Source organism: Halosimplex marinum, assembly GCF_051414075.1.
GTDB classification, from domain to species: Archaea; Halobacteriota; Halobacteria; order Halobacteriales; family Haloarculaceae; genus Halosimplex; species Halosimplex marinum.
In genome coordinates, this window is sequence record NZ_JBLKNY010000003.1 from 112,959 (window position 1) to 168,180 (window position 55,222).

Here is a 55,222-nt window from a genome sequence, read left to right on the forward strand (position 1 = left end):
CCCCCAACAACTCGGGCGAGAAGGCCATTGGCCACTCGTGTCGCTCTATGTAGCCTTCGTTGATGAGATATTGGATTGGTTCCGGTGGCCACGAGACATCCCCACCGTCGGCGGCGATCGGACTCCGCGGCGGTTCAAGGTCGAGTTCTGAACGGATATCGTATCTGTTGGTCTGTCGCCACCGTTCGCGTACCGTCTCGGCGTCCATGGTGGCAGTTTGGTCGATCCGGTCCTTGACTAACTCTCTCGGGATACCGGCCTTTTTCGAGTGAAAGACGGAGGTTCCGAACGTCTCTTCGACGGGCTTGGAGGCGACAGTCGTCTCGTGGTGGTACCAGCGGCCGTCTTCGAACGGGGTACTGTCCGTGTCAAACTCCTCGTCTGCGGGCCAGACCCAGTGAATCACCGCGCCTTCGTCCGCCGATTGTTCCAGTGTTTCGGGGCTAAACTCGTGATCGTTCAGTGCTGATCGACACTGACTCAGTTCCAGACTGCGAATCCATCCAGGGAGCATAATCTGACCTATGCGAACAGCCCTTACATCGCTACCGTCCAGTTCCAAACGAATGATACCATGACACTTTCCGACCGGAAGTCAGACGATAAGGTCCCAATGATGATTTCTCAGGCCCAGAGCGCGACCCAGGCGACCACGACGGCCGCCGCGCCGACGACCGTGCTCCCCACGGCGTGGAACCGTAACCGATCCAGCAGTTCGTGGGACTCCTCGCTGAGCGAACACACTTCGTCGATCTCCGAGCCGGCGTCGCAGTGAGGGAGGAAGTCCATGGCGACGTGGAGGAAGATGCCCGCGGCGAAGCCGAAGACGACGGCGTTGAGGACCGGGACCTCGGGGACGGGGAGCGCGGCCGTCGGGATGGCGGTGATGCCGACCCCGGCGGCGGGAAGGAGGAGCGCCGAGACCGGCTTGCCCGCCCGCTGCATCCGGCGGGCGGCGGCGTAGCCCGCGGGGCCCTTGTGCGAGACGATGGCGAGCCCGAGCAGCAGGCCGAGCGTCGGCATCGAGCCGTAGACGAGGCCGATGATCAGGCCGGCCGAGAGCGCGTGGGCGGTGATCTGGGCGGTCGTCACGTCCATCGGCCAGTCGTAGTGCGAGAGCCGGTGGCCGACGACGTGGCCGCTGTAGCCGACGACGATCCCCGCGGCGATGCCGGCCCCGCCGATCTGGGGGGCGCCGGCCGACCCGCCGATGCCGATGGCCTGGGGGACCAGAAACATCGCGGCGCTGGTCACCATCGCGCCGCTGGCGAGCCCGTAGCCCCAGACGAGCCGCTGGGGGTCGGTCTCGGTCGCCCGCGTGCCGAGGTACGTCCCCGCCGCCATCGCCGCGAACGCGACCCACCCGACGACCAGCACCTTCCACGTCTCGGCCAGGGCCGCCACGACCGACAGCCCGATCAGGACCGCGACGCCCGCGCCCCCCACCAGCGAGAGCCGCCCGGCCGCGTTATTAACATCCAGTGTTTCGTTAATACCCATCGTTTAGCAACACGGACACTGTTGTTAATAAGGCTGTCGCTCGGGGCCGGTCGGGGACCGCAACGGGTTGGGCACCCCCTTTTTCAGTGGCGGGCGCCGATAGGCGGGTAATGGCAGGGCTCTCGGGACGCGCGGACGGCGAGTCGGTGACGGTCGTCGGCGGCGGCGTCGGCGGCCTCTCGGCGGCGGCCTATCTCGCGGACGCCGGCGCCGACGTGACGCTCGTGGAGAAAAACGACCAGCTCGGCGGGCGCGCCAGCCGCCTCGAAGCGGACGGCTTCCGCTTCGACATGGGGCCCTCGTGGTACCTCATGCCCGACGTGTTCGAGCGCTTCTTCGGCCACTTCGGGAAGACCCCCGGCGACTACTACGACCTCGAACGGCTCGACCCGCACTACCGGATCTTCTTCAAGGGCGAGGGGCCAACTGCAGGCGACGGCGAGCGGGTCGACATCGCCGCCGACCGGGCGAAAAATCGGGAGCTGTTCGAGTCCATCGAACCCGGCGCCGGCGAGGCGTTCGACGAGTACCTGGCGACCAGCAAGCGCCACTACGAGACGGCGATGGAGAAGTTCGTCTACGAGGACCGCTCGTCGCTCCGGGACTGGGTGGACCTCGACGTGATGCGCGCGGCGCCCATCGGGATCAAGCTCATGCGCTCGATGCAGAGCCACGTGGAGAACTACTTCGAGGACCCCAAGCTCCAGCAGATCATGCAGTACACGCTGGTGTTTCTCGGCGGCTCGCCCCGCAACACGCCCGCGCTGTACAACATGATGAGCCACGTCGACTTCAACATGGGCGTGTACTACCCCGTCGCGAACGAGGCCGACGAGAACGGGGACCATCCCGGCGGCATCGGCATCGTGGTCGACGCGTTCGTCGACCTCGCCCGGGAACTCGGCGTCGACTTCGAGACGGGCGTCGAGGTCACGGAGATCACTCGCCGCAAGCGGGGATTCCTCGTGGCGGACGAGACGGGGGCCGAACGGCGGCCGGACCGCGTGGTCGTCAACGCCGACTACGCCCACGCCGAGCAGGAACTGCTCCCCGAGCACGAGCGCCAGTACGACGCCGACTACTGGGACGACCGCACCTACGCCCCCTCGGCGTACCTCCTCTATCTGGGCGTCGAGGGCGACGTGCCCGAACTGGCCCACCACACGCTCGTCCTCCCGGACGACTGGGACCCCCACTTCGAGAAGATCTTCGACGAGCCGGCCTGGCCGGACGAGCCCGCCTACTACCTCTGTGTCCCCTCGAAGACCGACGACACCGTCGCGCCGGAGGGCCACAGCAACCTGTTCGTCCTCGTGCCCATCGCGCCCGGCCTCGACGACACGCCCGCCCAGCGCGAGCGCTTCCGGGAGCAGATCCTCGACGACGTGGCCGAACACGCCGACACCGACCTCCGGGACCGCATCGTCTTCGAGGAGGAGTTCTGCGTCTCCGAGTTCGTCGACCGCTACAACGCGACGGAGGGGACGGCGCTCGGGCTGGCCCACACGCTCCGCCAGACCGCGCTGTTGCGGCCGCCGAACCGCTCGACGGCGGTCGACGGGCTCTACTTCACGGGGTCGTTCACGACCCCCGGGATCGGCGTGCCGATGTGTCTGATCAGCGGCCAGCACACCGCGCAGGCGCTGGTCGACGACGCCAACTAAGCCCCTCCGAGTAGTATGTCCGACGACGCGATGGCCTCGCTGACCGCACGCCTCGGCGCGCTCGCGCCCCCCGACACCACCGTCGGGTACCTCCTGCGGCTCTCGCGGCCGCGGTTCTGGCTGTACCTCGCGGGCCCGGCGATGGTCGGGACCGTCTTCGCCGCGCGGTCGACCGCGGAGCTGTTCACGCCGCTGACGGTCGCGCTGGCCGCGTACTTCCTCCTTCCCGCGAACGTCTTCCTCTACGGCGTCAACGACGTGTTCGACGCCGACATCGACGAGGAGAACCCCAAGAAGGATGACAAGGAGGTCCGCTACCGCGGGAGTCGCGCCGTCGTCACCGCAGTCCTCGCCAGCGGCGTCCTCGGGATCGCCCTCGTCCCGGTCCTGCCGACGGAGGCGGTCTTCGCGATGCTGGCCTTTCTCGCCCTGTCGGTGCAGTACAGCGCCCCGCCGTTCCGGTTCAAGACCACGCCGCTCCTCGACTCGCTGTCGAACGGGCTGTACGTCCTGCCGGGCGTGGTCGCCTACGCGACCGTCGCCGGGCGATTCCCGCCGACCGCCGCCGTCGCGGGCGCGTGGCTGTGGACGATGGCGATGCACACCTTCTCGGCCATCCCGGACATCGAACCGGACCGCGCCGCGGGCATCGAGACGACCGCGACGCTCCTCGGCGAGGGGGCCACCTACGGCTACTGCGCGGTCGTCTGGGCGGCCGCCGCGGCGGTCTTCTGGCGGGTCCACCCCTACTGGGGCGGCCTGCTCGCCGTCTACCCGGTCTTCACCGCCGCGGTCGCGCTGTCGGACGTGTCGGTCGACCGCGCCTACTGGTGGTTCCCGCTTCTCAACACCGCCGTCGGGACGGCCCTGACGATGGGCGGCCTCTGGGTGATGCTCTATGGCGCCTGACTGGGTCGAGCGGGCGGGACTGCCCGCGAGCGGCGCGCTCGACCGCGACCGCGTCGAGGCGCGCCTGGATCGCCTGGTCCGCCGGAACCGGTTCACCATCGCCGTCGTCTTCCCCGTCACCGGCGCGGTTCTCCTGCTGGCCAGCGCGCTCGGGTGGTTCGCGCCCGCGGTCGGGGCGCTCCCGTCCGCGCTCGCGACCCGCCTGGCGTGGCTCCCCGACGCGCTCGCGTTCAACCCCTGGCTCGTGCTGGTGGGCGTCGTCGTGATGCGCCTGCCGCTCGTGGCCGGCGTCGCGCCGCTGGTCGACCGGCGGGCGACCGCGGCGCTGCTCGCGCTCGCGGCCTACGCCTACGGGATCGAGTTCGTCGGCGTCACGACCGGCTGGCCCTACGGCGCCTTCGAGTACGGCGTCGCCCTCGGGCCGATGCTCGGCGGCATCCCGCTCGCCTTGCCCGTCTTCTTCTTCCCCCTCGTCCTGAACAGCTACCTGCTCTGCCTGCTCCTGCTGGGCGAGTTGGCCCGCAGTCCCTGGGTCCGGCTTCCGGTCGTCGTCGCAACCGTGGTGGGGATCGACCTGGTGCTCGACCCGGGCGCCGTGGCACTGGGCTTCTGGACCTACGACGGCGGCGGGCCCTTCTACGGCGTCCCCTGGAGCAACTACGCCGGCTGGGTGCTCTCGGCGACCGTCGCCGTCGCCGCCTTCGACTGGGGACTGGACCGGGAGGCGCTGCTCGCGCGGCTGGACGACTGTCCGTTCATACTCGACGACATGGTGAGCTTCGTGATCCTCTGGGGCGGCGTCAACGCCGCGTTCGGCAACTGGCTCCCGGTCGCGCTGGCGGCCCTGTTCGGGCTGGGGCTCGCGGTCACCGACCGTTTCGACGTGCCGACGCGGCCGCGGTGGGTGAAGTAGTCACTCCGAGCGCGGCGGAGACCTCACGGTGGAGGCCCCGCGGCGATGGCCCCGGGACGCCGGTCGGCCGTTCCGTCGCGAGTCAGCCGCAGATGTCGTGGAGGCGGTCGAGCGAGTCGATGTCCCACGTGGGCCAGACGTTGAGGTCCCAGTCGGTGCGGTGGGGGCGGCGGATGAACGCCGAGTCGATGCCGGCGTTGTGTGCCGCCTCGATGTCCGACTCGTTGTCCCCGACGTACAGCGCCGAGTCGGCGTCCAGGTCCGCCAGCGCCCGCTCGATGTAGTGGGGGTTCGGTTTCCGCAGCGTGAGGCTCTCGACGGTCGCCTCGCGGCCGTAAGCGGTGTCGAAGTGGCCGCCGAGGTCGAAGTGGTCGAGGAGGAAGTCCACCGTCTCCTGCTGGTTCGAACTGACGATCCCGGTCGCTACGTCCAGGTCCGCCAGCGTGTGGATGTCCCCGTAGGGCGTCTTCCGCCCGGCGCGGGCCTCGTCCTGCTGTGCGCCCGAGACCGTGCTGTCCCGGGTGCGCCAGAACTCCTCGGGCTCGAAGCCGTAGGTATCGCAGACTGTGTTCACCCGTTCGGGGGTCGCTCCGATCGTCATGTCCTCGACGTGGTCGGTGTCCGGGTCGGACACACCGAACTGCGCGAACGTCTCCCCGGTCGCCTCCCGGAGGACGTCGAACCGCGTTCGGCCCACGAGGACACCGTCGTTGTCGAACACGACGGTATCGTACGTCATACGCCTCCTGCGCGGCCCGCGGTGAAAGGGCTTCCGACCGCCGGTCCCCGCGGTCGGAGCGGTCCGCGCGATGGACACCGGTGAAATACCGCGACGGCGGCAGAACTATGTGACTGAGTCCCAAGTGTGTGAGCGTATCGCAATGAAACCGTGTCAGAACTGTCAGGCGGTCATCGACGAGTACACCCTGGACAAACAACTCGAACCCCTGCGGGAGCTGACGGTCGACGACTTCAACGTCTGTGGCGACTGCGTGACGGTCGCCGACGACGCGTGCGTGGAGTGCGGCGGCGCGGTCTACGTCCCCCGGAGCGCGGACGCGAGGCCGGACTTCTGCCCGGCCTGTCGGTCCGACCGCATCGAGCGGACGGGCCGCGATCCCGGCTGGCACCTCGGATCGCCCTCGACGACCTGACGGCGGGCGGCCGCGACGGGCTCGCCCCACGGCAGGTGCCCCCGAATCCCGGTTTTGCGCTCGACCGAGAAACCGGAAAGCCCCGCGGCGGGCGGGCGATACTTGGGGGTCCGGCGGCTAGACACGCCGATGACCGATCTGTTCGACCCGCTCGAACTCCGGGCGACGACGATCCCCAACCGACTGATGGTCTCGCCGATGTGCCAGTACTCCTGTGAGGCCCGCGACGGGCGCGCGACCGAGTGGCACCACGTCCACCTCGGCTCGCGCGCGGTGGGCGGCGCCGGCCTCGTCATGGCCGAGGCGACCGCCGTCGAGAAGCGCGGCCGGATCACCCCCGAGGACCTGGGGATCTGGAACGACGACCAGGCCGACGCGCTGGCGCGGACGACCCGCTTTGTCAAGGAGCAGGGCGCCGTCCCGGGCATCCAGCTGGCCCACGCCGGCCGCAAGGCCTCGAAGAGCCGGCCGTGGGAGGGGAGCCGCCCCCTCTACCCCGACGACGGCGGCTGGGAGGTCATCGGCCCGAGCGGGAACCCGTGGCCCTACGAGGACGACGACGGCGACCCGGTCGACGCGCCGCCGACCCGCGAGATGGATCAGGGCGACATCGAACAGGTGATCGACTCGTTCCGCAGCGCGGCCGAGCGGGCCCGCGACGCCGGCTTCGAGGTCGCCGAGGTCCACGCGGCCCACGGCTACCTGCTCCACGAGTTCCTCTCGCCGGTGACCAACCACCGCGAGGGCGACTACGGCGGCGACTTCGAGGGCCGAACCCGCCTCACCCGGGAGGTCACCGAGGCCGTCCGTGGGGTGTGGCCCGACGGCAAACCGGTCTTCGTCCGGGTCTCCGGGACCGACTGGTTCGACGACCGCGAGTCGTGGACCGCCGAGCAGTCCGCCCGGCTCGCGGACCGACTGGCGGGGATCGGGGCCGACCTGGTCGACGTGTCCAGCGGCGGGATCGCGCCCGGCTCCTGGCCAGAGTACGGGGGCCCGAACTACCAGCTCCCCCTGGCCGAGACGGTTCGCGAGGAGTCCGAAAGCGACATCGCGGTCGGGACGGTCGGCGGGATCACTACCCCGGAGCAGGCGGGGGCGGTCGTCGCCAACGGCCGCGCCGACCTGGCCATCGTCGGCCGGCAGTTCCTCCGGGACCCCTACTTCGGCCTCCGTGCCGCCGACGCGCTCGACGCGACCGACGAGGTCTCGGGGCCGCCCCAGTACCGCCGGGCGTTCGGCTTCTGAGCGGGCGGTTCAGAGTGCGACCGTCGTGACCAGTCCGTGGAAGTCGACGGCGAACGTCACCGCCACCGGCGCGCCGACGGTGGCCAGCCCCTCGCGGTGACTCAGGTCGCGGCTGTGACTGACCGCAGAGGCCCACAACAGCGCCTGCCAGGCGAGCACGACCAGTCGCGTCAGGGAGGCGACGAACAGCGGCGGCCGGCTCCGGAGCCCCTGGACGAACGGTTCGAGCTGCGCCGGGTCCTGCGGGACCGTCACGTGCTGGAGCGTGTACTGGAGCATCGCGGCGCCGAACGCTCCCTGGAGGACCAGCGGGAGGAACCCCCAGCCGGTGAGCAAGAAGAGCGTCCGGAAGCGACCCTCGCCGTCGAAGTAGACCGAGATCGTGTGGAACGACCCCGCGTAGATGAACCACAGCCCGAAGATCCCCAGTGACCCACCCGCCGCACCGATGAGCGTCACGACGCGCGCGATCGTCTCGCTCCGGCCCGAGAGCGCCTCCGCGAACGCCGGCAACACCAGTACCGTGTTCAGGTTGATCGCCACCCCCGCGACGAGCACGACCGCCACCGGCGCCGCGAAACTCGGATCCGAAGACTGGCGCGCGAAGAACTCGTCCGGATCACTCAGTAGCGCCCCGATCACAGTCGCATCCGAGTTGTGACAGTCACAAAAACTTTTCTGAGGGCGATATATAGATATATACATTACAATGGTTGAGGTAGACTGAAATTAAATTAAGTATCGTTGACTTTATTGTCGATCGCAAACAACACGCTCGTGGGTGAGAACCCGATATGAACGCGAACGTAACCGCGGATCAGTTCGACGTATCGGAGGACCGACTCGTCGCGATCCTGACCGCGCTGGCGATCGTCGGCGTCGTCGGGACCGTCGCCTTCGGGGGTCTGACCGACGGACTCCTCCACGCCGCGTACTACATCACCGACAGCGGAGCGGCCGCGGGCGGCGCCTCGGCCGGGACCGGGGCGGTCGTCGGTGCCGGAATCAGCGCGTCGTCGCTGAGCGGCGTGGCGCTGGCCGGCGCGGTCACCGGCGGCGCCGGCCTCGTGGTCGCCGCGGGCGCGTGACCCGACCCCGCCACCGTAGCACATGAGTCACACTGACGGAACCGCGGACCGACGCGTCGCGAGCGTCGCCGTCTTCGCCGGGGCAGTGGCGACTGCCGGCGTCTACGCGGCGTCCGACTACGTGACGGTAGAACGCACGGTCACCGTCGCGTCCATCCCGGTGCTGGCCGCCGGGCTCGTCGCGGCCGGCGCCGTCCTGTACTGGCGCGCCGACTGACCGTGGTCCGGACGCCGCGTCTCGACCGTCCGCTCGCGGCGTCGGCCGCCGTGTTCTGCGTCGGCCTCCTCGTGGGAGCGGTGCTCGCCCGGACGGCGGCGTCGATCCCGCTCCCGTCGGTCGACGGGCGCTCCGCGTGGTTCTTCCTCGCGCGGAACGCGACGGTCGCCGTCGTCATGTACGTCGGCAGCCTCACGTTCGGGGCGGTCACCGCCGTGACGCTGGCCTACAACGGGTTCGTCGTCGGCTACGCCGTCGCCGGCAGCGAACGGGTCGCGCGGTCCGTCCTGCTGGTCGCGCCCCACGGCGTCTTCGAACTCCCCGCGTTCGTGCTCGCCGGCGCCGCGGGACTGCAACTCCCCGCCGAGGTCGTCCGGTACCTGACCGGGGCACAGCCGACGCTACTCAGACGGTCGGCGGTCGTCCGGAGCGGCCGCCGGTTCCTGCTCGCGCTGGGCCTCCTGGTCGTCGCCGCCTGGGTGGAGGCGGCCCTCACGCCAGCGGTTGCAGGCGCCGTCTGAGCGGCGAGCGCGCCGCTCTCACGCGCGACCGAGCGCCCCCCGCAGGTCCGCGGCGACCTCGTCTACGGCCTCGCCCGCGCGGTCCACGTCCTCCGACAGCATCCCGACGAACCCGTGGACCATGTCGGGGTAGTTGCGGAAGCGGACGGAGACGCCGTCGCCGACCAGCCGCCGGGCGTAGGCGATCCCGCCGTCCCGAAGCGGGTCGAACCCGGCCGTCACGACCGTCGCCGGCGGGACGCCCGAGAGGTCGCAGGCCCGCGAGGGGTCCGCGTAGGGGTTGCGCCGGTGGATCTCCGTCCCGTAGTAGCAACGGTCGAACCAGCGGATGTCGTCCTCGCTGAGCACGTATCCGGTGTACTCCCGCATCGAGGCCTGGTCCTCGCGGGTGCCCACCGCGGGGTAGATCAGGCTCTGGTAGTCCAGGTCGGGGCCGTCGCGCTCCGCGGCCATCAGCGCCGCGACGGCGGCGAGGTTGCCGCCGGCGCTGTCGCCGGCGACCGCCAGGCCGCCGTCCGGGTCCAGCACGTCGGCGCTCGCTTCCGGATCGGCCGCCCACTCCAGGGCGGCGTAGGCGTCCTCGACGGCCGCCGGGAACGGGTGTTCCGGCGCGAGGCGGTAGTCGACCGAGACGACCTCGCAGCCGCTCTCGACGGTCAGCCGCCGGCAGAGGTGGTCGTGGGTGTCCAGGCTCCCGACCACGAAGCCGCCGCCGTGGTAGAAGACGACCGTCGGGTACGGGCCCGCGCCGGTGGGCCGGTAGCGCCGGACCGGGATCTCGCCGCCGGGACCGGGGATCGTCAGGTCGGTCGTGTCCCCGACTGCGGGCGGGTCGTCGTCCTGAAGCCACAGGCCGACTTTCGTCAGGAGGCGGGCGCCGCGGGCGCCCAGCCTCGACAGGCCGACCGGCCGACGCCAGCGCCGCGAGCGCAGCACCGACTGCACGTCGGGATGGGGTTCGTCGGCCGCCAGTCGGGGTCCGTCGCCGTCCCGCTCGGTCCCGTCGCTCGCGTCAATGTCAGCCGTCCGCAGGAACTCCTCGGCGTCCATGACCGGCGTGATGGACCGACCTGTCAATAGCGTACCGCTCTCGGAACCCCGAGCGGCTGCCGGCCGATCCCGACGACCCCGCCACTAACCGTTAAGTGCCGCGGTTTACCACCTAGTAAGCGGCGGCGAGCGCGGCCAGCGGTAGTTTTACCATTCGGTAAACCCAACGGCGGGTATGGCAGCCGACCGCAAGATACTGGACGGGATCACCGTCGTCGACCTCTCGACGTTCGTGACGGGCGGGTTCGCCTCGTCGATGCTGGCGAACCTGGGCGCCGACGTTGTCAAGGTCGAACAGCCGGGCTACGGGGACGCGATCCGCCACACGGGGCCGCCGTTCATCGAGGGCGAATCGCCGTACTACTGGACGGTCAACTACGGCAAGCGCAGCGTCGAGCTGGACCTGAAAAACGACGAGGCGCTGGCGGCGCTGTACGACCTGATCGAGGAGACCGACATCTTCGTCCAGAACTTCCGACCGGGGACCGCCGAGCGGCTCGGCGTCGACTACGAGACGCTGTCCGGGCGCAACGACGACCTGATCTACCTCGCCATCTCGGCGTTCGGACAGACCGGCCCCTGGCGCGAGCGGTCGGGCTACGACCTCCTGATCCAGGGGATGGGCGGGATCATGGACGTGACCGGCGAGGAGGGCCGCCAGCCCGTCAAGGTCGGCCTGCCGATGACGGACCTCATCACCGCGATGTGGGCGGCGTTCGGCGCGACCTCGGCGCTGTACCGCCGGGAGCTGACCGGCGAGGGCGAGTACATCGACCTCGGCATGCTGGAGTCGGTGCTGCCGTGGCTGACCAAGCAGGCCGGGCAGGTGTTCGCCGGCGAGACGCCGAAGCGGATGGGGACGAAAGATCCCGTGCTCGCGCCGTACCAGACCTTCGAGACGGGCGACGGCTACATCAACGTCTGCATCCTCAACGAGAAGCTCTGGGGGGAGCTGTGCGAGGCCATCGACCGGCCGGACCTGGTCGACGACGAGCGCTTCGCGCAGAACGCCGCCCGGGTCGAACACCAGGACGAGCTGGAGGCCGAGATCGAGGCGACCCTGGCCGAGAAGACGACCGACGAGTGGATCGAGGTCATCGCCGAAGACGCGGGGGTGCCGGCCGGTCCCGTCTACAGCGTCGAGGAGGCGCTGACCAACCCGCAGGTCGAGGCGAGAGGTGCGGTCTCGGAGATCGAACACCCCGAGATCGGCGATGTCCCGGTCGTCGAACACCCGCTGAAGTTCGAGGGGGTCGACAGCGGGTTCGAGCTGCCGCCGCCGCTGCTCGGGGAACACAACCGCGAGGTGTTCCGCGACCTGGGGTACAGCGAGGAGGAGGTCGACGAACTGGAAGCGATGGGCGTCTTCGGCGAAGACGAGTAGGTCGCCGGCCGCTCAGGCGGGTCCTGGCTCGTCGTCGACGTACAGCGAGTCGAGGACGAACGCCTCGATGGCGGCCCGCGTCTCCTCGGGGGCGTCGTCGTGGCCGAGCGAGAGGCGCCGCTCGCGGCCGACGTGGATGGCGTCGGTGACGAACTGGCCCATGCGCTCGGCGTCGACGTCGCGGAACACCCCCGCCTCGATCCCGTCCTCGACGACGCGGACGATGCTGTCTCTGATCGCGTCGTAGTGCTCGTCGAGGATGGCCTGATGTTCCTCGTCGTTCTGGGCGTGGGCGAACAGCTCGTGGTAGACTTTCATCCGCTCCCAGTGGCCGAACTCGTCGAACCCGGGTCCGAACAGGCACTGCTCGATGCGGGCCTCGAGTTCCGCCCGCGGGTCGTCGTACTCCTCGACGTCGATAGCGCCCTCGTACTGCTCGGCCACGTACTCGAGAAACGACGACATCAGGTCCCGCTTCCCGCCGAAGTGGTAGTGGATGACCTGCCGTGTCAGCTCCATCTCCTCGCCGATGTCGCGCATCCGGAGGTCGCTGTACCCGTGCTCGCTCAGCGCGCGGAAGGTCGCCTCCATGATGACCTCCCGCGTGTCCTTCGACCCGACCGTCTCCTCGGTACTGCCCATACATCCACTCTATCCGCTCCCGTACTTATATTGATGGTTCCGCGCAACCGGTTTACCGCACGGTCTTACCGTACTGTCTTACTGCCCGGTAAACTTATGCCGACTCGGTCGAACGGTACGGGTGAACATGACACGAACGATCATTCGGGACGGGACGGTCGTGTCCCTGGACCCGGACGTGGGGCAGTACGACGAGGCAGACGTGCTCGTCGAGGACGGCGAGATCGTCGAGATCGGGCGCGGGCTCTCGGCGTCGAACGCCGAGGAGATCGACGCGAGCGACCACATCGTCCTGCCCGGGTTCGTCGACTCGCACATCCACCTCGCACAGACCCAGGTCAGGGGCATCGCCGGGGACTGGTCGCTCATGGGCGAGTACTTCGACCACATGCTCGGCAACATCACCGGGCTCTACCGGCCCGAGGACATGTATCTCGGCGGCCTCTTCGGCGCCTTCGAGAAGCTCCACACGGGGACGACCACGGTCCTGGACTGGTCGTATCCCAACTCGCTCGAACACGCCGAGCGGGCCGTCGACGCGCTGCAGGACGCCGGTCTACGCACGGTGTACACCTACGGCCCGCCGGGCGACGACGCGGCGAAGTGGTGGTTCGAGAGCGACGTGGGCCTCCCGGAGGAGAACATCCGGGAGGTCTACGACGGGACGATCCGCGACGACGACCGGCTCAGCCTGGGCCTCGGGCTCCGGGGGCCGGACTTCTGCGTCGACGAGACCGCCCGCGCCGACCTGGAACTCGCACGCGAACTGGACGCCCTGGCGACGGTCCACATGGGCGCGGCGCTGTGGCCCTCGTCGGTCTACGGCGAGGACTACCAGGGCTTCGGCTGCCTCCACGATATGCTCGGCCCCGACGTGAACGTCGCCCACGGGAACCACTTCGCCCAGGAGGACGTCGACCACGCCGTCGAGCAGGGCGTCTCGTTCTCGTCGACGCCGGAGGTCGAGATGCAGATGGGTCACGGCATCCCGGTCACCGACAAGGTGCTCGAAGCCGGCGGGCGGCCGACGTGGGGCGTCGACGTCTGTTCGAGTATCAGCGGCGACATGGGCTCGCAGATGCGCATCGGGCTCCAGCTCCAGCGGATGTTCGACAACCAAGCGGTCCTCGAGGGCGACGAGGAAGTGGGAGAGGTGAGCATCTCGTGTCGGGACACCCTGGAGATGGCGACCATCGAGGGCGCGAGGGCTCTGGGTCTGGAGGACGAGATCGGGACGCTGACCCCGGGCAAGCGCGCGGACATCCAGCTGCTCCGGACGGACGACTTCATGACCGCGCCGAACCACGACCCGGTCCAGACCGTCGTCTTCCAGGCCGACCCCTCGCACATCGACACGGTGATGGTCGACGGCGAGGTCGTCAAGCGCGGCGGCGAACTGACCAGTCCCCTCGTCGACGAGGAGTTCGACCGGTTCGTCGCCTCGGGCGAGCGCCTGCTCGACGAGGCCGGCATCGACGCGTGACCGGGACCGACCTCCCGACCGCAGCGGCATTCGCCGACGCGAACCGACCCGACTTTGCGGTGCGACCGCAAACTGCGACACGACCATGAGAGTAGGACAATACAGCGCGGACGGCGAGCGACCGTGGTGTGGCATCGAAACCGACGAGGGCGTCGTCGCCCTCCCCGAGGCCGGGGCGGCCGCGGGCGTCGACATTCCGCGGACGACCGGCGACCTCCTGGCGACCTGGGAGTGGCGCCGCAAGGCGGACCTCGCGGTCGAGCACGCGACCGAGACCGGCGAGGGGCTCCGCGAGCCTGCCGATCTGGATCGGCACGCGCCGGTCACCGGCCCCGAGAAGGTGGTCTGCGTCGGCCTCAACTACCGCGACCACGCCGAGGAGGGCGACAACCCGATCCCCGACACGCCCGTCCTCTTCTCGAAGTTCCCGACGACCGTCAACGGGCCCGGCAACACCGTGCGCTGGGACCCCGATCTGACCGAGAAGGTCGACTACGAGGCCGAGCTGGTCGTCGTCATCGGCGAGGAGGCCCGCCGCGTCGACCCCGACGAGGCGATGGACCACGTCGCCGGCTTCACGGTCGGCAACGACGTGTCCGCCCGCGACCTCCAGCACGGCGACGGCCAGTGGATCCGCGGCAAGAGCCTCGACGGCTTCGCGCCCACCGGTCCGGATCTCGTCACGCGCGACGAGGTCGACGACCCCCACGACCTGGACATCTGGGCGGAGGTCAACGGCGAGCGCCTGCAGGACTCCTCGACCGAGGAGTTCATCTTCGGCGTCGACGAACTCGTCTCGTTCTGTAGCCAGGCGTTCACCCTCAAGCCCGGCGACCTCCTCTTCACGGGGACGCCCCCGGGCGTCGGCGTCTACCGCGACCCGCCCGTCCTGCTGGAGGACGGCGACGAGGTGACCGTCGGTATCGAGGGCCTGGGCGAACTCACGAACGACTTCGCCTACCTCGACTGAGCGGCGAGCGACCGGAGACCGATTTCTCGTTTCAGTCGTCGAACCCGAAGACCTCGCGCTGGTTCTCGAACACGACCTGCCGGATGTCCGCGGGGTCGATCCCGTAGCGGTACAGCTCGAAGATCGCCCGCTTGAGCGCGAACGGGTCGGTCCGGAGGACGTTCGCGCAGTCGGTGTCGACCATGATCCGGCCGGGACCCCAGCGGTCGATGGCGTCGGCCACGTCCGCCGCGTCCACGCCGACCAGCCAGGAGTGGCCGATAGTAAAGCTCGCGTAGCAGTCGGTCTCCTCCATGAGGTACTCGATGTTGTTGGGATCGGCGTGGGAGGCGACGACCCGTTCCTCGGAGAGCCCGGCGTCGTTGGCGGCCGCCACGTCGATCTCGACGGCCTCCAGGTGCGGGTTCTCGCCCTCGATGACGGGGTCCTGTCCCAGGCCGGTGTTCTTCTCGTAGCCGGGGGTCCCGCCGGGCGGGCGGACGTACTCCCGCTTCGAGTCGGTCCCGGTGTTGGGCGTGTGGAGGATGACCGGCAGGTCGTGGTCCGCCGCCAGTTCCATCTGCGCCTCGACGACGGCGCGCTGCTCGTCCAGATCCCAGGCTTCGGCGTGCTGGGCGGGGGTGACGCCCGTCTCACCGACCGTGACGACCTCGTCGAGTTCGCAGTAGTCGGCCATCGCGTCGAGCAGTTCGTCGGGGTTCTCGATCCGGACGCCGGTGTGGACGCCCAGCCCGAGTTTCGCCTCGAAGAAGTGGTCGCGCTCGATGGCCGCCCGGCGGTTGATTGCGTCGTCCCAGAGGTAGCGCACGTCCTCGGCGCGGACGGGCTTGTAGGGGGTCCAGTGATACCCCGAGGAGACCATGATCATCCCCTCGCAGCCCGACAGCGCGTAGCGCTCGCGGTCGGCCCACGAGAGCGTGTGTGCGTGGTTGTGCGCGTCGATCCAGGGCAGGTTCAGCAGTTCGGTCGGCGGGTCCACCCGGTCGGCGTCGTCGAGATACGCCGCGTCGGTCGGCCGCCTCGTCGGCTGTGTTCGTGTCATAGTAGTCCTGTCGCGGAGATCCGGCAATGAGCCGCTCGCCGCGCCCGAAGCGCTCGAACGCCGCTTCGGTCCGCTGGCACTTAGCGTTTTACAGCTTGGTAAACCTTTATGCGGTCCCGATCCCATTGTGCCACTGTATGACACTGTTGATCGGGACAGACGCGGGACTGCACCGGGTCGACGACCTGCCGTTCGAGGACGGCGAGGCTGAGCAGGTACTCGACTGCGGGGTGGTGACGGCGGTGAGGACCTTCGACGGCGTCGACGGCGTGTTCGTCGCCTCCTCGGAGGGGGCCTACCGGTCGACCGACGGCGGCGACACCTGGGAGGACCTGGGGGTCCCCATCGGAGATCGGTTCTGGCACGCCGGGACCAGCGAGGTGTGGTCGATCCTCGGGACCGACGACGGCGTGCTGTACGCCGGCACGAACGACCCCTACGTCTTCCGCTCGACCGACGAGGGCGAGACCTGGTCGGAGCTGAAGGGCTTCCGCGACCTCCCGTCGCGGGGCCACTGGGAGTCGCCGATCGACCCCCACTATGCTCGGCTCCGCGAACTTCAGCAGGTCCCCGGTCGACCCGAGCGACTCATCGCCGGCGTCGAGGCCGGCGGCATCCACCTCAGCGACGACGGGGGTCGGACCTGGACGGACCGCCGGGACACCATCGTCGACGACGTACATCAGGTCCTTCCGATCTCCGAGGACGTGTGGCTGGCGACGACGGGGTACCTCGACCACAACCTGGAGAACCTGGGACTCGGCCACGCCGTCGGCGAGGGCGGCCTCTGGCGGACGGTCGACGGCGGCGACTCCTGGACCCGACTCGACCGCGGCAACGACTTCTCGTACATCCGCCGGGTGTTCGTCCACGACGGCCGCGTGTTCTTCTGCGGCGGCGAGGAGGCCCCGCCCGCCTGGGTCGAGGACGAACACGAGGTGGCGCTGTTCGAGTCGACCAACTTCGGCCGCGACTTCGAGCGGGTCGCGTTCCCCGGCGAACCCCACGAGGTGATCGAGACCTGGGATGTCTACGAGGGGAGCGTCGTCTGCGGGTCCGGGCTGTTCGACGTGCCCGACGCCCGCGACGACGTGCGCGGCCGGGTCATGCGCCGGACCGACGGCGAGTACGAGACCGTCGGCCGCGTCGACGCCAACGTCAGCCGGATCGAGGCGATCTGAGTATGGGGGACGCACAGTCCTCCCCGCCGTCGGCGCTCGGTCGCCTGCTGTACAGCGGCGTGCTCGCGTACATGGCGCTGGACGGGTTCCGGAACAACGAGAAACGCGTCGCGGTCGCCGAGGAGAGCGGCGTTCCGATGCCCGACGTGATGGTCCCGTTCGTCACCGGGATGCTGTTCGTCGCCAACCTCGGGATCGCGCTCTGGAAGTACCCCCGCGCCTCCGCCGGCGCCCTGGTCGTCTTCTTCCTCGGCACCACGCCCGTCATCCACAGCTTCTGGACGATGGACGGCAAGGAGCGCCAGGGCAACAAGATCAACTTCCTCAAGAATCTCGCCCTGCTCGGCGGCGCCGTCGTCCTCCTCGAGGCGGCCGACCGCCAGCAACGCGAGGCGTGACGACTCCGCCTCATCCCGCCTCTTTCTCCGGGACCCCGCGGATCCGCGAGCAGTCGACCCCGCTCTCTACCCCGCCAGCGCCCCGTACGACCGCCTGGATTTATCATCGTCGTCGATGAAGGTAGCGCCATGACCGATCTCGTGGTCGGGACGGACACGGTCGAATCGAGCGAGGCGCTGTCGGCGTACCTGCGGCGGGTCGTCGAGCCGGAGGACACGATCTACGTCGTCAACTCACTGGAGGGCGGCGAGGACACGAGCGGCGAGGACATCCGGGCCGGCGAGGACGCCATCGAGGCCGTCGTCGACGCCCTGGAGGATCTGGCGGTCGACGTCGAGACCCACCAGTTCGTCCGCGGGAACGAGCCCGTCGAAGACCTGATGACCTTCGCACAGGAGATTGACGCCGACGAGTTCGTCGTCGGCATCCGCAAGCGCACGCCGGTCGGCAAGGTCGTCTTCGGCTCGACCGGTCAGAACCTCCTGCTCGGGACCGACCGGCCTGTGCGCTGCGTCCCGCTGGTCGAATCGTAGCGACGCGACGACCGGCGAGGTGCGGAGCGCGCGGCGCCCGCCTCGCGCGGGCAGTGCCGACGCCGCGCCCGGGCGAGCGGGCCGGAAGACTGATTCCGGCGAGCCGCGAACCGCTCTCCGTCCATGTCCCCGAGGCTCCGCTCGCTGCTGACCGACTGGGAGTTCTGGCAGGCCGCGACGCTGGTCTCGCTGGCGATGTGGCTCCTCGCCAGATCGACCCGGTTCTACTTGATGAGCGCCCTCCAGTCGCTGGCCTGGTCGCTCCACGGGACGGTCCCCGGCGTCCCGCAGGCCGGCCTCGACGGGATCCGCCCCGTCGTCGACGCCTTCGTCGCGCTGTGGCTCCCGCTCGCGCTCTGTTCGTTCACGGTCGGGTTCTTCGCGTTCCACGTCGACGCCGAACGACGCCGCGCGGCCGACGAGGAGCGGTGACCCCGTCCGAAGACGTTCTCCGCAAGGATTAGGAGGGCCAGTCGAGAACCGTCGGCCATGACACGCGAGAACCTCGCGGACGCGAGCACGACACTCGAATCGGCGGCCGACGAGACCGGCGACGACGACGCGGCCGAGCGACTGGCCAGCCTCGCCGACCAGCTCGACACGCTGGCGACGCGGGACCGCGACCCCGACCACGGCCGCCTCGCCCGCATCGAGAACGCGCTCAACGACCTCGAAGACACCGACGTGGGCGACAGCGTCGAGTCCGCCCACGAGTCGGTCGTCGCCTTCCGCGAGACCGTCGAGGGCGTCTAAAGACCATGTTTTTCGCGGAGGGGTGGGCAAACCACGCCCACCCCTCCGCCAAAAACATGGGTGAAAAAGGCCGCCTCCGCGGGGCTCCGCCCCGCTCCGGCGGTCGAACCGCGCGCCGCAGGCGCGCGGATGCTCAGTGCAGGGGACGTAGATATCACGCTGGCATCCGCCGAGCGAACGAAGTGAGCGAGGCGGTTCGCCGTCAGAGCGAACGCTGACGAGCCTGCGGTCGGTCGCGGTGCTCACTCCCGCAGACACCGGACGCGAGGGAGCGAAGCGACCGAGTCGTCCGGCATTTTTCCCCACGTTTTTCCAGCGGAGGATTCCCGCAGCGCGCCCCCGGCGCGCGAGGAACTCTCCGCTGGAAAAACGTGGGTTCGCATCGCGAACTGAGCAAATCACGGACAGAGGCCCCGGATACGCGACAGACAGAACGGGCGGAAACGGGCATCGGGGAACCGACACCCGGTGGGGAGAAATTACAGAAGCGTGGAAGCCTGACAGTACGCGGAACGGGCTACCGAACTTACTCGACCACCTCGCCGTCGGCGATGGCGATCGTGTCACCGTCGTGGCGGACCGTGACTTCGAACGCCGAACCGGCCGATACCGTGCTCATGTTCACTGCGGTGCCGAACTCGCCACCCTCGGTGACGGTTGCCGACGCGCTCTTCAGGAACGGACTGGAGCCGCCCGCCGACCGGACCCGGAGGGTCACCTCCGTCCCCGCCGGCAGGTCCGTCTCGCCGGCGATCGACTGGTCCGACGCCGATTCGAGCGTCAGCGCGTCCCCGTCGTAGTCGAGGGTGGTGTTGTGGTCCTCGTCGGCGACCGGACTGGTGTCGTTCACGGGCTCCCTCGTCCAGTTGCCGTCGCTGGCGTCCGTCGTCGACACGTCGTTCTTGCCGCCGATCACGACCCCCTCGGTGGACGCGACGTCCGCGCCGTCGTGGCGGACGACGGCCTCGAAGGTCGTCCCGTTGGCGACGCCGACCAGGTCGACCTCGGCGGCGAAGGCGCCGTCCTCGTCGACGGTCGCCGCCCGCTGGACGAGGAACGGCGACGCGCCCGCCGTCGACGTCAGTCGGACGGTCACCTCGGTCCCGGGCGCCAGGTCCGTCTCGCCGCGCACGGTCTCGTTTTCGAGCGCCGCGAGCGTGAGCCGGTCGCCCTCGTAGGCGAAGGCGGTGCCCGAATCCGAGCCGTCGGAACCGTCGGTCGGCGTGACGCCCGCGACGGCGCTGACGCGGGCGCTCACGTTCGCCAGTTCGGTCCCGTCGCGGACGACAGTCGCCCACGCCGAGGCGTCCTCGGAGACGCGCGAGAGGTCGACGGTCGCCGAGAACGCACCGCCCTCCTCGACCGTCGTCGACTCGGAGACGAGGAACGGACTGTCACCGTCCGAGACGACCCGCACCGCGATCTCGGTCCCGGGCGACAGATCCGTCTCGCCGGCGATGGTCTGGTTCGGCGCGCCCGCCAGCGAGAGGTGGGCGCCGTCGTAGGCGACGGTCGTCCCGTTCCCAGCGGGGTCGGGCGTCGCGGTCGAGTCGGCGGGGCCGTCGCCCCCGAGCGGGACGCCGCCGGCCGACACCACGGCGACGGCGGCCACGAGGACCACCGCGACGGCGCCGACCGTGCCGTAGGTGCGATTCACCGGATCACCCCCGTTGTGACGCGGGAGGGCTGTCCGCGGTCGGACCACAGGGGGCCGACCGCCTCGATTCGGTCGCGGGGTGGACGGTCTGCGTGCATCCCACCTCCGGCTACAGCCGACTGGTAAGTAGCCCCGGCGGATGCTTAAATTTCGGTTTGAACGGCGTCAGACGCTCACGGACGGTGGTCTCCGATACGCGACTACCCCTCGTCCAGCAGGTGGTCGGCGAGGATCGGGACGAAGGTGCCGATGTCGGTGACCATCCCGACGGCCTGGTCGCTGCCGCGGTCGAGTAGCTGGGTGACCGTGGCGGGGTTGATGTCGACGCAGACGGTCCGGGTGGTCGAGGGCAGGCAGTTGCCGACGGCCACGGAGTGCAGCATCGTCGAGAGCATGAGCACGAGGTCGGCCTCGTGGGCCTGCTCGCGGATGGCGTTCTGGGCCTCCATCGAGTCGGTGATGGTGTCCGGCAGGGGGCCGTCGTCGCGGATGGAGCCGGCGATGACGAACGGCACGTCGTTCTCGACGCACTCGTACATGACGCCCGACTCGACGGTGCCGCTCTCGACGGCCTCCTCGATGCCGCCCTCGCGGATGATCTCCGAGATGGTGTAGATGTGGTGTTTGTGGCCCTTGCGCGGGTGGTCCAGGCTCTCGGTGTCCATGCCCAGCGAGGTGCCGTACAGGTCCCGTTCGAGGTCGTGGACGGCGAAGCCGTTGCCGATGGAGAGCATGTCGACGAAGCCCTCGCGGACGAGGCGAGCGAGGTCCTCGCGGGCGCCCGAGTGGATGAGCGCGGGGCCGCAGACCGCGAGCACGTCGCCGCCCTCGCGTTTGGTCTCCTCGATGGCGTCGCCGACCTGCCGGATGGTCGACTCCGAGGGGCGCTCCGAGGAGACGCCGCCCTGCATGAACCCGAAGGCGCCCTCCCGGTCCCGGGGGCGCTCGGGCGGGCTCACGCGGATGCCCGTCTCGCCGGTGACGACGGCGGCGCCCTCCTCGACGGCGCTCAGCACCTTCGTGTAGGCGCGGGGACCGCCGTTGTCCCCCTCGCGGTCCTCGACGATCACGGCGCAGTCCATCTCGATGTCCTCGACCTCGACCCACTCGCCGTCGATGCGGACCTCGGTGGGGTGGTTGGTCGTCGAGTAGAACCCGTAGGGGACGACCTTGTCCTTGGGGGCGCGCTGGAGCGTGGCGTCTTTCGGGTCGGAGGGGTTGGCGCCATTTTGATGGAGTTCGTGGACGATGGACTGGAGCGTCTCCTCGTCGTCGGCCTCGACGAGCAGGCGGGCGTAGGACTCCTCGGTTTTCTCGCGGCCGATCGCGAACTCCTCGACCTCGAAGGAGCCGCCCATGTCCATGATGATGCCGAAACAGGCCTGCATCATCCCCGAGTCGATGATGTGGCCCTCCAGTTCGACCTCGCGCGCGGCAGTCATGCCCGGAGCCACGGCGGGGGCGAGTAAGTCGTTTTGGATGGGCGCCGACCGCGACCGCCGGTTCGTCGCCCGCATCGATCCGCTTACCTTCGGCCCGGTCCAATTCAGAAGCAATGGACTACGGAGACATCGCGCTCGCGCTCGCACTGCTCGTCGGGATCGCGCTGACCGGCCAGGTCGCGGGGCTGGTCGAGTCGGCGGGCTTCGAGGGCCTCGGCAGCGTCGTCTGGCCGGTCGGCTACGGGAGCGTCGTCCTCGCCGCGTGGTACGTCTGGATCCGCCCGATGGACCTGGGCGTCCCCGACCCCGACGGCACCGACCTCTGGGAGACCGACGAGGAGCCGACCGACCCCGACCGGTAGCGGAGTTATTAATCGAACGCGTTTGTTTTAGTAAACCGAAGCAATTCATCCCCGGTTCGTAGCAGCGGAGTTAATACGTCCCGACGACCTAGCTCCGAGTAATGACGGACGACCCGAACCGGTCCGACGGCCCGAGCGGCCCCGAGAGCGCCGGAACCGGCGCCGGGGACCGTCGTCGCGCCGACGACGCCGACGGCGTCAGTGCTGACTCCGGCGGCACCGATGGTGCCAGTGTCGACGCCGCCAGTGCCGACGCCGCCGATGCTACCGACACCGGGGACGCGTGCTACGAGTCCGACGGCTGCGACACCGCGGCTGCTGACGCGGACGACGGCGAGGTCGCCGAGGGGACCGAGGTGCGGTTCTCGGTGCCGGAGATGGACTGCTCGTCGTGTGCGAGCAAGGTCGACACAGCACTGGCCGACCGCGAGGGGGTCGTCGCGACGGATCTGCAGCCCACGACGGGGACGGCGAAGATCACCTTCGACCCCGAGCGGACCTCCCGGGCGGACCTCGTCGCGGCGGTCGAGAGCGCCGGCTATCCGGTCGCCAACGACGGGAGCGGGAGCGCGGGCGGCAATGGGGACGACGCCGCGGTCGAGACGGAGAGCGTCTTCCGGACCGCCCGCGCGAAGAAGACCGCGCTCAGCGGCCTCGCCCTCGGGCTCGGCCTGCTCGTCCAGTTCGGGCTCCCCGGGCTGAACACCCCCCTCCTCGCGGCCGCGGGACGGGAGCTGCTGGTCACGGACGCGCTGTACCTGCTGGCGGTCCTCGCGGGCGGCCAGGTCATCGTCCGCAACGGCTACTACTCGGCGAAGAACCGCAGCCTCGACATCGACTTCCTGATGTCGGTCGCCATCCTGAGCGCGGCGGGCATCTCGCTGGCCGTCCCCGGCCTGCACTTCTACGTCGAGGCGGCGTCGCTGGCCTTCCTGTTCAACGTCGCCGAGCTGCTGGAGCGGTACTCGGTCGACCGCGCCCGCAACTCCCTGGAGGAGCTGCTGACGCTCTCGCCCGACATCGCCACGGTCCGGCGGACCGGACCCGACGGCGAGCCCGAGCGGGAGGAGGTCCCCGTCGAGGACGTGGCCGTCGGCGAGACCGTCCTCGTGGAGCCCGGCGAGAAGATCCCGATGGACGGGACAGTGATAGAGGGGTCGAGCGCGGTCAACCAGGCGCCGATCACCGGCGAGAGCGTCCCCGTGGACAAGGAGCCCGGCGACGAGGTGTTCGCGGGGACGATCAACGAGCAGGGCTTCCTGGCGGTAGAGACGACCGCCGCGGCGGGCGACACGACCATCGACCGGATCGTCGAACTCGTCGAGGACGCCCAGGCGAACAAGACCGAGCGCGAGCAGTTCGTCGAGCGCTTCGCCGACTACTACACGCCCGCGGTGGTCGTCGCCGCCCTGCTGGCCACGTTCGTCGCGCCGCTGGTCTTCGGCGGCGGCTGGGCGACCTGGTTCGTCCGCGGCATCTCCCTGCTCGTGATCGCCTGCCCCTGCGCGTTCGTCATCTCGACGCCCGTGACGGTGGTCTCGGGCGTCACGAGCGCCGCGAAGAACGGCGTGCTGATCAAGGGCGGCAATCACCTCGAGGCGATGGGCGACGTGGACGCCGTCGCCTTCGACAAGACGGGGACGCTCACCACGGGCGAGCTGTCGGTGACCGACGTGATGGGGCTGAACGGCAACGACGAGGCCGACGTACTGCAGTGCGCCCGCGCCGTCGAGCGCCGGAGCGAACACCCCATCGGCGACGCCATCGTCGCCCACGCCGACGAACGGGGGGTCGCCGACCGCGAGGTGACCGACTTCGAGTCGATCACCGGCAAGGGCGTCCGCGCGGACCTGGACGGCCGGACCCACTACGCCGGCAAGCCCGGCCTGTTCGCCGACCTCGGGTTCGACCTGGACCACGTCCACCTGAGCGGCGACTCCGACCCCGTCACGGATGGAGGGGTTGCGGTCGAGCGCGCGAAACAGCCCTGCGCGGACCGTGACGACTGCGTCGACCTCCGGGAGACGGTCCCGCGGCTGCAGTCGGCGGGGAAGACGGTCGTGCTCGTCGGGACCGACGAGGAGATCGAGGGGCTGGTCGCCATCGCCGACGAGGTGCGCCCGGAGGCCCGCCGGACGGTCGAGCGCCTGCGCGAGCAGGGCGTCGCGCACCTCGTGATGCTCACCGGCGACAACGAACGGACCGCCCGCGCGGTCGCCGAACAGGTGGGAGTCGACGAGTTCCACGCTGACCTGCTCCCCGACGAGAAGGTCGGCCGTGTCGAGGCGCTCCGCGAGGCGTACGACACCGTCGCGATGGTCGGCGACGGCATCAACGACGCGCCCGCGCTGGCGACCGCCACCGTCGGGATCGCGATGGGCGCCGCGGGGACCGACACCGCCCTCGAGACCGCCGACGTGGCGCTGATGGGCGACGACCTCTCGAAGCTGCCCTACCTCCACCGGCTCGCCCGGACCGGCAACGGGATCATCCGTCAGAACGTCTGGGGGAGCCTCCTCGTCAAGGCCGCGCTGGCCGTCGCCATCCCGCTGCCGTTCGTCGCCGTCCCCCTCTGGTTCGTCGTCCTGGCCGGCGACGTGGGCATGACCACCGCGGTCACCGCCAACGCGATGCGCCTCGCCCGCCTCCGGCCCGACTCGACGGCCGCCTGAGCCCGACCATCGCCGACGGATCGTATTATACGATATCGATAATGATAGGATACATGAATGAATTTTTATCGTTACGGCCATTTCGACCAGTCACGGCCACGGTCCCAGTTCACCCGCTATCTCCGGATCTCACGTCCGTTTTCGGACCCGGACAGCGTCTTTCCATTCGAGAGTCACGTTCGAACGCTCGATGCCATATCCAGCCATTTTAGAGGTTTTTCAGCCGAAAGTGCGAACGATAGACGGAGACTGTACGTCGGAGATACATAATATATTCACTAATGAGAGTTACGGAACACTTCCGGGAGAATCGAGGCCGGGGAGCGGGCCGGCGTGGCCCGCGGCGGTCGGCCCGCGATCGTCGGGACGGTCGGATCCCGACTGGGCGCAGTCGGGACGGATCCGACGGGATCGGATCCGGTGTGAACCGCCGACGGGGCGGCGAACGGAAGACCTATCAGCGAGTCCGTGGTAGCGGGTGTGCATGACGAATCGACAGGACGAGCGCCCGGACAACAAGGTGGAGCGGGTCGTCCGCAAGTACGACCTGGGGGACCTGGGCCGGGAACTGGAGCGGCGGTGGACGGGCGAGGGGCGCGAACGGCAGAGCCTGCGCGACCTGGCGGATCTGTTCAACCGGCGGGTGCTGGAGAGCGCCATGGACGAGGCGGGCGTCGTGACGCTGCAGGGGGAACTGGAGAACATCTACGAGTTGCTCACCGGGGACGACGTGACCGAGGGGGCTCGCACCCAGGCCCGTAACCGGCTCGAACGGGAGGGGATCGACGTCGACGACCTCCGGAGCGACTTCGTGAGCCACTACGCGGTCCACACCTATCTGCGGGACTACCGGGACGCCGAGTACGAGGCCGGCGACGACGGCGACCAGCGCGAGAAGTCGATCGAGACGGTCCAGCGGCTCACCAGCCGGCTGAACGCGGTCACCCGGCGCAACGTCGAGAACCTCCGCTCGACCGACCGGCTGGACATCGGACCCGTCGACGTGCTCGCGGACGTGCAGGTCGTCTGCCAGGAGTGTGGCCGCCAGGAGGACCCGATCGACCTCATCGAGCGGGGCGGCTGCCGGTGCCGCGTCGACGAGTAGTCCTTACACTCGTATGTGTGTAATTCGCCGCGAGGGCTCCGGGACCGCGAGGTATCGACGGGACCGGGCCCGGACGGCGAGTGGTATTGCAGTACTTTTATCCGCCGGTGACGGCCACCGGTACACATGGGAGCGACTGACAGTACGGCGAAGCCGGTAGATGTCGCCGTGGAGAACGTGGGCGGGATCGACAGGACGGAGGTGTCGTTCTCCGCGGGCGTGACGATCCTGACGGGGCGCAACGCGACGAACCGGACATCGCTGTTGCAGGCGATCATGGCGGGGCTTGGCAGCGACAACGTCTCGCTGAAGGGCGACGCCGACGAGGGACGCGTCGAGCTGACCGTCGGCGAGGAGACGTACACCCGGACGCTCGAACGCCGGAACGGGACCGTCGTCACGGGCGGCGATCCCTACCTCGAGGACGCCGAGATCGCCGATCTCTTCGTCTTCCTGCTGGAGTCGAACGAGGCTCGCCGGGCCGTCGAACGCACGGAGAACCTGCGCGACCTCATCATGCGGCCGGTCGACACCGCCGCCATCGAGTCGGAGATCGAGGAGCTCCAGGCGGACCGCGAGGAGGTCGAGGAGCGGCTCGACGACCTGCAATCGCTGCGGCACACCCTGCCGGACCTCGAACAGCGCCGCCAGGAGCTGGAGTCGGAGATCGAGGAGAAGCGCGCGGCGCTCGACGAGAAGAAAGAGCAGATCGAGGAGGCCGACCAGGACCTCGGGACCACCCGCGACCAGCAGGCCGAGCTCGAGGAGGCGCTGGAGTCGTTCCGCGACGCCCGCTCGGACCTGGAGGACGTGCGACACAACCTCGACAGCGAGCGCGAGAGTATCGACGCCCTGGAGTCGGAGATCGAAGAGGTCGAGGCCGAGCTGACGGAACTGCCCGAGGAGGCGGGGGCCGACGTGGACGGCGTCGAGGAGCGCATCGAGCGGCTGCGCGACCAGCGACAGACGCTCGACTCGACGGTCAACGAGCTCCAGAAGGTGATCCAGTTCAACGAGGAGATGCTGGAGGGGACGAGCTCGGACGTGGTGGCCGCGCTCCGCGACGAGGGCGACGGGGAGGTGACCGACCGGCTCGTCGACGACCAGGTGGTCTGCTGGACCTGCGGCAGCGAGGTCGACCGCTCGGCGGTGGAGTCGACCCTCGACCGCATCCGCGAGCTCCGTCAGACGAAGCTCTCCGAGCGCCAGGACCTGCAGTCGGAGATCGACGACCTGAAGACCGAGAAGGCGACCTACCAGGAGCAACAGCGCCAGCGCTCCCAGCTCGAGGACCGTCGGCGGCGCGCCGAATCCGAGCTCACACAGCGCCGCGAGCGCGTCGAGGACCTCGAGGTCGAGCGCGACCGGCTGGAGGAGCGCATCGACGAGCTGGAAGACGAGGTCAACGAACTCCAGGACGAGACCCACAACGACCTGCTGGAGCTGCACCGCGAGGCCAACGAACTCGAGTTCGAGATCAGCCGCAGCCAGGACGACCTGGAGGAGGTCTCCGAGGAGATAGAGCGCATCGAGACCGAGCTCGACCGCCGGGAGGACCTGAAGGCCGAGCGCGAGGAGCTGTCCGACCGCATCGAGGAACTGCGCACCCGGATCGACCGCATCGAGACGGAGGCGGTCGAGCAGTTCAACGACCACATGGAGTCGGTACTGGAGATGCTCGGCTACGGGAACCTCGAACGCATCTGGATCGAACGCAAGCAGGAACAGGTCACGGAGGGGCGCCGCCGCGTCGAGAAGCCCGTCTTCGACCTCCACGTCGTCCGCTCGACCGAGGACGGCACGACCTACGAGGACTCCATCGACCACCTCAGCGAGTCCGAGCGCGAGGTGACGGGGCTCATCTTCGCGCTCGCGGGGTATCTCACCCACGACGTGTATGAGACCTGTCCGTTCCTCCTGCTGGACTCGATCGAGGCCATCGACTCCGACCGCATCGCCCGCCTGGTCGACTACGTCGCCGAGTACGCCGAGTACGTCGTCGTCGCCCTGCTCGAAGAGGACGCCCGCGCGCTCGACGACGACTACCAGCGGGTCACCGAAGTCTAGCCGCGCCCTCGCCCGCCCGATCCTCGACACTCGTACCGACCCGGAACGGTCCGGAGCGGCCCGCCCGGTCCGGTTCCGCGTATTTTTTACTCGGAGCGTACTCAATATTTAGAATGATAGAGTTCCCGGATACCATACGAGATATGATGGTTTTACGGAGCGGCGACGGCGGACGGGTTCGTCGTGGGTGATCGTCCCAAATTCCACATCAGGGGAACTTATATCCGTACTCTCGGCGTTTCGACCGATCGCTCGAACGAACCGCTGAGGGCTTCGAGAGTCCCGACCGGGATCCGGAAACCGGCAGACGCTGCGGCGATCCGTCCCCTGAACTGTTGTTTCTATCTCCCGAACGAACGTTTCTAAAAAGATGAAGAACGTATGCTTCAACCGAACACTCCGATATCGAAGTATTATTAGTATCTGGTAATACCGTGGTCGGCAGCCGACGCGGGCGCCCTTCGCGGGCGGAGAGAGGTCGTTCTCTGGTGGAGCGTGGGGGTCGGACGAGAGGGGTGGTCCGTGGTGAGGGGAACGTCGTCCGGGGAGGACAGCGGAGCGGGAGACAGTCAGTGGTCGCGAGCGCGACGGAGGCGCGCGCGAAGCGAGGCGACGGGGGCGTACCGGGACCAGTACAGCTCGGTCCCGGCCCAGGTCAGGGCGGTCAGGGCCGCGAGCGCGCCGAAGGCCAGGTCGGTGAACCGGACCCAGGAGGGCGCGGCGTACAGCATCCCGTTGACGAGGAGGCTGGGTGTCAGCTCCTTGAGCGCGACCCAGACGGTCTCGACGGGGCCGCGGTCGGGGTGCGTGATCCGGCCGGCCGGCGGCGCAGCGCCGGCGTCCGCGTCGTGGCCCGCCGGCTGGAACAGGGGGACGCCGACGCCGGAGCGCGACCCCGACCCGCCGGCGGTCGTGCCCCGCTCGTCGCGGATCGACCGCATACTGTGCCCGCCCGCGCTCTCGTCGCCGGTGCCCAGTCGTTCCACGTCGTAGGGCATCCCGACGGTCACGGCCCAGACCACGCTCCCGTTGGGCGCGACCTCGGCGACCCGGTCGCCGTGCGTGTCGACGACCAGCGTGTTGTCGTTCGGCAGGCGGTCGGCGTCGCGGGGCCACTGGACGCGGCTGTCCCGCCAGCCCCACGAGCGGCGCCACTCGCCGTCCGCCGCCGTCGTCGCCTCGCCCGTCTCGGGGTCGACTCGCTGGTACTCCAGCACCCGGTTGTTCTCGGAGTCCGCGACGGTGATGGCGGGGCCGCCGCGCTCGGGCGGGATGTAGTCGGGGTTGTGCTGCTCGTAGAGGATGTCGTAGTTGTCCTCTTCGCCCAGCGTCCAGTTCGCGTCGACGCCCTCGCCGGGCTCGACGAACACGACCCGGTCCATGTTGCGGACGCTGACCATCAGCCGGCCGTCGGCCAGCACCTCCACGTCGTTGATGTGCGTCCAGTCGCCGGCCGCGCCGCCGGCGTCGGGGTCGAAGTACGAGGAGGCGTTCCACTCGTAGACCGTCTCGTCGGTCGTCGCGTTCACCACGCGGACGCTGTCCCGGAGGATGTCCGCGACGGCGACGTGGGTGTCGTTGATCCGGTCGACGTCGTGCCAGCGGCCGGAGTAGATCTTCGGCGTGAGCTCGCCGTAGACCGTCCGGGTCTCGCCGGTAGTCATGTTCACCCGCTCGAAGACGTTGTACGTGCAGCGCTCGGTGCTAACCGTCGCACACGCCTCGCCGTCGCGGTGCTCCGCCGCGAGGTACTCGACGGTGTAGGGTTTCCCCTCGACGGGGTCGACGTCGAAGTACACGCGGTAGTCGTCCTCGTAGTAGGCGACCTCGCCCGAGCGGTCGAACGCGACCAGCTCGGCCTGCTCGTCGGAGGCGTAGAACCCCTGCGTGCCGACGACGGTCAGGTCGTCGTGGTCGTGCTCGGCGGGGTCGACGAGGGCGGGCCCGTCGGCGGCGCTGGCCGCGCCGTCCGGCGAGCCGCCGGCGTCGGTGAGGCGGGCGTCGTCGGGCGCTGTGACGCCGCCCGGAGCGTTCTCGGGTGCCGCAACGCCGGTCGCGCCGGGCGCGGACTCCGCCGCGTCGGCGAGCGACCCGTGAGTGCGCGCGACGTTCGGCTCCGCCGTCGCGTAGCTGCTCGCGACCGCCCCCGCCGCGAGGACCAGCACGGCGGCGAACAGCGCGCGAGCGAGGCGTTTGGAGGGCCCGTCCATGTCCCTCACGTGTGTAATGAACCGTTAAGTTTCTTTAGATCCCGAGTGCGAACGGGTCGCACCCACCGGGCGCGACCGCGGGCGGCCCCACACTCACCACCGCAACGCGACGGCCCCGCTACGGGACGGGAGAGCGCCGCTCTCCGGAGCGGGCGACCCGCCGCTCACTCCGGGGCGACGAACACGTCGCTGTGGAGGCGGTCGGTCACGCGGTCGGCGAGCGCGCGGAGGTTCTCGGTGTCGTCGCGGTTGTACGACACCAGCGTCTCCAGCGCCGACTCGTCGCCCCGCTCGTACTCGCGCCACAGCCGGACGGCGTCCTCGCCGGACAGGTCCGGGCGGTCGCGGTCGATGCCCGTCTCCCGCTCGATGGCCTTCAGTCCGCCGGTCAGCCCCAGGCGTCGACAGGGGTACATCAGGTCGACGTGCGGAACGTCCACGTCCACGCCGAACGCCGATTCGAGGAAGGGCACGTCGAAGCGCTTGCCGTTGAACGTCACGAGCAGGTTCGCGTCGTCGAGCCGGCGCTGGAGCCGGGCGGCCGTCAGGTCCCGCCCGGCGACCAGCGTCTCTGTCTCGCCGGGGGTGTGCAGGCCTACGACCGTCACGTCGTCGCGCCCCTGGTCGAGCCCAGTCGTCTCGATGTCGAGGAAGCAGGCGTCCTCGCGGAAGTTCTCGTAGCAGCGCCAGTGGCTGCCGGAGGGGAACCGCTCCCGGAAGAAGGCGGCGTCGCCGTCGTCCAGCCGCTCGGCGGCCGTCGCGACGAACGACTCGATGTTCTCGGCCTGCCGGGCGCCGACGGCCGACGGGTCGAACGCGTCCCAGCGGGTGACCCCCGCCTCCCACAGCGACCGCTCGGTCCGCTCGCCCACGCCGTCGACCGGGATGAAGCTGTTCTCGATGCGCACACCCCACAGGTTCGTCCCGGCCGTCTTGGCCCTTTCGGGAGCGACCGGCGAGCGCGCCCGAGCGCCGCGCTGGCGGCGCGACTGGCCGGCCGGCGCGCACCTCGCCGCGCCGTTTATGTGCGACTCGTCCCAACGTCCGACAATGGTCCGGCGGCTCGCGGTCGTCGCGGTGCTCGCGGTGGCGCTGGCCGGCTGTAGCGCGCTGTCCGGCGGTGGCGGGGGCGCGACGCCGGCGTCGACCGACACCGTGACGCCGATGGCCGTCCCGACGGACACGCCGGTCGAGACGCTGTCGCCGCCGCCGGGGGTCGCGCCGAACGGGAGCGTCGCGCCCGGCGCGCTGTTGCGGGCCCACTACGCGGCGCTCGACGGCCGGTCGTTCGGCTGGCGGCTGGACTACCGGCGGAGCGTCGAGGCGTCCGGACCGCCCGCCGCCGCGGCGGCCTCGAACGCCACCGTCGACGTGGCCGAGCGGCGACTCCGGGTCGCGGCCAACGGCTCGTATCGTCTCACCCTGCGGACAACGGGGGCAACCGGCGGGGCCGTCTACGCCGACGACACCGGCACGTACACCCGAACCGCCCGCGCGAACGGGTCCGCGTACCGCTCGGCCGGCGGCGAACTCGACTACCGCCACTACCTGCGGACCGCCCAGACGCTCGGGCGCTACTTCTCGGTCGAGGCGGCGACGCTCTCGACGGTCGAGCGGGACGGCCGAACCTACTACCGCGTCCACGTCACTCACCCGCCGCGGGCCCTGACCAACGGCCACGCCAAGCAGACGATCACCGACTACGCGGCGACGGCGTACGTGACCCGCGACGGACTGATCCGGGCGCTCGCCGTCGAGTACGAGTACCGCCTCCGCGACGACCTCGTCACCGTGTCGCTCCGCTCGGAGTTCCGCGCGGTCGGCGCGACGACCGTGACCCGCCCGGAGTGGGTCGCCGAGCTGACCGGCGACCGGACGGCGACCGCGACGCCGACGACCCCGTCCGGGACGCCGGCGACCACACCGTCGGGAGCACAGACGGCCGCTCCGGCCGGAACGCCGACGGCCGCGACGGGGGCGGAGACGGCGACCGCGCGCCCGCCGACCGCGACGGACGGAGGGAGCGGGCGATGAGTCCGGCAGTCGGACCGGATCGGGGAGAGCGCCGCGGGAGCGCGCTGCTGGCCGCGACCGCCCTCCTCGTGGTCCTCGCGGGCTGTAGCGTGTTCGCGGGCGGAGGCGAGCCGACGCCGGCCGAGACCGTCACGCCCGCGCCCGTGCCGGACTCCGCGTCGACCGACACGCCCCCGGCGGCGACGCCCAGGGAACGACTGGCCGCGTTCCCGGCCGTCTCGGCCGACGGCGAGGTCAACGCCAGCGGACTGTACGCCGCGCACGTCGCCCACCTGTCCGCGCACTCGTACACGCTGTCGTGGGAGCGGCGCACCGCGGGCGGGTCGGGGGCGATCACGCGGGAGTACGACCGGCGGATCGCCGTCGGGGCGGACGGGACCTTCCTGATCCGCAACGAGGACGGCGGCACGAACCTGACGCTCACCTACGGCGACCGCAAGAGCGCCTACCAGCGGGTCGTCTCCCCGAGCGGGACCGCGGTGTCGCCCGCGACGATGCGGCTGACCGGACCGGCCGGCCAGCGCTACGCCGAGGCCGTCTCCTTCGAGGTGCTCATGTTCGTCGAGACGGGGTACGACTCGGTGGACGTGGTGACCAGGGGCGGTCGGCCCTACGCGCGGATCGTCTCCGACCACGTCCCGCCGGCGATCCCCGAGACCTACAGCGCCTACGCCGTCCACGACTTCCGGGCGACGCTGTGGGTCGCCCCGGAGGGGTACGTGCGCGCGGTCCACTACGAGTTCGTCCTGCGCAACGTCGACGAGCGCATCGCAGTCGAGTGGCGCTACACCTACGACCGCGTCGGCGAGACGACCGTCGAACGCCCCGAGTGGGTCCCCGACGGCGCGCTCACTCCGTCGCCGACGCCTACCGCCGACCCGGCCCGGGTCCCGCCGGAGACGGCCGCCAACGCGTCAGCCGACGCCTGACCGCGCTCGCTATCGACACCGTGGTACCGCCTGACAACCACCACGTCAGCGCCGCTCACGCCGGAAATCCCTTTTTCGCTTCCGAGTTAATTTCTCGGAAATTGACGTGAAAAGAATTATGCCCGTCGCCGGCGAACCGGGAGGTATGATCCAGGTCGGCGTCAACGGGTACGGGACGATCGGCAAGCGCGTGGCGGACGCGATACGGGCCCAGCCGGACATGGCGGTCGCCGGCGTCGCCAAGAGGAGCCCGAACTTCGAGGCGAAGGTCGCGCTCGAGCGCGGCTACCCCCTCTACGCGGTCGACGGCGACCGGACCGACGACTTCGCCGCCGCCGGCTTCGACACCGCGGGGACCGTCGACGAACTCGTCGCGGGGAGCGACGTGGTGGTCGACGCCACGCCGGCCGGGATCGGCGCCGAGAACGCCGACCTGTACCGCGAGCACGACACGCCCGCGATCTTCCAGGGCGGCGAGGACGCCGACGTGGCCGAGGCGAGCTTCAACGCCCGCGCCAACTACGCGGCCGCCCGCGGCGCCGACGCCGTCCGCGTCGTCTCCTGCAACACGACCGGACTCTCGCGGCTGTTCGCCCCCATCGCGGAGGAGTTCGGGATCGAGAAGGCCCGCGTCACGCTCGTCCGCCGCGGCGGCGACCCCGGTCAGACCGACCGCGGGCCGATCAACGACACCCTGCCCGACCCCGTGGAGATCCCCTCCCACCACGGCCCCGACCTGAACACGGTCTTCCCGGACCTGGACGTGGACACGATGGGCATGAAGGTGCCCGCGACGCTGATGCACACCCACTCGGTCAACGTGACGCTCGCCTCCGAGGCCGACGCGGAGTCGGTCCGCGAACTGCTCGACGCGGAGTCACGGCTGGCCCTCGTCCCGCCGGAGCTGGACATCGACGGCGCGGGCAAGCTCAAGGAGTTCGCTCAGGACGCCGGCCGCCCGCGCGGGGACTGCTGGGAGAACTGCATCTGGGGCGAGTCGGTCACCGTCGAGGGACGGGACCTGTACCTGTTCCAGGCCATCCACCAGGAGGCCGACGTGGTGCCCGAAAACGTCGACGCCGTCCGCGCCGTCGCCGACACCGCCGACCGCGAGGAGAGCACGACACTCACCGAGGACGCGCTCGGCCTCGACGGGGGGATCGGCGGGTCGCTCCGCGACCCCGCCCGCTCGCCCGCCGTCGCCGACGGCGCGCTCGACGACGACTGACGCCGCCGCGTTTCCTCCGATCGGTACTCCGACCCGGTCCGCTCCGATCGCCGCCCCTACTCGATCCCCCCCGACAGCGTGAACCGTTCGAGGTCGTCGGACCCGGTGTCGACGACCCGGTCGGACCCCGTGTCGAGGACGACGGCGTAGTGGGGCCCGGGCGCGCCCTCGAAGGGGACGCCGCCCGGGTTGATCCGGACCGTGTCCTCGTACTCCTCGCGGACGAACTCGTGGGTGTGGCCGTGCAGCACGTAGTCGTAGCGGCCGCACTCGACCAGCGCGTCGACGACCGCGCCGCTGGTCCCGTGGTAGACGACGAACTCCCTGCCGTCGAACGTCAGCTCGGCCGTCTCGCCGTGGAAGGTGCCAAAGTCGTCGACCGTCTCGGCCAGCGCCCACTCGCCGTCGTTGTTGCCCCGGACCGCGTGGAACTCGAACGACGAAGCGAACGGCGTCGCCGAGAACGGGGCGACGATGTCCCCGCAGTGGACGACGGCGTCGCAACCCTCACGTTCGAAGGTCTCGACCGCCGCTTCGACGGCGTCCAGGTCGTCGTGCGTGTCGGAGACGATGCCGAGTCGCATGACCGGCCGTTCGCCCGGTCGGACAATCAACGTGTCCCTCTCAGGCGAGAGATTAACTCGCCGCCGAGTTACTTTATTTCACAGATTGAGGAAAGAAATTTACTCCTGGAGGCCGAGCGGGGCACATGGGAGACATCGGCGGAGACTGGACGCGGCGGCACGCACGAACCGTCCGGGAGGGCGAACGGGGTGGCACGCCATCGGGGGCGGACGCGGACGGCGGAGGAGTCGTCCGCGCGGACCCGCCGGCCGACGACTGGACCGCGCGACACGCCTGGTGTCGCCGCGCCTGACGCCGCTCTCCTACTCGCTCAGGACCTCGACGCCGACCAGCCGCTCGCCCGTCAGCGCGCGGATGTACGCGCCGCCGGCGATCGAGACGTGCCCGAAGTCGTCCTCGTCGAGCCCGTACATCTCGATGGCCCGGGAGGTGTCGCCGCCCCCGACCACGGAGAAACAGTCCGTCTCGGCGATCGCTTCGAGGACGCCGACGGTCCCGTCGGCGAACCGCTCGTCCTCGAACAGCCCGAGCGCCCCCTTGACGAAGACGGCCTCCGAACTGTCGATCACGGCGGCGTACTCTGAGACCGTATTCGACCCCACGTCGAGGAACGCCCGGTCTTTCTCCTCGATGTCGAGCACCTCGATCTCCGACCGCTCGCCGTCCTCGTCCTCGAAGGCCAGGTCGAGCGCCAGCCGGATCTGGTCGCCGTAGTCGTCGAGCAGACTGCGGATCGTCGTCTCGTTTTCCGCCCACTGGTCGTCGAAGAGATCCATCCCTTCGATGTCGCGCCCGACGGGCACGTCGGTCGCGCGCAGGAACAGTTCGCCCGCGATGCCGCCGAGGAGGAACGTGTCGACCTTGTCCTCCAGGGCGGTCATCACGTCGATCACGTCCGAGGCTTTCGTCCCGCCGACGACCATGGTCACCTCGCCGTCGAACTCCCGCTCGGCGATGGCCGTGTTGGCCTCGTACTCCGTCTCCATGACCCGACCCGCGTACGCGGGTAGCGCCAGCGGAAACCCCACGAGCGAGGCGTGGCTACGGTGGGCCGCCGAGTAGGCGTCGTTGACGTAGGCGTCGAACTCCGGCGCCAGCGCCCGCACGAACTCCGTCTCCGCCTTGACCGTCGGCTCCTCCTCCGGCAGCTCCTCGTCACACATCCGCGTGTTCTCCAGCAGGAGGATCTCCCCGCCTTCGAGGTCGTTGATCGCCGAGATGGCCCGGTCGCCGAACGTGTCCGGGACGAACTGGACGGGTTTCCCGACGTGCCGTCCCAGGATGTCGGCGTGCTGTTCGAGCGAGACGAACGTGTCTCGGCCGGGGCGGCCCTGGTGAGCCATGCAGACGACGGCGCAGTCGCGCTCCGCGAGTTCGCGCACGGTCTCGGCGTGGCGGGAGAACCGGCGGTTGTCCTGCACCTCGCCGCCCTCGACGGGGGAGTTCAGGTCGAGCCGCACGAGCACGCGCTGTCCGTCCGCCAGGTCGTCGAGCGTCTTGAACGAGGCCATGGTCTCGTTCGATCCGTCGCCCGGCGGCGAGAAAAAACGTCCGTTCGCTCGCGAAGCGTCGGTCACCCGTTTTCAGCCCGGCGGGCCCGCTCGCGCACCGAGCGCACACCGTGGCGGGTCACGTCTCGCTTTCCCCGACGTCGACCAGTTTCCGCCCCCCGCAGTTCGGGCAGCTGTCTCCGGCGGGGGTGTTCAGCGTGCCGTCGAAGTAGTACGAGGCGTAGACCCGGCCGCAGTCGGCGCATCTCGCGATCGTGGAACCGTCGCGCGTTGGCATCCGAGAACACCCTCAGTTCGGTTCGCTGTCGAACTCGCCTGCCGTGTCGGGGTCGTCGGTCCCGAGCGAGACGGCCGTGCCGGGAGGGGCAGGCGGGTCCGCGTTCGGTCCGTTTCCGGAGGCTCCGCCGACGGACCCCGTGTCGGTCGCCCCTCCCGGCGGAGAGGCCGACGCCGCGGGGTGGTCTTCGGATGCCTCCACCGCTCGGCCCACCGCATCGCTGGTCGATTCGCCACGACTGATCGGGTATCGCACTCCGTGATCTAGACACCGCGTCCGAATAAGGTGCGGTATTGAGTCACATCGTCACACGAATCCGAACCGAAACTCGCTGGGTCGGGGACGCGAACCGATCGCGGTCGACGGGAGTCAGTCAGGGGCAGCGGCGAGGACGACTGCGAGGGCGGCGCCCAGCCCGGCGCCCACTCCCGCGGTCGCCGCGAGGGGAGCGCCCAGGGTTCGACGGCGAGCGCGAGCAGGGCGCCGGCGGCGCCGCCGAGCCCCGCCGCGCTCGGAACCAGCCATCGGAGCCGTCCCGCGCTGTTGTACTCCTCGGGCCGTCGGCCGAGTTTCGATCGGAGGGGCATCGCCCTCTGCAGTTCGGGCCGAACGGCAAAAGCAGTTGGGGGATCGACAGGTAGTCAGTAGTCGGTGACGAACTCCGCCACGTCGAGCATCCGGTTGGAGAAGCCGAACTCGTTGTCGTACCAGGTGAGGATCTTCGTCATGCCGTTCACAACGTTGGTCGACTGGAGGTCGACGTACGACGAGTAGGGCGTCCCCTGGATGTCCGTCGAGACGACCTCGTCGTCGGTGACGCCGAGCACGCCCTCCAGCTCGCCCGCGGCGGCCTCGCGGAAGGCGTCGTTCACGTCGGCCTCCGTGACTTCCTCGTTCAGGTCGACGACGAACTCGGTGATCGAGCCGTTGGGGACCGGGACGCGGATGGCCATGCCGTCGAGTTTGCCCTCCAGTTCGGGCAGGACCTCGGTGGCGGCCTGGGCGGCGCCGGTCGAGGTCGGGACGATGTTCTCGGCGGCCGCGCGACCGCGGCGGGTCTTCGACTTGGGGCCGTCGACGAGGTTCTGCGAGCCGGTGTAGGCGTGGACGGTCGTCAGCTGGCCGGCCTCGATGCCGAAGCGCTCGTGGAGGACCTTCGCGACGGGCGTGACGGAGTTGGTCGTGCAGGAGGCGTTCGAGACCACGTCCTCGCCGTCGTACTCGTCGTGGTTGACGCCGTAGACGATCTGCTTGACCGGCTTCTCGCCCTTCGGCGGCGCGGAGATGACGACCGTGTCCGCCCCGGCGTCGAGGTGTTTGCTCGCGTCGTCGTAGTTGCGGAAGATGCCGGTCGCCTCGAAGGCCACGTCCACGTCCAGTTCGTCCCACGGGAGTTCGGCGGGGTCGGTCTCGCCGTGGACCGAGGCGCCGAAGTCGGTGCCGTCGACGGTCATGACGCCGTCGTCGAGGGTCACGCCGTCGAGCGTCCCCATCACCGTGTCGTACTTCGCGAGGTACTCGATGTCGTCGTCGTCCATCACGTCGTTGATGCCGACGACCTCCACGCGCGGGTCCCCGAGCGACGCGCGGAAGACGTTGCGCCCGATGCGGCCGAAGCCGTTCAGACCGATGCGTACGGTCCCCTCGTCGGATTCACTCATGCTGAATAGAACGTCTCCCGAGGCGAGTATAGGGTTTTCGAATACGGAACAGACGGCTCGCCCGTTCACGCGCGGAGATCCCGACATCGGTCGCCGCAGTCACCCGAACAGACGCCGACGGGGCGAGTCACGGCCGACCGCGTTCGACCCGGACCCGCCGGTCGCGTTCGGCCCGTTCGCGGAGGCGTTCGACCCGCTCGTCCGTGGCGGGGTGGGTCGACAGCATCCGCGTCAGCGGGCCCTCCTCCTCGCCGTTGACGTACAGCGGGGAGAGCAGCGACCACGGCCCCTCGCTGGCGCGTTCGATCTTCCGGAGCGCCCGCGCCAGCGCCAGCGGGTCGCCGGTCACCTCCGCCGCGCGGTCGTCGGCCGCGAACTCCCGCCGCCGGGAGTGAGCCAGAAGCGCCAGCGTCAGCGCGAAGAAGACCAGCGACACCGCCCCGACGACCGCCCGCTGGAGCTTGCCCGGGACCGTCCGCGTCCACGCCTCCGGCCGCCCGCGGATCCACGCCACACCGCGGGCCAGCCCCGCGCCGAGGAGTAGCACCGGCGCGAGGGCCAGGACCGCGACCCCCGACAGCGTCTGCAACACGCTGTAACCGAACGTCTGGACCAGGCTGTCCTTGCGCTCGATGTGGGCCAGTTCGTGCGCGAGGATGGCCGACAGCTCGTCGAAGGTCAGCAGCGAGAACAGCCGCCGGTCGACGACGACCTGGCCGCGGCCGAACCCCCCGCCCAGCGCCAGGGCGTTGGGCTTGCCCATCTCCGCGACCAGCACGTCCGGTCGCTCGATGCCCATCTCGTCGCTGAACCCGGCCAGCCGCCGGTAGAGGGTCGGCGCCCGCCCCTCCGGCAGCTCCCACACCCGCAGGCTCCGGAGGATCTGGGCGGTGCCGACCCGGTAGCTGACGAACGCGAAGACGACCGTCAGGACCGCCAGGTACAGCGCCAGCGTCGACAGCGGCGGCCTGACCGCCCAGACGGCCCGCGCCAGCTCGTAGACGAGGTAGGCGCCGGCCAGGTACACCGCCAGCGTCAGCACGCCGACGACGACCATCAGCCCGCGGAGCACCCAGCGCATACCTGATCGTCGGTGCGGGTCCCCCAAAACGCTTGCCGGCGACGGCGCCGATCCGATGCGAACGACGCGCCTGTCGCCCCGAATCAGCGACGCTCGGTACGGGAGAACGACACCGACGTAACGCTTATCCACACACAAATTCAACACGAAGTATGGCAGAAGCGGAATCCTCGCCCGAGAAGAAGACCGTGAACATCCGGATGACGGAGACGTTTCTGGAGGACGTCGACGCGACGTGGGAGGAGCACGGCTTCAACAGCCGGAGCGAGTTCATTCGGTCCGTGCTCCGCGACGCGCTCAAACATCCCGAGTTCAACCGCGCCGACCTGAAAGCGATGCTCACCAGCGAAGCGGAGATCCGTGAGGGGCGAACGCACAGCAGCGACGAGGTGAAGGCCGAGTACGGTCTCGACGGGGCGACGCGCGACAGCGATGAGTGAGTGGGACTGGGAACTCACCGACACGGCACGGCGGGACTTCGACGGGCTCGACGAGCACGCGCGCGACCGGGTCGCCAGCAAACTCGACGAGATCGTGACGGACCAGTGGCGAGAACCGCCCGAACATCTCGAACCGCTACAGGGCGCCCCCCACCAGAAGCTCCGCGTCGGCCCGTTTCGGCTCGGATGTCGGGCTGACCGCACCGAAGATATCCTCTACGTCCTGCGGATCCGGAAACGCGGCGACGACGCGTATCGCGGTGACGACGATTGATCGACCCCCACACGAGAGCGAACAGAACGCTCCGAGAGCCCACACGCTCATACCGTTCGGCGTCCACGTAGCGCGCATGGACGGGGACACGATGCTGAACCTGGTCGGGGCGGCCATCGTGGTGGCCGTGGTCGGCGGGCTGGTGGTTGTCGGACTCAACATCGCGGGCGGGAGCGGGGGGACCCAGGCGCCCGACGCGAACTGGACGGTCGAGCGGGTCAACGACACCGCCGTCCGGATCACCCACGCCGGCGGCGAGCCGGTGCGAACCGACGACCTCACCGTGCGCGTCGAGAGCTACCGGCGGGCGACCGACTGGAGCGACCCCGTGACCGAGTCCGAGAGCACGGTCGTCCAGGCGAGCGAAGGGTCGATCGTCCGGATCGTCTGGAGTCCGGGGCGAGGCGACGACGTGATCATGCACAGCGAGCGGGTCTAAACACTGAACGAGTCGGAACGACCCGCGCGCCGCCGTCACTCCCCGCTCGCGCTGGTGAAGTTGGCGACCACTTCGACGCCGTCGGGGCCGATCCGGTAGCGCCGGTCGGCGTCGAGTTCGACCGTCCGCTCGCTCCCGTCGGGCCAGGTCACGTCGACGGTCGCCGCGTCGGCGTCGCCCAGCCCGACGTGGGTGACCGGCGAGTCCTGCGAGATGAAGTCGCTCCGGGAGTTCTGCCAGACGGCGGTCTCCTGACCGTCGACGGTGACCGTCGCGTTGGCCCCGATGGCGACCGCGCCCTCGTCGTCGACGATCTCGAACTGGACGGCGCCGGCGGGCGCTGACGCATTGGTTCCCCTATCAGTGTCCGGCGACCGGACGGTGTTCTCGTAGACGGCGTAGGGGCCGTGGTAGTCGGCGATGATCACGTCCTGGTCGCCGTCGCGGTCGTAGTCCATCGTCACCATCCCGCGGCCGTCCTGCTCGCGGAGGCCCCGCTCGGAGGCGTCGAGGCGGGTGAAGTTGTCGCCGCCGCGCTCCCAGACCATCGGGAGCGTGAAGACCGGGCCGGACTGGTTGAGCGCGACGACCTTCTGAGTGGTGTGGAACAGGTCCCGATCCCCGTCGTTGTCGAGGTCGGTCATACTGGCAGCCCAGCCCCACCCGCCCTCGCGGACGCCGTAGGCGTCGGCGCGGTCGACGAACTCGCCGTCGCCCTCGTTGACGAGCATCGTGTTGCCCTTCGTCCGCCCGGAGTGGATGACGTACCGGAGGAACCGCTTGAGCCGCTCGTAGCGGTCCGGCGAGAGCGTCTCCCGGGAGGCCGGGATGTCGATGTTGGTGACGAACACGTCCGGCCGGCCGTCGCGGTTCACGTCGTTGATCTCCGAGGCCATGCCGTTGCGGGCGGTGGCGCCGCCGAGCTGGATCTGCCGGAAGGTGCCGTCGCCCTGGTTGAGGTAGACGGTGTCGTTGTTGTAGTCGTTGGCGACGTGGATGTCGGGGCGGCCGTCGCCGGTCAGGTCGACGAAGCTGGCCGCGAGGCTCCAGCGGTCGCCGGTGATGCCCGTCCCGTCGACGCGCTCGAAGCGGTCAGCGCCCGATTCGCCCGTGTTCTCGAAGAGGACGTTGGGGTTGCCGTTGTCGTCTTCGACGGACCTGTTGGTCGAGAAGTAGCCGGCCGGGCGCTCGTCGGCCCAGTCGCCCGACTGGTAGACGAAGAGATCGCGGTCGCCGTCGCCGTCGTAGTCGGCGACAGCCGCCCCGAGCGGGTGGGTGAAGTTGCCGAGGCCGACCTCGGTCCGCTCGAAGCTCCCCCCGTCATTGTGGAAGGCGACCGCGGGGCCGTCCTTCGCGAGCAGGATCAGGTCGCGCCAGCCGTCGCCGTCGTAGTCGACGAACGCGGCGCTCTTGAACTCCCGTTCGAGCCCGTCGAGTTCGCCAGTGCGCTCGAAGGCGCCGCCGGTGTTCCGGAAGAGGGCGGGGCGCTCGCCGCCGACGGCGAGCAGGTCCTGCCAGCCGTCGTTGTCGATGTCGGCGGCGAAGACGCCGTTGTTGCCGTTGCCGGCGGCGCCGGTGCCGGTCCCGTTGTACGCGAGACCCGCCTCGTCGGTGGCCTCGACGAACCCGATCTCGGCGCTCGGCGCCTCGTCGTCCCCGCCGTCGAGGAAACCGGGGGCGGCCGAACAGCCGGAGACGACGAGCGCCGCCGCGACGGCGACGGTGAGGAGGGCTCGCCGGAGCGAGTCCCCTGTCATGCGTCGATCCCCGTCGGGAGCGCGCGCCGGGGGCGGGGCGGCACGAGCAGCGTCGCGCGGTGGAGCGTCTCCAGGTAGTCGATGATGCCGTGGTCGTCGGCCGACAGGTCGTCGTCGTACTCGTCGGGGTTCATCGCCTTGCGGGTCTCGACGAAGTCGTCGACGTGGCGCTGGAGGCCGGTGAAGTTGAACTCCGTCCGGTCGGTGTCGGTGGCGACCCCCTCCGAGCGCCGGAGGATCGTCGGGACGAACTCGTCGTCGCGTGCGCGTGCGACCTTCTGTGTGTGGCCGACGCGGCCGTACTCCTCGGCGAACTCCTCGACGCTGTGGGCGTTCTCCTCGGTGATCCCGCTCGTGGCGCCGAGCTTCTCGCCGATCTCGCCGATCTCGTCGGTGCCGTGGGCAGGGCAGAACATCTCGGCCGCCCGCTCCTCGTGTGGCTGGTCGTACCAGCGGTCGAGGTCGATGCCGAGCCGGGAGACGGCCATCGTCGTCCCGCCGGCGAACGGTCCCTCACGGATGGTGATCCGGTCCTCGGAGGGCTGGCTGTCGCGGTAGCCGGACTTGAACCCCATCGACAGCGGGGCCGACTCCGGAATCTCCTCGTTGTCCAGCACGTCGGCGGGGATGCCCTTGCCGACCATCCCCGTTCGGCGGGCCGTCTTCGAGAAGACGCCCTCGAAGGTGTCGGTCACCTCGACGCCGTTGACCGTCTCGATCTCGCCGAACAGCGCCGCCTCGGCGGCCATGACGACCGATCCGATATCGCTGTTCATGAGCAGGACGGCGTCGAAGTCGTCGGCCTTCGCGGGGTCCTCGCCGACCTCCCGGAGCACGTCCTCGGCCGGGACCAGCTGTTCGGGGGCGGCGCCGGTCCGCTCGAAGTAGGACGCGGAGTAGCCGATCATGAAGAGCAGTCCCTGCGTGAACGACGCCGAGGGGTTCCCACCGGTCCCCCACTGGAAGGCGGATTCGAGCGTCCGCAGGGCCCCCTCGACCTGCTCGCGCTCGGCCTCGGTCGGCGGCGTCGACCCCTCGTAGGAGAGCCCGAGGATCAGCTGTTGCTGCGGGATGACGGTGTTGCCGTGGGCGTCGTGGACGACCGCGTAGTTCCAGGCGTGCTGGCGCTCGGAGAGGGCGTCGGGGTTGCCCGACGGGACCGACAGGTCGAACGCCGTGTCCGTCCCGGTCGGCGTCCCGCCGGCGCTCCCGTCCCCCTCGGCGGTGTCGGAGGCGGTCCCCACCAGATCCCGTTCCCGTTCCTGACACGCCGAGAGCGCGCTCGCCCCACCGATGGCGACGGCGGCCGCGACGAACTCCCGGCGGCCGATGCCGCGCTCGCTGTCCGGTGACATTTGCACGAGGTTAGTCGGTCCGGGTGAAAAACCCTTCTACGAACGGTCACGCCGGTTGCCACGTCCCACCGACGGACGGCGGCCGGAAGCCGGACTCGCACCCCGGGAACCTGGGACGGCGTCCGCCCCAGTTTCGGTGACGACGAGATCCTTTCGACCCAGCCCACGGCGGTGCGCGCGCGAGCGCGTCTCCCGAACTATCGTACCCCCTGTTCGCCCACCCGTTCAGATATGCCGAACCTTCGTTCTGCTCTATCGCGGAGACGCATATACCCGTGTCGGAACGATCGGAACTCAACGGGGCGTAATTCCGGTGATAGAAGGTGAACAATTCCGGCAGGGGACGCGAGAACGACGGCGAGACGGTTCCGTTCTCCGAAACACCGCCGGCGAGCTGTCGGAGCGGGGGTCGTTCCCGGTCGCGGTCGATCGGTATCGACCGAAAGCCCCGATATCGGGCCTATTGAAGGGCCTGCGCGCCCGTCTCTGACTGGACCTCGGCAGTGATCGACCGAACGAGTCGGGTGCCTTCCAAAAACCTTATTAACTGTTATCGTATATCAACCACAGGCATGTCTGACAGTACCAACGAGTACAGCGATGTCGTAGACCGCCGGAAGTTCCTGACACTCGCGGGAGCGTCCGGTGCCGCTGCACTCGCAGGGTGTGGTGGCGGGGGCGGAACACCGACCGACGACGGATCCGACGGTGGAGACGGCGGCGACGGTGGAGACGGCGGCGACGGTGGAGACGGCGGCGACGGCGGCAGCACGAACGTCGTCGACCAGGTCCACGCGAGCGGTCTCCAGGCCGACCCGACGAACCGAACGCTCAATTCACACAACACGCAGATCTCCTCGGAGCCGGCAAACCGGCTGGCGTTCGACCGCTACGCTGCGTACTCCTTCGAGACCCAGGAGTTCCAGCTCGCGGCGCTGGACGACTGGGAGTTCGAGGGCGAGACGGTCACGCTGACGTTCCGCGAGGACCTCAAGTGGTCCGACGGGAGCGACGTGACCACCGAGGACATCGACGTGCAGTTCCAGATCCTCGAGAAGATCGGCAGCGCCATCTGGGGCTACGTCGAGAGCACCGAAGTCGTCGACGACTACACCTTCCAGCTGAACCTCACGGGCCCGACCAACCCGCTGATGGTCAAACACCAGCTGGGGAACATGTGGATCGACACGCCGGCGGCTGCCTACGAGCAGTTCGTCGACGCCGACGCCGCCGAGATCCAGCAGTGGAACTGGGAGGAGAGCGACACCGAGGTCATCACGAGCGGCGCGTGGGCGTACGTCGACAAGAACCAGCAGCAGTGGAACTTCGAGCGCAACGAGGAGTTCCACAGCATCGACAACGTCAACTTCTCGACCTACCGGTTCGACTCCTATCAGGAGGCCTCGGTACCCCAGCAGGACTTCACCACGGGCGGCAAGCGCTTCGACAGCATCTGGAGCATGTTCGCCGCGCCGGAGACGGTCAACGCCTTCCAGGACTACGTCATGGAGATCCAGACCATCCCGGCCAAGTGGGGCTACGGGATGATCTTCAACCACGACGACCCCATCTTCGGCGACCGCGCGGTCCGCCAGGCGATCGCCCACATCGTCAACCGCGAGGAACTCGTCGCCAACGCGGGTCCCCGCACGAAGTTCCCGGCGTCGGTCCCCTGCGGGATCGCCCCCAAGGACATCGACACCTGGCTCGGCGACACCAAGAGCAACTTCGAGGACTACGGCGTCGGCTCCACGAACACCGAGGAGGCCACCCAGATCCTCGAAGAGGCCGGCTACTCGAAGCAGAACGGCACGTGGACGAGCCCCGACGGCGAACCCGTCCAGGCCGACTACCTGACGCCCGGCGGGTGGACCGACTTCACGACGATGACCGAGACCATCGTCGACCGCCTCAACGAGTTCGGCTTCGACCTCTCGGTCGCGTCGCGTCCCACCTCCGACTGGCAGGGCGCGTTCATCGACAGTAACTTCAAGGTCGGGACGCTGTACTGGCTGCCCGGCCAGGCCCGGTCGTCGTTCCCGTACTTCCCGCTGCGCCACCAGCTCGCGCTGTCGGCGTTCAACGGGGGGCACAACTACGACACCGAGTCCGAACAGACCATCCCGGCGATGAGCGGCGACGGCGAGATGACGTTCAACCCGCTGGAGAAGGTCGAGGAGATCGCGACCAAACCGACGACCGAGGAGGCGCGGCCGATCGTCCAGGAGGCCGCCTGGCACAACAACTACGACCTGCCGATGCTCTCGCTGGTCTCGAAGTTCGAGCAGTCGTGGGTCACCACCGACGAGTGGAACGTCTCCATCGAGGAGGGCGACCCCGCTCGCGGTATCAAGTGGCCCCCGTTCTGGTGGCCGCGCCAGGGCAAGCTGACCGCCCAGGAGTAACGGACTCCACGCCCACCAGCTGATGGAGAAAGCATCGCCCGGTCTCGCACCGAACCGCTTCTCACGACGCGAGTCGTTAGACCTTAGAGTGCTGGCTGTCAATACCGACAATAAGACGCATGGTTAACTACTACGTGCGGCGGACAGCGCGGGTGTTCATCACGATCTTCGGGGTCATGTCGCTCACCTTCGGGCTGATCCGCCTGCTTCCGGGAGGACCGTTCACGCAGCTGCGGACGCAGTTGCTCCGGCAGGGCATTCCGCCCGAGCAGGTCAACGAGCAGATCGCGAACCTGCAGAACGTCCGGCCGGACGCGCCGCTGTGGCAACAGTACATCGACTACATGATATCGGCGATCCAGCTCGACCTGGGTACGTCGATCAAATACAGCGAGCCCGTCGCGGCGATCATCGCCGATGCGGCGCCGTGGACGATATTCGTCGTCGTCGTCTCGACGATACTGATGTTCATCTTCGGGATCCTCCTGGGCGCGATCCAGGCCTACTGGGAGGGGTCGAAGTTCGACACCATCGCCTCCTCGCTGTCGATCATGGGAATGTCGATCCCCTTCTACGTGGCAGCGATCCTGCTGCTGCTGTTCGTGTCGTACCGCTGGGGGCTATTGCCCGCGTCGGGGACGGCCAACCCCAACATCGAGAACCACTGGAGCCTGGGCTACGCGATCAGCGTCCTCCGATACGGCACCCTGCCGATACTGTCGTACACGATCGTGGGGGTCGGCGGACAGGCGCTCGCGATGCGCGGCAACAGCATCCAGGTGCTGGGCGAGGACTTCGTGGAGGTCGCCAGGCTGCGTGGCCTCTCCGACGGTCGGATCGCGACCCGCTACGTCGCCCGCAACGCCATCCTCCCGATGTACACCGGGTTCCTGCTGTTGCTGGGCTTCCGGCTTGGCGGCACCGTGATCCTCGAGCAGATCTTCAACTACCCGGGACTGGGCCTGTACTTGCTCGACGCGGTCAACTCCAACGACTACCCGCTGATGATGGGGACGTTCCTCGTCATCACGGTGGCGCTGGTCGTCGGCGTGTACGTCGCCGACCTGACCTACAGCAAGATCGACCCGCGGATCAGCGCAGGTGATTCCAGTGAAGCATACTGAATCCGACGCCCCCACGGAGGGGCTCGACTGGCAGAGCGAGAGCAGCGGCGCGGACATGACGCGGGGGGACCGGCTCCGCGAGTTCTACGAGCGGAGCATCTACGAGCCCGCGGTCGTCGCGTGGGCCGATATGCGGACCCGCGTGGGACTCCTGTTGCTCAGCGTCTACCTGGCGATCGCGGGGGTCGCGGTCCTCGGCCTGTGGCGCGAACCGACATCGAGTCAGGCGCCGCGGCTGCTCGGGATGTTCGAGAACTGGTCGTACCCGCTGGGGACGACCTCCGCGGGCGTCGACCTGACCGCGGAGCTCGTCCACGCGACGCCGGACATCCTGATAATGGTGCTGGCCGGCGGCGTCTGGGCGACCGGCCTCGCCGTCCTCGTCGGCACCCTCGCGGGATACAAGGGCGGCCGGGTCGACACCGTGTTGATGTCCATCTCGGACTTCTTCATGGCCATCCCGGGGCTCCCGCTGGTGATCATCCTCGCGATCACGTTCAGCCCGGAGAACCCGGTCCTGGTCGGCGTCGTCCTGACGATCAACTACTGGGCCGGGCTGGGCCGGTCGCTGCGCTCGCAGGTGCTGACCATCCGCGAGGACAGCTACGTCGAAGCCTCCCGGACGATGGGGACCGGCACGCTCCGGATCCTCCGCAAGGACGTGATCCCGAACCTGATGCCGTACGTGACGGTGAACTTCGTGTTCGCCGCCCGCTACACCATCTTCGCGTCGGTCGGGCTGTACTTCCTCGGCGTGCTGCCCTACAGCCAGCCGACCTGGGGCGTGACGCTGGCGCGGGCACAGTCCAACGGCGCGCTGTTCGTGCCCGAGGCGGCCCACTGGCTGATCGCGCCGATGGTATTCATCGTCGGCCTGGCGCTGGCGCTGATCCTCCTGGGACAGGGCCTCGACCGGGTGTTCAACCCGCGGGTCCGCACCCGGATGGCCGGCGAGTCCGAATCGACCGCGGAGGACGACGGGACGATAACGGGAGGGACGCTCTAGATGGCAACCGATCAACGATCCGGCTCGAACGCGGCGGTACAGTCCACGGTCGAGGACCCGATCGTCGAGGTCTCCAACGCGAAGGTGACCTTCGACGGCGGCGACACGTACGTCCTTGACGACGTGAGCCTCGACATCGAACGCGACGAGGTGCTGGGGATCGTCGGCGAGTCCGGCTCGGGCAAGTCGATGTTCGCATCGGCGCTGCTGGACTCGATCCCCGACCCCGGCGTGCTCACCGGCGAGATCCTCTACCACCCCGAGGACGGCGGCACGGTCGACGTGCTCGAACAGAGCGACGAGGAACTGCGGCAGTTCCGCTGGGAGGAGATCTCGATGGTCTTCCAGGGGGCGATGTCCTCGTTCAACCCGACGATGAAGGTCGGGACCCACTTCAAGGAGACGCTGAAGGCCCACGACGCGAACGTCGACGACGGGATGGCCTTCGCGCGCGAGCTACTGGAGGACCTGTACCTCGAACCGGAGCGCGTGCTCGATTCCTATCCGCACGAGCTGTCCGGCGGGATGCAACAGCGCGCGCTGATCGCGCTGTCGCTGGTGCTCGAACCGGAGGTGCTCGTGATGGACGAGCCGACGGCCGCGCTCGACCTGCTCATGCAGCGGTCGATCCTGATGCTGCTCAACGACCTCCAGGAGAGCTACGACCTGACGCTCGCCTTCATCACCCACGACCTGCCGCTGATCACGGCGCTGGCCGACCGGATGAGCATCATCTACGCGTTCCAGTTCGTCGAGGTGGGGCCCCGCGACCGGATCATCGCGGACGCGGGACACCCCTACACGAGGGCGCTGTTGAACGCCACGCCGAACCTCGACGCGCCGCTGTCGGAGATGCAGCCCATCGAGGGCGAGGGTCCCGCGCCGGTCAACGTCCCCGAGGGGTGTAGCTTCCACCCGCGGTGTCCGCTCGCGACCGAGGAGTGCGTCAGTGACGACCCGCCCCTCGAAGACATCGGAGAGGACCACCGCACGGCCTGTCACCACTGGGAGCAGGCCCAGGAGGAGATCACCCTCAACTACGGCGAGAGCGAGGCCGACCCCGAGTTCGAGGCGAGCACCGACCGGGACGTGGCCGCGCGGACCGGCGAACAGCCGGTCCTGTCGCTCGAGGACGTCGAGGTCCACTTCGAGGAGGAACAGGGGCTGTTCAACTTCTTCGGCGACGACTCGGAGGTCGTCAAGGCGGTCGACGGCGTCGACCTGGACATCTACGAGAACGACGTGGTCGCGCTGCTGGGCGAGTCCGGCTGCGGGAAGACGACGCTGGGCAAGACCGCTATCGGCCTGCAGCGGCCGACCGGCGGCAGCGTCAACTACCGCGGCCAGGACATCTGGGAGGCCAAGGACGGCGACGGCGACATCGATTACGACGAGATCCGCCAGGCGCTGCAGATCATCCACCAGGACCCGGGGAGTTCGCTCAACCCGAACCGTCGGATCATCGACATCCTCTCGGAACCGCTGCACCACACCCACCCGAACATCAGTCCCAACGAACGGCGCGACCGGATCTACTCGCTGCTCGATCGCGTCGGCATGAACCCGCCGGGTGACTTCGCCGACCGCTACCCCCACCAGCTGTCCGGCGGGGAGAAACAGCGGGTGGCGCTCACCCGGGCGTTGCTGATGAATCCCGACGCGATCCTCGCCGACGAGGCCATCAGCGCCGTCGACGTGAGCCTGCGCGTCGAGCTGATGGATCTGATGCTCGAACTGCAGGACGTGTTCGACACCTCGTTCCTGTTCATCAGCCACGACCTCTCGAACGCCCGCTACTTCACCGAGCACGGCGACGGCCGAATCGCGGTGATGTACCTCGGCGAGATCGTCGAGATCGGTAGCGCCGAGCGGCTGATCCAGGACCCGCGCCACCCCTACACGAAGGTGCTGCGGTGGGCGACCCCCTCGCTCCAGCTCGACGCGGTGGAGGCGGGCGAGCCGCCGATGCGCTCTATCGACGTGCCGGACCCGGTCGACCCGCCGAGCGGCTGCCGGTTCCACACCCGCTGTCCCGTCGCCAGGGAGGCCTGCACGCAGGAGAAACCGCCGCTGTACGACGTGGAGGGCGACGGCAGCGGCGCGGCCTGCTTCCGCGAGGACCCCGACCACGAGTACTGGGACAGCGAACCGCTGGAGGGGGCCGAGCGGGTCGGTCCCGACGAGGAGTTCGACACCGACACCACCTCGGACGAGTTCGGGGCCGAGGGCGCCTGGGACTGACGGCCCCCCGCGATCCGGGCCGGGTTCCGCCCCGCCGTCGTTCGGTGTCCCCCCGGCGGCACGCACAACCGGGAGCTTGAATACCGCGGACCGACACGCCCGAACGTGTCCCGCCGAACAACCGCGGTCGAGCTCGTCTGTGGTCAGCGCGAGCAGATCCCGGTAGCGCTGGCGGTCATGATCTCCATGAGCGTCCTGCTCGCGTTCTCGTTCGTGTTCGTCTCGCCGGGGGACGAGTCGTTCCCGATACTCGTGTTCGACGCGGTGCTGATCGTCGGGTCGACCGCCTTCTTCCTCGTGACGTACTACTACTGCACGAAGCGCGCGATGGACGACTAGAAGGTTCGACTGGTAGCGGGTCCGGTCGCGGAGGCCGGCAACCCCGGGGTTACTGTTCGTCGAGGAACGCGGCGGTCTCGGCGGCGAGGTCGGCGAGGTCCTCGTCGTCTTCGACGCGGGCGAGGTCTTCGAGCGGGCCGACCGCGCGGTCGTCCCCGAGGTGGCCCAGGGCGCGGACCGCTCGGGCCCGCACGATCTCGCGGTCGTGGTTGAGACAGGCGACCAGCGCGTCGTAGGCGCCGGCACCGGCGGCGGCCTCGGGGTCGGCCCGGGCGATCTCGCCGACCGCGTCGACGGCCGCGCCGACGACCGTCACGTCGGGCGTGTCGAACAGCCCGATGACCGCGTCGACGTGCTCGGCGGCCGCCTCGGGGGCGCCCTCGGCAGCGGCGGTTATCACGTTCGCCAGTCGCCCCTGCGACTGGATCAGTAGCTGGTGCTCCTGCTTGTCGTGTTCGAGCATCGTCTGCCGGGCCTCCTCGTCGTCGACCATGTCGATGCCCTCGCCGCGCTCGTAGGCGGGCGACCGGCCCTTGAGGACCGCCGCGATGCGGTCGAGGTGTGACGCCACCGCCTCCGGACGCTCCAGCACGACCTGGACGAGGATCTGCGTCCCCAGCAGTTCCAGCGAGTTGGCGTCGTGCTCGACCAGTGCGAACACCGACGACACGTCGTCGGCCAGCGCCTCGGGACGTTCCCGGGCGACGGCCAGCAGCGCCGTCCCCGCCTGCTGTGCGATCGTGGTCCGCTCGTCGTCCAGCAGCGCCAGGAGGTCGTCGACGAACGGGCGGATCTCGTCGGGGTCCTCCTTGGAGAGTCGCGACAGCGTCTGTACGGCCTCGTTTCGCCTGATGTTCGTCTCGGATGTGAGCGCCTCGCGGACCCGCTCGCGCTCGTCGTCGTCCAGCGATCCCGATCCGATGTCGACCCCCTCCAGCGGCGCGGACTCCTCGTCGGTCATACCGAACTCCAGCCCGTCGAGCGACAAATACGTGTGGATATCGATACCACGGACGACCGTTCTGCTCACCCGGACGAGCGGTCCCGACATTCGCCTCGCAATGTTTATGTGGGCGTCGGAAATCCATCCGAACATGCCATCGAGCGAGGCGGATCCCGAGTATCAACGCCCGGATCTCCCGGTATCCCGGCGGGTCTCGGATCTGCTCGATCGGATGACTGTCGAGGAGAAGGCCGGTCAGCTAGTCGGAACGTGGGCCGGCGAGATGCACCGCGAGGTCGACGTGGCCGAGGTCAAAGCGCTCGTCCGCGAGCACCACGTCGGCTGCGCGGCGCCGTTCGGCTGGGGCGGGTCGGCGGGGACCGAGGTCGGCGAGATCGTCGACATCGTCAACGAGCTCCAGCGGGTCGCCACCGAGGAGACGCGGCTCGGGATCCCCCTCTTCTTCAACGTCGACGCGGTCCACGGCCACGCCTACGTCGCCGGCTCGGCGGTGTTCCCCAACGGGCTGGGGGCGGCGGCGACGTGGGACCCCGACCTGGTCGAGGCCGGGGCCCGGGTCACCGCGACGGAGGTGGCGGCCACCGGCGCCCACCAGAACTACGGGCCGACCTGCGACGTGGGCCGGGACCCCCGCTGGGGCCGCGTGTTCGAGACGTTCGGCGAGAGCCCGCGGCTGGTCGCCGAGCTGGCCGCCGCGAAGGTGCGGGGTTACCAGGGCGAGGGGATCGAGGCCGACGACACCGTCGTCGCGACGGCGAAGCACTTCCCGGCCTACAGCGAACCCGAGCGCGGCGAGGACGCCGCGCCGGTCGACGTCTCGGAGTACAAGCTCCGCAACACGTTCGTCCCGCCGTTCGAGGCCGCCCTGGAGGCGGGCGTCGAGTCGGTGATGCCCTGTTACAACTCCATCAACGGCGAACCCGTCCACGGCTCCGAGCGGTGGCTCACCGACCTGCTTCGCGGGGACCTGGGCTTCGACGGTACCGTCGTCTCCGACTGGGGCGGCGTCCGCCACCTCACCGACGACCACAGGACCGCCGCGGACCTGCGCGAGGCGACCTACGACGCCCGGACCGCCGGGCTCGACGTGGCCTCCGTGGGCAACGACCTCGAACAGGAGGAGCTGGTCGACCTCGTCGAGTCGGGGGACCTGTCCGAGTCGGTCCTCGACGCGAGCGTCGAGCGGGTCCTCGAACGCAAGTTCCGGATGGGGCTGTTCGAGGACCCCTACGTCGAGAAAGCGGAGGCCGTCGAGACGGTCGGCGCCGACGACCACCAGGCGGCCGCGCTGGACACCGCCCGCGAGGCGATGACCCTCCTGAAAAACGACGGGCTCCTGCCGCTCGACGGCGACGAGGACGTGTTCGTCGGCGGACCGAACGCCGACGACCTGGTCAGCCAGGTCGGCGGCTGGTCGGTCGAGAGCGCGGAGCACGTCGACGGGACGACGATCCTGGAGGAGGTCCGCGCCCACGTCGACGGCGAGGTGACCCACGAGCAGGGGACGACCCACAGCGAGGCGCTGGACGTGGACGCGGCGGCCGAGCAGGCCGCCGACGCCGACGTGGCGGTGCTCGCGCTCGGTGAAGGGTGGTACCTCCACGAGTTCGGCGCGGGCGACCCCCGCACCGAGACCGGCGAGTTCCCCACCCGCGAGCGGATCGCCCTGGCCGAGGCCCAGCAGGAACTGGTCGAGGCCGTCGCGGAGACGGGTACGCCCGTCGTCGGCGTGCTCGTCACCGGCCGGCCGCTGGCCGTCGAGCGCCTCGACGAGCGGGCCGGGGCCGTGCTGATGGCCTACTTCCCCGGGACGATGGGCGGGAAGGCCGTCGCTGAGACGCTGGTGGGCGAGAACGAACCGAGCGGCCGGCTGGCGGTGACGGTCCCGCGGTCGGGCACGCAGGTCGACGTCCACCACGACCACCTCCACCAGCCCCGCCCGATCGGCGATTCCGAACACCCCGACTCCTACGAACCCCTCTACCCGTTCGGCCACGGCCTGAGCTACACCGAGTTCGAGACCGGCGATCTCGCCGTCGACGAGGAAGTCGTCGGCCCGGGCGACACCGTCGAACTCGACGTGACCGTGGAGAACGTCGGCGACCGCCGCGGCACCGAGGTGGTCCAGGTGTACAGCCGGACGGAGTCGAAGACACTCGTCATGCCCGAGCGGCGCCTCCAGGCGTTCGAGCGGGTCGATCTGGACGCCGGCGAGCGGGCGACCGTCACCGTCGAGGTGCCCGTCGAGGGGTTGGGCGTCTACGCGCCGGGCGACGGCCACCGCGTCGAGGCCGGCGACTACGACCTGGTCGTCGACGGCGAGGCCGTGACCGTCACCGTCGACGGCGAGTACCTCTGACTCCCTCGGGCACAGCGGGGGCGCTCCCGGGGACGGTGGTCACCCCCGCCGTCGCGACCGAACGCCGACCGCGAGCGCACCGACGAGGACGGCCAGCAATGCGGCCGCGACGCCGAACCCGGCGCCCGAACCGTCCGTCGCGGTCGTCGCGCCGGTGGCGGCGGGCGGGTCGGCGGCAGTCGTCGCCCGGTCCGGGGAGTCCGTCGCTGGCGGAGCGGTCCCGGTCGCGGCGGCGGTCGGAGACCCGACTGTCGTCGGCGCGGGCGTGACGACGAGCGGGCGGTCCGTCGAGGCGTCGTCGTGCGCGACGGCGAGGTAGGTGTCGACGACCCGGTCGCCGGCGGTGATCGGCGCGTCGTCGGGGCCGAAGACGCCGTCGCCGTCGTCGCGGTAGGCGGCGACCCGCACCCGGAAGTCGCGGGTCCGCTCGTCGAGGAACGACTCGTTCAGCGCCACGGTGACGTTCCGGTGGGTCCCCGCCGCGAGGGACCGGGTGCCGACGGTCCGGTTCGACCCCGCGGGGCGGACGACCAGGTGGCCCGCCGCGGGCAGGTCGGCCCGGCGGACCGTGAGAGCGCCGTCGTCGAGCTCCTGGGGGTCGAACGCCGCCGCGAGCACGCGAGCGGGACCGGCGTCGCTCTTGCGGACCGTTATCTGCGTGCTCGCGGCGGGGTTGGCCGCCGTCACCGAACGGTCGGTGCCGGGGTCGAACTCCCCGTCGCCGTCGGCGTCGGCGTGCAGGACCGCCCAGACCGTCCGGTTGCCGCCCCACTCGCCCCAGGCTGTGGGGTCGACCGACACGGCGACGGTCTTCCGGTAGGTCTGGGCCGGCGTCCGCCCGACGTAGGTCGACCCGATCGGGTCGCCGGGCCGGCCGCCCGCGTCGGCCCGGAGGACGACGAACCCCGGGCGGATCGACGACACCGTCTCGACGAGGACCGTCCCGTCGTCGCTCACCTGCGAGTCGGCTCGCACGTGGTCGCCGTGGGCCCCGACGGTCGCGACGGCGAGCGGCGTCGAGAGGACGACCGCGAGCGCGAGGAGGAC

Annotated in this window: 53 protein-coding genes (2 of these 53 only partly in view); 33 read left to right on the plus strand and 20 right to left on the minus strand. The window is 69.5% G+C overall.

The genetic code is table 11. From position 1 onward, the window contains the following. Together ACMGFI_RS01530 and ACMGFI_RS01535 are read right to left on the minus strand one after the other, a co-directional pair. Positions 1 to 406 carry the 5' portion of a hypothetical protein gene (locus ACMGFI_RS01530; RefSeq protein WP_436906837.1) on the minus strand. Its footprint begins 704 nt before the window's first position, so the window shows 406 of its 1,110 coding nt (coding positions 1-406); its start codon is at positions 404 to 406; its stop codon lies beyond the left edge, outside the window. 218 nt (positions 407 to 624) lie between these two features. After that, on the minus strand, positions 625 to 1,500 hold the full coding sequence (locus ACMGFI_RS01535; RefSeq protein WP_436906838.1) for a ZIP family metal transporter: 876 nt from the start codon (positions 1,498 to 1,500) through the stop codon (positions 625 to 627). Between the two features lie 110 nt (positions 1,501 to 1,610). Here ACMGFI_RS01535 and crtID point away from each other — a divergent pair, with 110 nt between their 5' ends. Genes crtID through cruF form a run of 3 tightly spaced genes read left to right on the plus strand, consistent with a single transcriptional unit; the run spans position 1,611 to position 4,986 of the window. Continuing rightward, complete coding sequence (gene crtID / locus ACMGFI_RS01540) at positions 1,611 to 3,164, plus strand: bifunctional phytoene desaturase/3,4-desaturase (protein WP_436906839.1); 1,554 nt, start codon at positions 1,611 to 1,613, stop codon at positions 3,162 to 3,164. A gap of 30 nt (positions 3,165 to 3,194) precedes the next feature. Further along, on the plus strand, positions 3,195 to 4,073 hold the full coding sequence (locus ACMGFI_RS01545) for a prenyltransferase (protein WP_436908823.1): 879 nt from the start codon (positions 3,195 to 3,197) through the stop codon (positions 4,071 to 4,073). Beyond that, entirely contained in the window at positions 4,063 to 4,986 is a 924-nt protein-coding gene (gene cruF / locus ACMGFI_RS01550; RefSeq protein WP_436906840.1) for a bisanhydrobacterioruberin hydratase, read from the plus strand. The genes ACMGFI_RS01545 and cruF overlap by 11 nt, the downstream gene beginning before the upstream one ends. 82 nt (positions 4,987 to 5,068) lie before the next feature. On the opposite strand, the gene ACMGFI_RS01555 is transcribed toward cruF, so the two are convergent. Beyond that, positions 5,069 to 5,725, minus strand: a complete 657-nt coding sequence (locus ACMGFI_RS01555) for an HAD family hydrolase (RefSeq protein ID WP_436906842.1) — start codon at positions 5,723 to 5,725, stop codon at positions 5,069 to 5,071. Between the two features lie 142 nt (positions 5,726 to 5,867). Between ACMGFI_RS01555 and ACMGFI_RS01560 the strand changes: the two genes are divergently transcribed. Further along, positions 5,868 to 6,140, plus strand: a complete 273-nt coding sequence (locus ACMGFI_RS01560) for a DUF7571 family protein (protein WP_436906843.1) — start codon at positions 5,868 to 5,870, stop codon at positions 6,138 to 6,140. 129 nt (positions 6,141 to 6,269) lie between these two features. Continuing rightward, positions 6,270 to 7,388 carry an NADH:flavin oxidoreductase/NADH oxidase gene (locus tag ACMGFI_RS01565; RefSeq protein ID WP_436906844.1) on the plus strand — a complete coding sequence of 373 codons (1,119 nt, stop codon included), beginning with the start codon at positions 6,270 to 6,272 and terminating at the stop codon, positions 7,386 to 7,388. Positions 7,389 to 7,397: 9 nt separating this feature from the next. On the opposite strand, the gene ACMGFI_RS01570 is transcribed toward ACMGFI_RS01565, so the two are convergent. Continuing rightward, entirely contained in the window at positions 7,398 to 8,030 is a 633-nt protein-coding gene (locus tag ACMGFI_RS01570; RefSeq protein WP_436906845.1) for a YIP1 family protein, read from the minus strand. 152 nt (positions 8,031 to 8,182) lie between these two features. Here ACMGFI_RS01570 and ACMGFI_RS01575 point away from each other — a divergent pair, with 152 nt between their 5' ends. Genes ACMGFI_RS01575 through ACMGFI_RS01585 form a run of 3 tightly spaced genes read left to right on the plus strand, consistent with a single transcriptional unit; the run spans position 8,183 to position 9,214 of the window. Then, positions 8,183 to 8,476: a hypothetical protein gene (locus ACMGFI_RS01575; RefSeq protein ID WP_436906846.1), complete on the plus strand. Its 294-nt coding sequence runs from the start codon at positions 8,183 to 8,185 to the stop codon at positions 8,474 to 8,476. 22 nt (positions 8,477 to 8,498) lie between these two features. Further along, the gene (locus ACMGFI_RS01580; RefSeq protein ID WP_436906847.1) at positions 8,499 to 8,693 is read left to right on the plus strand and encodes a hypothetical protein; all 195 of its coding nucleotides are present in this window, start codon (positions 8,499 to 8,501) and stop codon (positions 8,691 to 8,693) included. Between the two features lie 2 nt (positions 8,694 to 8,695). Continuing rightward, entirely contained in the window at positions 8,696 to 9,214 is a 519-nt protein-coding gene (locus tag ACMGFI_RS01585; protein ID WP_436906848.1) for a stage II sporulation protein M, read from the plus strand. 18 nt (positions 9,215 to 9,232) lie between these two features. Here ACMGFI_RS01585 and lipP1 read toward each other — a convergent pair whose 3' ends face one another. After that, the gene (gene lipP1, locus ACMGFI_RS01590; RefSeq protein WP_436908825.1) at positions 9,233 to 10,186 is read right to left on the minus strand and encodes a LipP1 family hormone-sensitive lipase; all 954 of its coding nucleotides are present in this window, start codon (positions 10,184 to 10,186) and stop codon (positions 9,233 to 9,235) included. Between the two features lie 253 nt (positions 10,187 to 10,439). On the opposite strand from lipP1, the gene ACMGFI_RS01595 reads away from it, so the two are divergent. Next, positions 10,440 to 11,648, plus strand: a complete 1,209-nt coding sequence (locus tag ACMGFI_RS01595; RefSeq protein ID WP_436906849.1) for a CaiB/BaiF CoA transferase family protein — start codon at positions 10,440 to 10,442, stop codon at positions 11,646 to 11,648. A gap of 12 nt (positions 11,649 to 11,660) precedes the next feature. Here ACMGFI_RS01595 and ACMGFI_RS01600 read toward each other — a convergent pair whose 3' ends face one another. Then, complete coding sequence (locus ACMGFI_RS01600) at positions 11,661 to 12,290, minus strand: TetR/AcrR family transcriptional regulator (protein WP_436906851.1); 630 nt, start codon at positions 12,288 to 12,290, stop codon at positions 11,661 to 11,663. Between the two features lie 127 nt (positions 12,291 to 12,417). On the opposite strand from ACMGFI_RS01600, the gene ACMGFI_RS01605 reads away from it, so the two are divergent. Both ACMGFI_RS01605 and ACMGFI_RS01610 read left to right on the plus strand, forming a co-directional pair. Next, the gene (locus ACMGFI_RS01605; protein ID WP_436906853.1) at positions 12,418 to 13,773 is read left to right on the plus strand and encodes an amidohydrolase family protein; all 1,356 of its coding nucleotides are present in this window, start codon (positions 12,418 to 12,420) and stop codon (positions 13,771 to 13,773) included. Between the two features lie 85 nt (positions 13,774 to 13,858). Continuing rightward, on the plus strand, positions 13,859 to 14,743 hold the full coding sequence (locus ACMGFI_RS01610) for a fumarylacetoacetate hydrolase family protein (protein WP_436906855.1): 885 nt from the start codon (positions 13,859 to 13,861) through the stop codon (positions 14,741 to 14,743). A gap of 31 nt (positions 14,744 to 14,774) precedes the next feature. On the opposite strand, the gene ACMGFI_RS01615 is transcribed toward ACMGFI_RS01610, so the two are convergent. Continuing rightward, complete coding sequence (locus ACMGFI_RS01615; protein WP_436906857.1) at positions 14,775 to 15,785, minus strand: TatD family hydrolase; 1,011 nt, start codon at positions 15,783 to 15,785, stop codon at positions 14,775 to 14,777. 137 nt (positions 15,786 to 15,922) lie between these two features. Here ACMGFI_RS01615 and ACMGFI_RS01620 point away from each other — a divergent pair, with 137 nt between their 5' ends. The 5 genes from ACMGFI_RS01620 to ACMGFI_RS01640 all read left to right on the plus strand — a co-directional run bounded on the left by ACMGFI_RS01620 (position 15,923) and on the right by ACMGFI_RS01640 (position 18,651). Then, positions 15,923 to 16,966: a WD40/YVTN/BNR-like repeat-containing protein gene (locus ACMGFI_RS01620; protein WP_436906859.1), complete on the plus strand. Its 1,044-nt coding sequence runs from the start codon at positions 15,923 to 15,925 to the stop codon at positions 16,964 to 16,966. 2 nt (positions 16,967 to 16,968) lie between these two features. Further along, positions 16,969 to 17,364: a DoxX family protein gene (locus ACMGFI_RS01625; RefSeq protein ID WP_436906861.1), complete on the plus strand. Its 396-nt coding sequence runs from the start codon at positions 16,969 to 16,971 to the stop codon at positions 17,362 to 17,364. A 129-nt stretch (positions 17,365 to 17,493) separates the two neighbouring features. After that, positions 17,494 to 17,898 carry a universal stress protein gene (locus tag ACMGFI_RS01630; RefSeq protein WP_436906863.1) on the plus strand — a complete coding sequence of 135 codons (405 nt, stop codon included), beginning with the start codon at positions 17,494 to 17,496 and terminating at the stop codon, positions 17,896 to 17,898. Positions 17,899 to 18,021: 123 nt separating this feature from the next. Further along, the gene (locus ACMGFI_RS01635) at positions 18,022 to 18,330 is read left to right on the plus strand and encodes a hypothetical protein (protein ID WP_436906865.1); all 309 of its coding nucleotides are present in this window, start codon (positions 18,022 to 18,024) and stop codon (positions 18,328 to 18,330) included. A 57-nt stretch (positions 18,331 to 18,387) separates the two neighbouring features. Next, positions 18,388 to 18,651, plus strand: a complete 264-nt coding sequence (locus tag ACMGFI_RS01640) for a DUF7553 family protein (protein WP_436906867.1) — start codon at positions 18,388 to 18,390, stop codon at positions 18,649 to 18,651. Positions 18,652 to 19,177: 526 nt separating this feature from the next. Here the strand turns inward: ACMGFI_RS01640 and ACMGFI_RS01645 are convergent. Continuing rightward, positions 19,178 to 20,308 (minus strand): BGTF surface domain-containing protein, encoded by a 1,131-nt coding sequence (locus ACMGFI_RS01645; RefSeq protein ID WP_436906868.1) that lies wholly within the window; start codon positions 20,306 to 20,308, stop codon positions 19,178 to 19,180. Positions 20,309 to 20,508: 200 nt separating this feature from the next. Next, positions 20,509 to 21,750 (minus strand): ornithine cyclodeaminase, nickel-pincer nucleotide-dependent, encoded by a 1,242-nt coding sequence (locus ACMGFI_RS01650; RefSeq protein ID WP_436906870.1) that lies wholly within the window; start codon positions 21,748 to 21,750, stop codon positions 20,509 to 20,511. Positions 21,751 to 21,863: 113 nt separating this feature from the next. Between ACMGFI_RS01650 and ACMGFI_RS01655 the strand changes: the two genes are divergently transcribed. The 4 genes from ACMGFI_RS01655 to ACMGFI_RS01670 all read left to right on the plus strand — a co-directional run bounded on the left by ACMGFI_RS01655 (position 21,864) and on the right by ACMGFI_RS01670 (position 27,956). After that, a complete protein-coding gene (locus ACMGFI_RS01655; protein WP_436906872.1) occupies positions 21,864 to 22,112 on the plus strand; it encodes a DUF7996 family protein in 249 nt (82 codons plus the stop codon). Positions 22,113 to 22,213: 101 nt separating this feature from the next. Next, complete coding sequence (locus ACMGFI_RS01660; protein WP_436906874.1) at positions 22,214 to 24,784, plus strand: heavy metal translocating P-type ATPase; 2,571 nt, start codon at positions 22,214 to 22,216, stop codon at positions 24,782 to 24,784. 484 nt (positions 24,785 to 25,268) lie between these two features. Beyond that, the gene (gene rdfA, locus ACMGFI_RS01665) at positions 25,269 to 25,889 is read left to right on the plus strand and encodes a rod-determining factor RdfA (protein WP_436906875.1); all 621 of its coding nucleotides are present in this window, start codon (positions 25,269 to 25,271) and stop codon (positions 25,887 to 25,889) included. A gap of 126 nt (positions 25,890 to 26,015) precedes the next feature. Then, a complete protein-coding gene (locus ACMGFI_RS01670) occupies positions 26,016 to 27,956 on the plus strand; it encodes an archaea-specific SMC-related protein (RefSeq protein WP_436906877.1) in 1,941 nt (646 codons plus the stop codon). 569 nt (positions 27,957 to 28,525) lie between these two features. Here the strand turns inward: ACMGFI_RS01670 and ACMGFI_RS01675 are convergent. Both ACMGFI_RS01675 and ACMGFI_RS01680 read right to left on the minus strand, forming a co-directional pair. After that, positions 28,526 to 30,166: an aryl-sulfate sulfotransferase gene (locus ACMGFI_RS01675; protein ID WP_436906879.1), complete on the minus strand. Its 1,641-nt coding sequence runs from the start codon at positions 30,164 to 30,166 to the stop codon at positions 28,526 to 28,528. A 164-nt stretch (positions 30,167 to 30,330) separates the two neighbouring features. Continuing rightward, the gene (locus ACMGFI_RS01680; RefSeq protein WP_436906880.1) at positions 30,331 to 31,074 is read right to left on the minus strand and encodes a ribonuclease H-like domain-containing protein; all 744 of its coding nucleotides are present in this window, start codon (positions 31,072 to 31,074) and stop codon (positions 30,331 to 30,333) included. 142 nt (positions 31,075 to 31,216) lie between these two features. Between ACMGFI_RS01680 and ACMGFI_RS01685 the strand changes: the two genes are divergently transcribed. From ACMGFI_RS01685 to ACMGFI_RS01695, 3 genes are all read left to right on the plus strand, one after another. Then, positions 31,217 to 32,200: a DUF7537 family lipoprotein gene (locus ACMGFI_RS01685; RefSeq protein ID WP_436906882.1), complete on the plus strand. Its 984-nt coding sequence runs from the start codon at positions 31,217 to 31,219 to the stop codon at positions 32,198 to 32,200. Next, positions 32,197 to 33,129: a DUF7537 family lipoprotein gene (locus ACMGFI_RS01690; protein WP_436906884.1), complete on the plus strand. Its 933-nt coding sequence runs from the start codon at positions 32,197 to 32,199 to the stop codon at positions 33,127 to 33,129. Before ACMGFI_RS01685 ends, ACMGFI_RS01690 begins: the two co-directional genes overlap by 4 nt. Positions 33,130 to 33,274: 145 nt before the next feature. After that, on the plus strand, positions 33,275 to 34,357 hold the full coding sequence (locus ACMGFI_RS01695; protein WP_436906885.1) for a type II glyceraldehyde-3-phosphate dehydrogenase: 1,083 nt from the start codon (positions 33,275 to 33,277) through the stop codon (positions 34,355 to 34,357). 56 nt (positions 34,358 to 34,413) lie between these two features. Here the strand turns inward: ACMGFI_RS01695 and ACMGFI_RS01700 are convergent, their stop codons facing one another. Next, entirely contained in the window at positions 34,414 to 34,941 is a 528-nt protein-coding gene (locus tag ACMGFI_RS01700; protein WP_436906887.1) for a metallophosphoesterase, read from the minus strand. A gap of 125 nt (positions 34,942 to 35,066) precedes the next feature. On the opposite strand from ACMGFI_RS01700, the gene ACMGFI_RS01705 reads away from it, so the two are divergent. Continuing rightward, complete coding sequence (locus tag ACMGFI_RS01705) at positions 35,067 to 35,234, plus strand: hypothetical protein (protein ID WP_436906889.1); 168 nt, start codon at positions 35,067 to 35,069, stop codon at positions 35,232 to 35,234. A 10-nt stretch (positions 35,235 to 35,244) separates the two neighbouring features. Here the strand turns inward: ACMGFI_RS01705 and ACMGFI_RS01710 are convergent, their stop codons facing one another. From ACMGFI_RS01710 to ACMGFI_RS01725, 4 genes are all read right to left on the minus strand, one after another. After that, a complete protein-coding gene (locus tag ACMGFI_RS01710) occupies positions 35,245 to 36,453 on the minus strand; it encodes a phosphoglycerate kinase (protein WP_436906891.1) in 1,209 nt (402 codons plus the stop codon). A 118-nt stretch (positions 36,454 to 36,571) separates the two neighbouring features. Continuing rightward, positions 36,572 to 36,730: a hypothetical protein gene (locus ACMGFI_RS01715; protein ID WP_436906893.1), complete on the minus strand. Its 159-nt coding sequence runs from the start codon at positions 36,728 to 36,730 to the stop codon at positions 36,572 to 36,574. 641 nt (positions 36,731 to 37,371) lie between these two features. Continuing rightward, entirely contained in the window at positions 37,372 to 38,391 is a 1,020-nt protein-coding gene (gene gap / locus ACMGFI_RS01720; protein WP_436906895.1) for a type I glyceraldehyde-3-phosphate dehydrogenase, read from the minus strand. A gap of 127 nt (positions 38,392 to 38,518) precedes the next feature. After that, positions 38,519 to 39,472 carry a M48 family metallopeptidase gene (locus ACMGFI_RS01725; protein WP_436906897.1) on the minus strand — a complete coding sequence of 318 codons (954 nt, stop codon included), beginning with the start codon at positions 39,470 to 39,472 and terminating at the stop codon, positions 38,519 to 38,521. Between the two features lie 152 nt (positions 39,473 to 39,624). On the opposite strand from ACMGFI_RS01725, the gene ACMGFI_RS01730 reads away from it, so the two are divergent. The 3 genes from ACMGFI_RS01730 to ACMGFI_RS01740 all read left to right on the plus strand — a co-directional run bounded on the left by ACMGFI_RS01730 (position 39,625) and on the right by ACMGFI_RS01740 (position 40,625). Continuing rightward, positions 39,625 to 39,912: a ribbon-helix-helix domain-containing protein gene (locus tag ACMGFI_RS01730; protein WP_436906899.1), complete on the plus strand. Its 288-nt coding sequence runs from the start codon at positions 39,625 to 39,627 to the stop codon at positions 39,910 to 39,912. Then, on the plus strand, positions 39,905 to 40,186 hold the full coding sequence (locus ACMGFI_RS01735; protein ID WP_436906901.1) for a type II toxin-antitoxin system RelE family toxin: 282 nt from the start codon (positions 39,905 to 39,907) through the stop codon (positions 40,184 to 40,186). Before ACMGFI_RS01730 ends, ACMGFI_RS01735 begins: the two co-directional genes overlap by 8 nt. Before the next feature lie 76 nt (positions 40,187 to 40,262). Next, positions 40,263 to 40,625, plus strand: a complete 363-nt coding sequence (locus ACMGFI_RS01740; RefSeq protein ID WP_436906903.1) for a hypothetical protein — start codon at positions 40,263 to 40,265, stop codon at positions 40,623 to 40,625. Between the two features lie 35 nt (positions 40,626 to 40,660). Here the strand turns inward: ACMGFI_RS01740 and ACMGFI_RS01745 are convergent, their stop codons facing one another. Together ACMGFI_RS01745 and ACMGFI_RS01750 are read right to left on the minus strand one after the other, a co-directional pair. Then, entirely contained in the window at positions 40,661 to 42,382 is a 1,722-nt protein-coding gene (locus tag ACMGFI_RS01745; RefSeq protein ID WP_436906905.1) for a CRTAC1 family protein, read from the minus strand. Next, positions 42,379 to 43,737: a DUF7405 family protein gene (locus tag ACMGFI_RS01750; protein ID WP_436906907.1), complete on the minus strand. Its 1,359-nt coding sequence runs from the start codon at positions 43,735 to 43,737 to the stop codon at positions 42,379 to 42,381. The genes ACMGFI_RS01745 and ACMGFI_RS01750 overlap by 4 nt, the downstream gene beginning before the upstream one ends. Positions 43,738 to 44,309: 572 nt before the next feature. Here ACMGFI_RS01750 and ACMGFI_RS01755 point away from each other — a divergent pair. From ACMGFI_RS01755 to ACMGFI_RS01775, 5 genes are all read left to right on the plus strand, one after another. Continuing rightward, positions 44,310 to 46,142 (plus strand): ABC transporter substrate-binding protein, encoded by a 1,833-nt coding sequence (locus ACMGFI_RS01755; RefSeq protein ID WP_436906909.1) that lies wholly within the window; start codon positions 44,310 to 44,312, stop codon positions 46,140 to 46,142. Positions 46,143 to 46,261: 119 nt separating this feature from the next. Beyond that, positions 46,262 to 47,266: an ABC transporter permease gene (locus tag ACMGFI_RS01760; RefSeq protein WP_436906911.1), complete on the plus strand. Its 1,005-nt coding sequence runs from the start codon at positions 46,262 to 46,264 to the stop codon at positions 47,264 to 47,266. Next, the gene (locus ACMGFI_RS01765) at positions 47,244 to 48,272 is read left to right on the plus strand and encodes an ABC transporter permease (protein WP_436906913.1); all 1,029 of its coding nucleotides are present in this window, start codon (positions 47,244 to 47,246) and stop codon (positions 48,270 to 48,272) included. The genes ACMGFI_RS01760 and ACMGFI_RS01765 overlap by 23 nt, the downstream gene beginning before the upstream one ends. After that, entirely contained in the window at positions 48,273 to 50,513 is a 2,241-nt protein-coding gene (locus tag ACMGFI_RS01770) for an ABC transporter ATP-binding protein (protein WP_436906915.1), read from the plus strand. A gap of 105 nt (positions 50,514 to 50,618) precedes the next feature. Further along, positions 50,619 to 50,852 carry a hypothetical protein gene (locus ACMGFI_RS01775; protein WP_436906917.1) on the plus strand — a complete coding sequence of 78 codons (234 nt, stop codon included), beginning with the start codon at positions 50,619 to 50,621 and terminating at the stop codon, positions 50,850 to 50,852. A 49-nt stretch (positions 50,853 to 50,901) separates the two neighbouring features. Here ACMGFI_RS01775 and ACMGFI_RS01780 read toward each other — a convergent pair whose 3' ends face one another. After that, positions 50,902 to 51,813, minus strand: coding sequence for a HEAT repeat domain-containing protein (locus ACMGFI_RS01780; RefSeq protein WP_436906919.1), 912 nt, complete (start codon positions 51,811 to 51,813; stop codon positions 50,902 to 50,904). Positions 51,814 to 51,946: 133 nt separating this feature from the next. On the opposite strand from ACMGFI_RS01780, the gene ACMGFI_RS01785 reads away from it, so the two are divergent. Continuing rightward, positions 51,947 to 54,175, plus strand: coding sequence for a glycoside hydrolase family 3 N-terminal domain-containing protein (locus ACMGFI_RS01785; protein ID WP_436906921.1), 2,229 nt, complete (start codon positions 51,947 to 51,949; stop codon positions 54,173 to 54,175). 39 nt (positions 54,176 to 54,214) lie between these two features. On the opposite strand, the gene ACMGFI_RS01790 is transcribed toward ACMGFI_RS01785, so the two are convergent. After that, a protein-coding gene (locus ACMGFI_RS01790) for a DUF7282 domain-containing protein (protein ID WP_436906923.1) crosses the window boundary here: on the minus strand, positions 54,215 to 55,222 show its 3' portion. It continues 30 nt past the right edge of the window; 1,008 of the gene's 1,038 nt are visible here — the last part of the coding sequence; its start codon lies off the right edge, out of view; its stop codon occupies positions 54,215 to 54,217.

Bases quoted from the DNA above. Each gene is read 5' to 3' on its own strand.
- ACMGFI_RS01535 (WP_436906838.1), bottom strand. From the start codon at position 1,500: ATGGGTATTAACGAAACACTGGATGTTAATAACGCGGCCGGGCGGCTC.
- crtID (WP_436906839.1), top strand. From the start codon at position 1,611: ATGGCAGGGCTCTCGGGACGCGCGGACGGCGAGTCGGTGACGGTCGTC.
- ACMGFI_RS01545 (WP_436908823.1), top strand. From the start codon at position 3,195: ATGGCCTCGCTGACCGCACGCCTCGGCGCGCTCGCGCCCCCCGACACC.
- cruF (WP_436906840.1), top strand. From the start codon at position 4,063: ATGGCGCCTGACTGGGTCGAGCGGGCGGGACTGCCCGCGAGCGGCGCG.
- ACMGFI_RS01555 (WP_436906842.1), bottom strand. From the start codon at position 5,725: ATGACGTACGATACCGTCGTGTTCGACAACGACGGTGTCCTCGTGGGC.
- ACMGFI_RS01560 (WP_436906843.1), top strand. From the start codon at position 5,868: ATGAAACCGTGTCAGAACTGTCAGGCGGTCATCGACGAGTACACCCTG.
- ACMGFI_RS01565 (WP_436906844.1), top strand. From the start codon at position 6,270: ATGACCGATCTGTTCGACCCGCTCGAACTCCGGGCGACGACGATCCCC.
- ACMGFI_RS01575 (WP_436906846.1), top strand. From the start codon at position 8,183: ATGAACGCGAACGTAACCGCGGATCAGTTCGACGTATCGGAGGACCGA.
- ACMGFI_RS01580 (WP_436906847.1), top strand. From the start codon at position 8,499: ATGAGTCACACTGACGGAACCGCGGACCGACGCGTCGCGAGCGTCGCC.
- ACMGFI_RS01595 (WP_436906849.1), top strand. From the start codon at position 10,440: ATGGCAGCCGACCGCAAGATACTGGACGGGATCACCGTCGTCGACCTC.
- ACMGFI_RS01600 (WP_436906851.1), bottom strand. From the start codon at position 12,290: ATGGGCAGTACCGAGGAGACGGTCGGGTCGAAGGACACGCGGGAGGTC.
- ACMGFI_RS01605 (WP_436906853.1), top strand. From the start codon at position 12,418: ATGACACGAACGATCATTCGGGACGGGACGGTCGTGTCCCTGGACCCG.
- ACMGFI_RS01610 (WP_436906855.1), top strand. From the start codon at position 13,859: ATGAGAGTAGGACAATACAGCGCGGACGGCGAGCGACCGTGGTGTGGC.
- ACMGFI_RS01615 (WP_436906857.1), bottom strand. From the start codon at position 15,785: ATGACACGAACACAGCCGACGAGGCGGCCGACCGACGCGGCGTATCTC.
- ACMGFI_RS01620 (WP_436906859.1), top strand. From the start codon at position 15,923: ATGACACTGTTGATCGGGACAGACGCGGGACTGCACCGGGTCGACGAC.
- ACMGFI_RS01625 (WP_436906861.1), top strand. From the start codon at position 16,969: ATGGGGGACGCACAGTCCTCCCCGCCGTCGGCGCTCGGTCGCCTGCTG.
- ACMGFI_RS01630 (WP_436906863.1), top strand. From the start codon at position 17,494: ATGACCGATCTCGTGGTCGGGACGGACACGGTCGAATCGAGCGAGGCG.
- ACMGFI_RS01635 (WP_436906865.1), top strand. From the start codon at position 18,022: ATGTCCCCGAGGCTCCGCTCGCTGCTGACCGACTGGGAGTTCTGGCAG.
- ACMGFI_RS01640 (WP_436906867.1), top strand. From the start codon at position 18,388: ATGACACGCGAGAACCTCGCGGACGCGAGCACGACACTCGAATCGGCG.
- ACMGFI_RS01650 (WP_436906870.1), bottom strand. From the start codon at position 21,750: ATGACTGCCGCGCGCGAGGTCGAACTGGAGGGCCACATCATCGACTCG.
- ACMGFI_RS01655 (WP_436906872.1), top strand. From the start codon at position 21,864: ATGGACTACGGAGACATCGCGCTCGCGCTCGCACTGCTCGTCGGGATC.
- ACMGFI_RS01660 (WP_436906874.1), top strand. From the start codon at position 22,214: ATGACGGACGACCCGAACCGGTCCGACGGCCCGAGCGGCCCCGAGAGC.
- rdfA (WP_436906875.1), top strand. From the start codon at position 25,269: ATGACGAATCGACAGGACGAGCGCCCGGACAACAAGGTGGAGCGGGTC.
- ACMGFI_RS01670 (WP_436906877.1), top strand. From the start codon at position 26,016: ATGGGAGCGACTGACAGTACGGCGAAGCCGGTAGATGTCGCCGTGGAG.
- ACMGFI_RS01675 (WP_436906879.1), bottom strand. From the start codon at position 30,166: ATGGACGGGCCCTCCAAACGCCTCGCTCGCGCGCTGTTCGCCGCCGTG.
- ACMGFI_RS01685 (WP_436906882.1), top strand. From the start codon at position 31,217: ATGGTCCGGCGGCTCGCGGTCGTCGCGGTGCTCGCGGTGGCGCTGGCC.
- ACMGFI_RS01690 (WP_436906884.1), top strand. From the start codon at position 32,197: ATGAGTCCGGCAGTCGGACCGGATCGGGGAGAGCGCCGCGGGAGCGCG.
- ACMGFI_RS01695 (WP_436906885.1), top strand. From the start codon at position 33,275: ATGATCCAGGTCGGCGTCAACGGGTACGGGACGATCGGCAAGCGCGTG.
- ACMGFI_RS01700 (WP_436906887.1), bottom strand. From the start codon at position 34,941: ATGCGACTCGGCATCGTCTCCGACACGCACGACGACCTGGACGCCGTC.
- ACMGFI_RS01705 (WP_436906889.1), top strand. From the start codon at position 35,067: ATGGGAGACATCGGCGGAGACTGGACGCGGCGGCACGCACGAACCGTC.
- ACMGFI_RS01710 (WP_436906891.1), bottom strand. From the start codon at position 36,453: ATGGCCTCGTTCAAGACGCTCGACGACCTGGCGGACGGACAGCGCGTG.
- ACMGFI_RS01715 (WP_436906893.1), bottom strand. From the start codon at position 36,730: ATGCCAACGCGCGACGGTTCCACGATCGCGAGATGCGCCGACTGCGGC.
- gap (WP_436906895.1), bottom strand. From the start codon at position 38,391: ATGAGTGAATCCGACGAGGGGACCGTACGCATCGGTCTGAACGGCTTC.
- ACMGFI_RS01725 (WP_436906897.1), bottom strand. From the start codon at position 39,472: ATGCGCTGGGTGCTCCGCGGGCTGATGGTCGTCGTCGGCGTGCTGACG.
- ACMGFI_RS01730 (WP_436906899.1), top strand. From the start codon at position 39,625: ATGGCAGAAGCGGAATCCTCGCCCGAGAAGAAGACCGTGAACATCCGG.
- ACMGFI_RS01735 (WP_436906901.1), top strand. From the start codon at position 39,905: ATGAGTGAGTGGGACTGGGAACTCACCGACACGGCACGGCGGGACTTC.
- ACMGFI_RS01740 (WP_436906903.1), top strand. From the start codon at position 40,263: ATGGACGGGGACACGATGCTGAACCTGGTCGGGGCGGCCATCGTGGTG.
- ACMGFI_RS01745 (WP_436906905.1), bottom strand. From the start codon at position 42,382: ATGACAGGGGACTCGCTCCGGCGAGCCCTCCTCACCGTCGCCGTCGCG.
- ACMGFI_RS01750 (WP_436906907.1), bottom strand. From the start codon at position 43,737: ATGTCACCGGACAGCGAGCGCGGCATCGGCCGCCGGGAGTTCGTCGCG.
- ACMGFI_RS01755 (WP_436906909.1), top strand. From the start codon at position 44,310: ATGTCTGACAGTACCAACGAGTACAGCGATGTCGTAGACCGCCGGAAG.
- ACMGFI_RS01760 (WP_436906911.1), top strand. From the start codon at position 46,262: ATGGTTAACTACTACGTGCGGCGGACAGCGCGGGTGTTCATCACGATC.
- ACMGFI_RS01770 (WP_436906915.1), top strand. From the start codon at position 48,273: ATGGCAACCGATCAACGATCCGGCTCGAACGCGGCGGTACAGTCCACG.
- ACMGFI_RS01780 (WP_436906919.1), bottom strand. From the start codon at position 51,813: ATGACCGACGAGGAGTCCGCGCCGCTGGAGGGGGTCGACATCGGATCG.
- ACMGFI_RS01785 (WP_436906921.1), top strand. From the start codon at position 51,947: ATGCCATCGAGCGAGGCGGATCCCGAGTATCAACGCCCGGATCTCCCG.